The organism is Gordonia jacobaea, assembly GCF_965344965.1.
GTDB lineage: Bacteria > Actinomycetota > Actinomycetes > Mycobacteriales > Mycobacteriaceae > Gordonia > Gordonia jacobaea.
In genome coordinates this window covers 114,903-171,832 of the sequence record NZ_CBDRLS010000005.1, presented here as the reverse complement: position 1 = coordinate 171,832, position 56,930 = coordinate 114,903, and the positions used below count along the sequence as shown (strand labels likewise).

Below are 56,930 nucleotides of genomic sequence, written 5' to 3'. Positions count from 1 at the left end.
AGCGCTGCCAACACAGCACTGACCACATACCCGATGGGTCGGCGGCCACGTGTCTGGTGCGCTGCGGACAGAGAACTCACCGGGTCACCGTATCGGCAGAACCTGGGAGAAATCTGGGATGCGGGCATGGCGAGTCGCGGGTGTTGATCAATTCGTGCCTGTGAATGACAGAACGGTCGCGATCGACCGCAGTTTCATATCAGTAGACAAAGTGTCACACAAGTCAACGTCGCCGTCACTCGGCCGAAACACACGGGTTGTCTCATATAAGGGAACGAAGTCCACTCACATGAATCACTCCGAATAGTCGATTAAACCGGCAAAACGGAGTGAACCGATCTTTCCCACCAGGATAGGAGAAACAATGTCGATCGACAGCACGAGCGCACTCGAATTCCGCGTCACCCCGGGTGCCTGGGAGAACCTCCCCAAGATGCCCGACGCCGAGTACCCCGGCACCGAGGGCTTCATCGGCGATGTCTACGAAAACCCGGACGGTAGCGAGATGTGCAGCGGCTACTTCGAACTGCGCCACACCGACTCGCCTCTCTACTACGAGTACGAGTACGACGAGATGAAGGTCGTCCTCGAAGGCGAGTTTCTCCTCGAGAACAAAGAGACCGGACAGAAGACTGTTGCGAAGGCAAAGGACGCCATCTTCTTCCCCAAGGGCTCCAAGATCTACTTCAGCACTCCCGACTACGCGCTCGCGTTCTACGCGGGCCACCGCGATTCGACGCTCCTGTAGATCCGATGTCGCAGCTCGCATATTCGAGCGTTCCGGCCTGGGCGCGCACGCAGGATGAGGCCGCGCCGCCGAGCACCGACCTTCCCGACACCACCGGCCGGGAGTACGTGCTCATCGGTGTGGGCGATCCTGCTGCGCAGCCCATGGCCGGCGCGCCGTCGGCCATCGACCTGGTGCGCGCATGGGCACAGGTGCTGTCTCCTGAAATCCGACGTTCCGTGCTCCTCGGTGATCAAGCTGACACCCTCGCAGGCCAGCTCCGAGAAACACTGCGCGACAGCACTGTTGGTGTCCGCGTCGTGATAGCGGGACCCACAGGCACGTGCCTGCGGTTGCGCGCCACCGCGATCGACGCTGGACTCGAGGACGACGAGATCAGCGTTGTCCCCGTCGGTTCTGGCCCAGTCGACATCTTCTGCTCGCACTGTCGCACCACAACTCGCACCATCGCGGCCATCGACGACGTGATCTCGTGCGACGGCTGTGACCGCGACCTCCTCGTCTACTACCACGTTTCACGACGCACCGGCGCCTTCCTCGGCTTCATGGTCGACGCCGAGACCGCCGAATCCCCAGGAGTCCCGCGATGACAGCACTTGCGGATGCCGACGCCGCGCCCGCGACGCCACAGACAGTGACACGCCCGACCACGCTGATGTTGACGGTGACGTCGATCATCAACAGCGCCAACGGGATACGAACGATCACGCTGGCGCACCCGGACGGCTCAGCACTGCCCGGATTTGTTCCCGGGAGTCACCTCGTCGTCGCGGCGGGGACACATTCCAACGCCTACAGCCTCGTGTCCGACGGTGCGAATCCCACCGAGTACACAATCTCGGTGCTCCGCGTCGAAGAGGGCAACGGCGGTTCGCGGTGGCTGCACGACGAACTCGCCGAGGGTGATCAACTCGAAGTCAGGCCTCCCCGAAGCGCGTTCGCGCCCGCGGCCCGCGCCGCAAAGCACCTCCTCGTCGCAGGCGGTATCGGGGTGACACCTATCGTGTCGCACCTTCGCGCGGCAGCGAGGTGGCAGCGGAACGTGCAGGTACTCTACGCATTTCGCCCCGGCTATGCCGCCCATGTCGACGATGTTTCCCGTCTTGCCGGATCGGGAGCGGAACTCTTCACAACACGCGCCGAGTTCTCGACGAGGCTCGCAGCGACACTCGAAGAACAACCGGTTGGGACGCACCTGTACGTCTGCGGTCCCGCCGGTTTCATCGATCACGTCCTCGACTCCGCTACCGCGGCGGGGTGGCCGTCGTCGCGGCTGCATTCCGAGCGCTTCGGTATCGATGCGCTGGATGCGGGAGATCCCTTCCGGGTCAGGCTCACTCGCAGCGACCGAACTCTCGACGTTCCGTCGGGGACGAGCCTTCTCGAGGCCCTCGAGGCAAACGACATCGCCGTCCCGAACCTCTGCCGACAGGGCGTGTGCGGCGAATGCCGTATCGACCTGTGCGGCGGAGACGAACCCATCCATCGCGACCTGTTCCTCACCGACGACGAAAAGAAGTCGCGCACCGCGATCATGCCCTGCGTCTCGCGCGCAGGCGACGGATGCACCCTGGAGGTACCGCTGTGACAACGGCCCCGGTCCGACGACAGATGACGACCCCAGACCTGGTCTCGGCCTTCCCATTTCCCTTTGTCGACGACATTTATCGGTACAGCACGAATGTCGAACCCGCGAACCAACAGGTGATCACACCAGCCGGCCAGTGGGGAGATTCGGTAGCCGTGATCGACTCCGAGTACCGCAGCGAACTCGCCGAACGCGCTGCGGTCCTCGACGCCGACCCGACGCGACGAGCGGTCCTACCGCACATGCGACCTGCCGCCTGGGACGCGCTCATGACCATGCTGCGTGAACTCGCACACGCTTACCCCGGCACCATGCACCTGACCTCCCTCGGAGACGACCAATGGCGTTGGTGCAACGACCTTCTCGCCGACGAACGCACCTTCCGCTACGGCGACGAGGCAAGCCTCGGCGACGACCCGCTGCATTACCTCTCGACTCAGGTACAAGAAGACATCGCCCTTCTCGACCAGCGTGATGACCAGCTCTTCGTCGATGCGGGTGTCATCACCTTCGCCGCCGACTGGAGTTTCGGGTTCGACGTCGGGATGAGCTTCCTCGAGATTCATGGCCCGGTCCCGCGGGTTCGCAAGATGGGTGTCATCACGCGTGCACACGAGTTCCTCAAGCGCCTGCAACCGCACGAACCGTACCGCCGTACCAATTGGACGATGACCATCGGCCGTCGCCTCGACGTCTCCACGGAGCGCTACCCCGAGTGGGGCCCGGATCGGGAAATGATCCAACATGTCGACGACGCCGAGTTCGGACGTCTCGTGCACCTGCGCGTCGAGGTCCAACACCTCATTCGCCTTCCCGACTCCGGCGCGATCATGTTCGTGATCCGCACCTACCTGTTGCCGCTGGAGGCATTGGCAACCGTCGAACCGTGGCGGGCTCGCGCCGCGGAGGTCTTCGCGGAGCTTCCCGACGACATGGCCGACTACAAGGGCATCATCAAGTACCGCACACGAGCGTCGGAGTGGTTACGAGCGCACGCAGTACCGCAGGCCTCCGCCGACGACAACGTCGCTTCCACATCAGAACTCGGCAGCACACAGGGCACCGCGCCCGAACCCCCTCACGGACTACCCGACTGGCCGTCGCGACCGCCAGAGGTCGACGCCGACGGATCGGAATTTCTGATCGTCGCGGCGGGCGCGGGCGACGAGACCGCGCACACCGCACGCGCCTGGGTGCGCACCGCCGAGAGCATCGGCCCGACGCGCCTGCTCGTGCTCGATTCGCTGACACACGACGACGACCGAACCACATTGGTCGACGCCCTGGCCGCAACGCACACGGGCGCAAGGATTCTCGTGACCGGTGGCCAGTACGACGTTCTCACCGCGCTTGCACTCGCACGCGAGTCAGGTGCGATCGCCGACGAACTCTCGGCGTTCGTCACCGACACCACTGATCTTCCGGTGTACTGCGCGCATTGCCGGGACACATTCCGTGGGGTCGGAGCACCGGGCGGCGTCGTCGAATGTCCGGGTTGCGCACGACGTCTGGAGATCCATGAGCACCATTCGGCTTCTCGAGGCAGCTTCCTTGCCTCGGCCGTCGACGCCAGGGACCTGGAGGCATTGTCATGACGATCACCCCGGCACCCGCACACCTACACGACGGCTATCAGACCGGAACCCGCACGATGCGAGTGGTCGAGGTCCGACCTCTCACCGACGCCATCACGCACTTCCGGTTCGTGCCTATCGACGGCACACTGACCCCGTACCAACCCGGCAGCCACCTCATTGTGCAAGCGGGTGCGACACGTAACGCCTACTCGCTCGTCGACGACGGAATGTATCCCGACTCGTACGGGATCTCCGTGTTGCGCAAGGACACCGGGGGAGGATCGCAGTGGCTGCACACCAACCTCGTCGAGGGTGAACTGATCGAAATCGAAGGTCCGCGACCGATGTTCGCGCCCGTCCTCGACCAGCATCGTGCGCTGCTCGTCGCCGGTGGCATCGGCATCACGCCGATCCTCTCACACGCACGTGCTGCAGCACGAGAGGGTCTGCCTGTGGAGGTTGTGTACTCCTACCGGCCGGGGCAGGGCGCACATCTCGACGACCTGCGGGCGCTCGCCGACCACCCCGACGTCACCCTCTACGAGGCGACCAGTGTCGAAGAGACAGTCGCAGTCCTCGCCGAACGTCTTGCTGCCCAACCACTTGGCACTCACGCCTACGCTTGCGGACCCGCACCGTTGCTCGACACCTACACGCGGCTGGCTTCCTCGGCAGGCTGGCCGGCGGCACGAGTCCATCTCGAGAGATTCACCGCACCCGAGCAAGACCCCGGCGACCCCTTCTCGGTGAGCCTGGCCGACGGCACTGCGATCGACGTGCCGCCCGGCGTCTCCCTGCTCGAACGACTCCTCGACAACGGTGTCGACGTCAGCAACATGTGCCGACAGGGGGTCTGCGGCGAATGTCGAATCCCCGTGCGCGGCGGTCAGATAACGCACCGCGACTACGTACTCTCCGACGACGAGAAGGCAACCGGCGACGCAATGCTCTGCTGCGTCTCACGCGGCGCAGGCGACTTGGTCCTCGACGTCGCCCCCACATCGCCTGGCTGACCAAGCCCCACCGCTGATCGACCGCCCTACCGCTGATCGAGCCGACCACCGCTGATCGAGCTCGTCGAGATCACCCCACCCACCGACCGAGCCCCATCCCGCTGATCGAGCCGCCCACCGCTGATCGAGCTTGTCGAGATCACCACCCCACCGCTGATCGAGTCCCCCTACCGCTGATCGAGCTTGTCGAGATCACCAGCCCAACCCGCCCAACCGATTTCGAGGTGACCGCATGACACTCACCGCAGACCAGTCGCCAGCCCACGCGCCGACCGGCGCGGCGGCCGACTTTCTCGCGCAACCCGTCGACCACCTGTCGAACATCCCGTGGCCGTTCCCCGACGAACTCGAGGAGTTCAACTACTCCGTCAACGTCGAGCCGGCCCGTACCCCGCGTCGAACACGCGGAGGGGAGTGGGGCCGCAACCTCGTCGACCTGGGTGGAGCCGAGTACGCCTCGATCATGGCCGAGCGCCGGCGAATACTCGACGCTGATCCCTCCCGCGTGCGTATCCGACCCGGCATGGAGATCGCGTGCTGGGATCTGCTGCTGTACTACCTACGCGACCTCGCGCTCGCCTACCCGCAATTCATGCACCTCGATGAACTGGGCTCCGGCCGATTCCATTGGCGCAACGACCTTCTCGGCACCGACGCCGAGTTCACCCTGGGCGACCGCGAGACGCTGCCCAACGGACCGATGGACTTCCTAGCGCGTGAGGTCCCCGACGATCTTCTGCTCGTCGTCGAACGCGACGGCCGCCTGTACTTCGACGCCGGTGTGGTGACCTTCGCCGCAGCCTGGTCAGTGTCGTTCGACGTCGGCATGGATATGTACGAAATACATTCGCCTGTACCAGGTTTGATCCGCGATGGCATCGTCGCCCGAGCCGAGCAGTTCCTGCGGAGGCTGCCCGCCGATCAGGTCTACCGACGCGTGAATTGGACCCTCTCGGCGTCGGACTCGCACAAGCTCGACGTCAGCCTCGAAGAGCTTCCCGAGTGGGGGCGCGATATCCCGGCTATGGTACGGGACAAGAACTTCGGTTCGGCCCGCTTGCGCATCGAGCTCGAGCACTTCATTCGACTCCCGATGTCGGGAGCCGTCACGTTCAACATTCGTACGTTCATGGCGTCGCTCGACGAGGTGCGACGTATCCCCGAGTGGTCGGCCCAGCTGGCCACCGTCATCGAGACCCTCGATGAGCGCATCGCCGCGTACAAGGGCTTCCTCGACTACCGCGACGACGTCGTCGCATATCTCCGCCAACCCGCCTAACCCGCTGATCGACCCACCACCGCTGATCGACCCACCCACCGCTGTTCGACCCACCACCGCTCTTCGACCCAACCCTTCGCTGATCGAGCTTGTCGAGATCACCCAACCCGAGGACCTTCCATGGAACAACTTGCCGCCCACGCGGATCTGTCGTGGATGCTTGCCGCATTCGTGTTCGTTCTGCTCATGTTTCCCGGGCTCGCCTTCTATTACGGAGGCATGCTCGGGTCGCGCAATGTGCTCAACATGATGACGATGGTGCTGATCACCCTCGGCATCACCAGCGCGCTCTACGTCGTGTACGGGTATGGACTGGTTTCGGGCCCTTCGGTCAACGGATGGGGGCTGATCGGCAATCCAGCCGACTACATCGGGCTCCTGAAATTCCAGACCGATGACGGCTCCGGGGGAACCCAAGTCCTTTATTACGCAGCGTGGTTCATCCTGTTCGCGGCGATCACCGTGGCGATCGTGGCCAGTGGTGCGGCCGGTCGTATGAAGTTCTCGGCCTGGCTGGTCTTCGTGCCCATCTGGTTGACGCTCGTCTACTTCCCGGTCGCCCACTGGGTATTCAGCGCAGACACCGACGACGCCAAGGGCGGCTTCCTGCTGAACAAGATCGGCATCCACGATTTCGCGGGCGGCACCGCGGTGCACATGAATGCGGGTGTCGCAGCTCTTGCGCTGGCATTTGTGCTCGGTGCGCGCCGCAAGCGCATGGAGCGCCCGCACAACGTGCCGATGGTTCTCCTCGGTGGCGGCATCCTGTGGTTCGGCTGGTTCGGTTTCAACGGCAGCTGCGCCTTGGGCGCGACCTTCTTGACCCAGTTCGTCATCCTCAACACGCTGCTGGCCGGTAGCGCCGGCATGATCGGCTTCGCCATCATCGAGAAGATTCGTGAAGGCCACGTGACGTCGTTGGGTGTCATCACCGGCGCGATCGTCGGCCTCGTCGGCATCACTCCGTCGGCGAATGCGGTCAATTCGATTGGTGCACTCTGCGTGGGACTGCTCGCGGCCGGCGTCGTCGCATTCCTGATGAGCATCAAGTCGCGCTTCAAGGTCGACGACAGCCTCGACGCCTTCATCGTCCACGGCATCGGCGGCATTGTCGGAACGTTCTGCATCGTGCTCTTCGCGGCGTCCGCCGCACCCGCAGGTCTGACGGGCATCCTGTTCGGCGGCGACTTCGGTCTCCTCTGGCGCGAACTCGCGGGCATCGTGATCACCTGCACGTTCTCGTTCGTGATGACCTGGCTCATCGCGAAGGCCATCGACAAGACGATTGGCCTGCGCGTCGACGCCGAGACCGAGACCCTCGGCCTGGATTCCACCATCCACGCCGAGACCGCCTACGAGATCCCCGCGGCAGGCGTCGGACACGCGCCGGGTGGTTTCTCCGGTCTTCATCCCGAGCGGGCTGCCGAGAACCTCGAGCACGAACTACCCACTGCCACAACTACCCAACCGGCGGGAGCCACGACAGCAACGTCGTCCTGAGCAATCCTCGACCGTGAGAACGCCCGTGAGTGCGGAACGACCCGCCAACTCACGGGCGTTCCGCATCCAGACCGGCCCACGCCCGCCGACCGGGCGTCATTCTCAGCCGACTGGGCGCCTCATCCCGTCCACTGGGCGCCTCATCCTGCCGACTGGGCGCCTCCTCCCGTCCACTGGGCGCCTCATAGTGCCGACTGGGCGTTCCCTACCGCCGAGCGTGCACCGGCCATCCCGATACCACGACCTCACGCGGGCTTAACGTAACCGCAATACCTCGAGCGTCTACTAGGACTAGACAAAGGTTCATACGAGTAGACATACTGGATTCACTCCCACCCGAACTCCCGGAGCAACCATGACTGACACCCAGACCCTCGCCGAGCTGTGCGAGGCCAACAACACCAAGTTCATCCTCGCCATGTTCGTCGACCTGCGTGGCAAGCCATGCGCGAAGCTCGTCCCGGTCGAGGCCGTCGACGAATTGGCCACCGACGGAGTCGGTTTCGCCGGCTACGCCGTCGGCGCGATCGGACAGGAGCCCAAAGATCCTGACCTGATGGCCATCCCCGACGTCTCGTCGTTCCTCCCGGTCCCGTTCATCAAGGAGGGGCTGGCCATCGTCCACTGCGATCCCTACGTACTGGGCAAGCCGTGGCCGTTCGCTCCTCGCAACATCCTCAAGTCCCTGATCGCGCAGACCGCCGACGCCGGCTTCGAGCCGTGGGTTGGCGCGGAGGTCGAGTACTTCCTGCTCAAGCGCGACGCCAGCGGCTCGCTGATCACCGCAGACGCGGCCGACGACTCCGACCGACCCTGCTACGACGTCCGCGGCCTCACCCGCATGTACGACCACCTCACCACCGTCTCCACGGCGATGAACCAGCTCGGCTGGAGCAACTACGCCAACGACCACGAAGACGGCAACGGCCAGTTCGAGCAGAACTTCGCCTACTCCGATGCGCTGACCACCGCCGACCGTGTGATCACGCTGCGCTACCTGCTCTCCACGTTCGCGGCCGAGCGCGGCATGGTCGCCACCTTCATGCCCAAGCCCTTCGCCGAACGCACCGGTTCCGGTCTGCACCTTCACCTTTCACTCACCTCGGCAGGAAACCCGGTGTTCCCGAACGCAGCCGACGACGATGAGCGCGGCCTGGGCCTCTCACCGCAGGCATACGGATTCGTCGGTGGCATCCTCGAGCACGCCCCAGCCCTTCAGGCTGTGATGGCGCCAACGGTCAACTCCTACAAGAGGACTGGTGCCACCGCGACCCGATCGGGCGCGTCATGGGCACCGCGAGTTCCCACCTACGGCGGCAATGACCGAACCCACTACGTACGCATCCCCGACGAGCAGCGCGTCGAACTGCGTGGCGGCGACGGCTCGGCCAACCCGTACCTGGCCATCGCGGCCGCACTCGGCGCGGGACTCGACGGCATCAAGCGCAGCCTCGACCCCGGCGCGCTCGGCACCTGCCCCAAGCACATCTCCTCATTGCCGCTCACTCTGCTGCACGCCGTCGAAGCGCTCGAAGCCGACACGGTTGTCACAGCCACGCTCGACGCCGCCATCCCCGACGAGTGGCCGGCCGACTCACAGACCGTCTCGCAGTACTTCTCGCACCTCAAGCGCGAGGAGTTCTTCGCCTGGCACTCCGCCGTCTCGCCCTGGGAAGTCGACCAGTACCTGACGGCCTTCTAGACCACCTGCTGATCGAGCCGACCACCACTGATCGAGCCCCACCCCGCTGATCGAGCCGACCACCGCTGATCGAGCTTGTCGAGATCACCCCCCCAACCAACGAAAGGTTCATGTCATGTGCGGAATCGTCGGGTTGCACCTGCGCAACCCCGATCTCTACCCCCGCCTCGGGGAACTCCTCTCCGGGATGCTGGGCGAAATGCAAGACCGCGGAGCAGATTCCGCGGGTATCGCCGTCTACGGCAACCCGGACTGGGCGCCCGCCGGACACGGCTGCGTCTGCCTCCTCGACACCGACGTCGAACCTGCAGACGCCGCAGCCCTTCTCACTTCGACGCTCGGCACACCCGTCGCCGCGCAGAAGGTCGACGAGACGCTGGTCGTGTCGGCCGATCTCGACTCCGCAACCCTCCTCGACGCTGCCCGCTCGGCCTTTCCGACGGCGCTCGTCGCGGGATTCGGCTCCGACCTGACCGTGCTCAAAGGTGTTGGCGCGCCCCGCGATCTTGCACAGAAGTGGGACCTGGCGGCGGCGTCGGGCTGGCAGGGCGTCGGACACACTCGTATGGCGACGGAATCGGCTGTGACCCCGTCGGGTGCACATCCCTTCGCCGTCGGCCCCGAACAGTGCCTGGTGCACAACGGTTCGTTCTCCAACCACGCGACAATCCGCCGCGAATTGCGCTCTCAGGGCGTCGAATTCGATAGCGAGAACGACACCGAGGTCGGCGCACGCTTCGTCGCTCATCAGCTCGCGCAGGGCAAGGACGTCGAAACGGCGCTGAAGGAGGTGTGTGCAACCTTCGACGGCTTCTACACACTCCTCGTCTCCAACCGCGACTCCTTCGCGGTGGTCCGCGACGCGATCGCCTGCAAGCCCGCAGTCATCGCCGAGACACCCGACTGGGTCGCGATGGCAAGCGAATATCGCGCTCTCGCACACCTTCCCGGAGTCGACGAGGCTCGCATCTGGGAGCCCGAACCAGAGGTGGTCTACGCATGGACACGCTGACAGCAACCCCATCCACATCCCCGTCCACGGAGAATCCGATGACCGACCTGTACTTCGATCTCGACACCACACCTCTTCGCGAAGTCAATTCGACTCTGCACGGCGATATTTCGGGCGAGGTGACGATCGACAACCCGCACGGCGCCCACAGCGTTGCGGCAGGCGTGAACGCTCCGGTGAAGATCACGGTCAACGGGCACGTCGGCTACTACGCGGCGGGCATGAACCAGCAGGCCGAGATCATCATCAACGGCAACGCAGGAACCGGTGTCGCCGAGAACATGATGAGCGGAACCGTCGTCGTCAAGGGCAACGCGTCCCAGTCGGCCGGCGCGACAGCCCACGGCGGACTGCTCGTTGTCGAGGGCGACGCCGCAGCTCGCTGCGGTATCTCGATGAAGGGCGTCGACATCGTGGTCGGCGGCAACGTCGGCCACAGCAGCGCATTCATGGCGCAGGCCGGCCGCCTGGTCATCCGCGGCGACGCCGGACACGGACTCGGCGACTCGATCTACGAAACCCGCCTGTACGTGCGAGGTTCCGTCGCATCCCTGGGCGCCGACTGCGTGGCCAAGCCGATGCGCAGCGAGCATCTCGAAGAACTCGCCGGACTCCTCAAGGCCGCCGGCTTCAAGGACGACGACTTGTCCGCATACACCCGCTACGGCTCCGCCCGCGAGCTCTACCACTTCCACGCCGACAACTCGTCTTCCTACTGACGCCCGCTCACCCCGGCTGGTCGAGCTTGTCGAGACCACCGCCCAATGGCTGGTCGAGCCCGACTCTCGCTGGTCGAGCTTGTCGAGACCACCGCCCAACCGCCGGTCGAGCACCCGCCCCGCTGGTCGAGCCCCACTCTCGCTGGTCGAGCCCGTCGAGACCACTACCCACAACGGAGAATCCCATGTCCAACCTCAACAACGCGCAGCGCGGTCTGCGCGAGTCGGCGACCTTCGATCGCTCAACCATCGCCGAGATCCAACGCGCCGCGGAGACAGGCGTTTACGACATCCGCGGGTGGGGTGCCAAGCGCAAACTGCCGCACTTCGACGACCTCCTGTTCCTCGGCGCCTCCATGTCGCGCTACCCCCTGGAGGGCTATCGTGAACGCTGCGGCACCGACGTCACTCTCGGCACCCGCAACGCGAAGTACCCGCTGCACCTCGACACCCCGGTCACCATCGCGGGCATGAGCTTCGGCGCGTTGTCGGCGGGCGCCAAGGAGGCGCTCGGTCGTGGAGCGTCGGAGGTCGGGACGTCGACCACCACGGGCGACGGCGGCATGACCCCCGAAGAGCGCGGACAGTCCAAGAACCTTGTCTACCAGTACCTCCCGTCGCGCTACGGAATGAACCCCGACGACCTGCGCAAGGCCGACGCGATCGAGGTCGTCCTCGGACAGGGCGCCAAGCCGGGCGGCGGCGGAATGCTGTTGGGACAGAAGATCACCGAGCGAGTGGCCGGGATGCGCACCCTGCCTGTCGGTATCGACCAGCGAAGCGCGTCGCGTCACCCGGACTGGACCGGCCCCGACGACCTCGCGATCAAGATAAACGAACTGCGCGAGATCACCGACTGGGAGAAGCCGATCTACGTCAAGGTCGGCGCCACCCGCACCTACTACGACGTCAAGCTCGCGGTGCATTCCGGCGCCGACGTCGTGGTGGTCGACGGCATGCAGGGCGGCACTGCTGCTACCCAGGAAGTCTTCATCGAGCACGTCGGCATTCCGACACTCGCCGCGATTCCCCAAGCGGTGCAGGCACTTCAAGAGCTGGGCGTGCACCGAGAGGTTCAGCTCATCGTCTCCGGCGGCATCCGGAACGGAGCCGACGTCGCGAAGGCCATGGCTCTGGGGGCCGACGCCGTGGCAATCGGTACCGCAGCGCTCATCGCGTTGGGCGACAACGATCCTCGCTACCAGGACGAATACGCGGCACTGGGATCGGCCGCGGGCTTCTACGACGACTTCCAGGACGGCAGGGATCCGGCCGGAATCACCACCCAGGACCCGGAACTCTCCGCGCGCTTCGACCCGATCGCCGGTGGCCGACGACTCGCCAACTTCCTGCGCGTGACCACGATGGAGGCGCAGACCATCGCCCGCGCTTGCGGCAAGGCGCACCTGCATCACCTGGAACCCGAAGACCTGGTGGCGATCTCGATCGAGGCCGCAGCCATGGCGCGTGTTCCTCTCGCGGGCACCAACTGGATTCCCGGGACGGGAGCGGGTCTGTGAGTACCGAAACCGCATCCATCGTCATCATCGGCGGTGGCCTCGAGGGCGTCGCGACGGCATGGGCACTGGCGCAGCGCGGCATCACCGATGTTGTTGTGTGCGAGCGAGATACCGTCGGCGGTGGAATGACGGGCAAGTCGTCGGGCATCGTCCGCTGCCACTACGGTGTCAGTTCGCTCGCGGCCATGGCTGCCATCGGCCTCGAGGTGTTCGAAAAGGCCGAGGAGATCTTCGGCACCGACATCGGCTTCCGACAGACCGGCTACGTGGTCGGGGTCGGAGAGCCCAACGTCGAGAACCTACGGAAAAGCCTGGCAGCCCAGCGCGAGGTCGGAGTGCAGACCGAGGAGATGGATGTCTCCGAGGTGGCAAAGCTCTGGCCCGCAGCCGATCTCGAACCGTTCGCCGCGTTCGGCTGGGAAGAACGCGGTGGCTATGGCGACGCGTATCAGACTGCGCAGGCGTTTGCGGCGTCGGCGAGAGCTGCCGGTGTCCGAATCAAACAGGGCACCAGCGTTTCCGGTCTGCTGACCGACGGAGAGCGTGTCACCGGAGTCGAACTCGCCGACCACTCGACCATCTCCGCCGACACCGTCGTCGTCGCGACAGGCGTGTGGACCAAGCCCTTCCTCGACAAGTACGGCATCGATGTGCCGATCACGGTGCACCGCGAGCAGATCGTGATGATTCATCCGGGCATGGAACTCGGTGCGGTGCCGGTGTTCTCGGATCTGGTGTCGCTGCAGTACGTCCGACCCGACGTCCGCGGCGAGATCCTGTTCGGCAACTCAGATCTCGCCGAGCTCGAGGTCGCAAATCCTGACGGATACCTCAATCGCGCCGACGAGGCATTCCTCGACCTCACCGTCGACAAGGTCGGTACCCGATTCCCGGCGTTTACCGACGCGAGCATCACCAGCAGCTACGCGGGCTGCTACGACGTCACACCCGACTGGAACCCGGTGATCTCCACCGGTCCGCTCGACGGACTCGTCATCGCCGCGGGCTTCAGCGGACACGGCTTCAAGATCTCGCCTGCCGTCGGACGTCTCGTCGCCGACCTCGTCGTCGACGGTCGCAGCAACGATCCGCGCATCCCGGAGTCGGACTTCCGACTCTCCCGCTTCGACGACGGCGACCTGCTCAAGACCAAGTTCCCGTACGTCGGCGCGGGCGAGATGCGGTAGCGGATGTGTGCTCTCCACGGCGGAACACCGACGTCCGCCGGACCCCGGCGTCTACCCCGAGTGAAGTCCGTCTACCGATATGCTGGCGAGGTGACCGACGACGCTCTGATCCGTAACCAATCGGGGACCGCGCGCGAACGTCCGGTCGATCAACCGGTCGAAGAACTCGAACTCGAATCGGCGATAGCGCACAACGTCCGACGTCTCCGCAGGCAGGAAGGCCTCTCGGTCGGTGACATGGCTGCCAAGGTCGGCATCTCCAAGGCCATGCTCTCCAAGATCGAGAACGCGCAGACGTCCTGCAGCCTGAGCACCTTGGCCGCGCTGGCCACCGCGTTCGACGTCTCGGTGACCTCGCTCTTCCGTGGCGCCGACCTCGAACGGTCCGCGGTGTTCGTCAAGGCGGGGGAGGGCTCGCAGATCGTGCGCGAAGGCTCCCGCGAGGGCCACGAGTACGAGATGCTCGGCTCGCTCCGCGGCGAGCACAAGCGCCTCGAATGCCTGCTGGTGACGCTCACCGAGAAGTCGGTGACGCAGCCGCTCTTTCAACATCCGGGCACCGAGTTCATCTTCATGCTCGACGGAACGATGGACTACGCGCACTCGCGCTCGGTCTACCGGCTCAGCCCCGGCGATTCGCTGCAACTCGACGGCGAGGGCGCCCACGGGCCCGTCGAACTGGTCGAACTCCCGATCCGGTTCCTCTCGGTCATCGCGTTCCCCGACTCGGCCATCTGACCATCCGCCCGCCGGTCGAGCCACCCGCTGGTCGAGCGTCCCCCGTTGGTCGAGCTTGTCGAGACCACCCGCCCGCTGGTCGAGCTTGTCGAGACCACCCCGCCCGCTTGTCGAGACCACCGCAGGTGATTTCGACTCGGCAGCTCGCTCCGCTCGCGGCCGGCTCAATCAGCGGAAAGGCTCGCCCCACCCACCCGCCGGTCGAGCCCAACCCGCTGGTCGAGCTTGTCGAGACCACCTCAGCTCGAGTACACCCGGATCCAGTCGAGCGTCATGTACGACGGATTCGGCGTCGTGAGGTCGGGGTCGCCGGGCCAGTCCCCGCCGACCGCGAGCGTCAGCAGTAGGTACGTCGGCTTGTTGAACACCCACTTCTTGTCGGCGCTCAACTGCGACGCCCGGTAGCTGCCGACCGTCCGTCCGTCGAGCGCGACGGTGATCGCATCTCGCGACTTCGTGACCGAGTACGTGTGGAAGTCGGTCGACAGATCGGCGATCGCACCGGAGTTGCCGAGCTTCCACGTCCCGCCCGAGGTCGTCGGCCCGTGCACGTGGTTCGTGTATGACGTTGTCACCGAGGGAGTTTCGATCACGTCGATCTCGCCGCTCGCGGGCCACCCCACCGAGTAGATGTCGGTGCCCATCAGCCAGAACGCCGGCAGTAGACCCTTTCCCGCAGGCAGTTTGATCCTGGCCGACGCCGTCCCGTAGGTAAATGCGACCTTGCCGAGAGTGTTGAGGCGTGCCGACGTGATCGACGTGCCGTCGGAGCGGGCGGCGATCACCAGTCGGCCGTTGCCGTCGAGGTAGGAGTTCTGCCGCGAATTGGTGTAGGTCTGCCACTCGTTGTTACCCCAGCCGCCGCCACCGGTCTCGAAGTTCCAGTTCGACGTCGACGGCGAACTGCCGGCCGCGCCGTTGAACTCGTCAGACCACACCAACGTGGCCCCACGAGCAGGCGCGACATGCGAGAGTCCCAGGGCCGTCAACGAAGCGACAAGTGTGAGTGAAACCGGACCTGTCAGGCGGCGCAGCCGCGATGCGACGCGGCGTCGTAACGAGTGGGGGAGGGTCGGCCGGGGTGGGCGTCTGTGCATCGGGACGTTCTCCTCGTCGGTGCGATCCCCCGGTGATGACAATTCGGACACTATCGAATGATTGCCCCGTCTGCCAGCCGAACAGCCAACCTCGCAGCAATCTGTGATGCCGCGCCTATCAACGGCATTCAGCGTCCTTTCCCAGTCATCTCCCAGTCGACGTCGAGTGCCTCGCAAGTCTCGGTTGGCATTGTCGGTGATGTCAGAGAGAGCGCTCACCGACGAGCGGTCCGCCGAAGTGAAAGAGGTAGTCATGCCCATCCCGAACAACAACCAGCAGCAGCGCCAGACCCCCGCTCCGGCACAGCGTCGTCGCCGGGTGCGTCGCTTCGACTCGCGCACCCGTCGCTGGAACTGGGTGTGGGTCAACTGATCGGCACTGCCCCACCACTTTCGCGAGACCCCGCCAGGCCAGGCGGGGTCTCGCCGCGCGAAAACCTCTTGCATCGCGTCGTCGATCGGTGCCAAGCTGACACGCTTGCCCACAGAAGGAGGACACCACGCCCGCAACAACATCCACGCTCGACTCGCTCGCCACGGAGCACCCTCATGTCCGACGCGCCGTCACTGTGGTCGCACAGTTGCTCAACGATGCGCTCCCCGAAGCCCCCGCCTCCATCGACACATTCCTGAAGACACATCTGCGCGCTGACCGGAACGAACTCTTCGTCCAGGTCATGTCCATCAACCCGGCCAGTAGAATCGCAGCGGGCCTCGTCCTCGGTGACCTGATCGAAAATGATTCGCCCGCAATCGGTCCGGACGAAGACGACGCACCTCCGCGGTGGGCAGAGCGCAGTATCGGCGACGACGAGTTCTCAGTACCCGCCGACATCTCGCTGGCTTTCACCCCCGACAACCCCTTCGGCAGTGGACCGTTGGTCATTTCGTCGTTGCTCAGCGATAACAACTCGAGAGCCACCATCTCGCTGTATGCGCCGAATGAACTTCGTGACATGGTGTCTCGTGCCGTCGTCGAGCTGCGTCGTCGTATCGATGCGCGTAATCCGTTGCGCGGACGAGTGTTATCGGTATCAGTGGTCTACAACGAGATCTCGCTCGCGGCTGCTCCCGAGCCGTCGACAACCCGCGCCGACATCGCGATCCCTGACAGCGTCTGGCGCGAGGTGGATCTGAGTGTCTCCGCGGTCACTTCTCGTCACGAGATCCTCACCGCGGCAGGAATGTCGACGAGTCGCGGTGTGCTGCTCGCCGGGCGTCCCGGTGTCGGCAAGACGGCGATCGCTCGGACGATCGCCGGTGAACTGCTCGGTGACTTCACCGTCGTCATCGTCGAATCCGCCGCAGTCATGGCCAAGCTCGGGTCCGTCTACGCCATGGCCGATGTCCTCGGGCCGCTCGTCGTGATCCTCGACGACGTCGACCTCTACGTCCGACGACGCGGCGACGGCGACGACTCCGCACTCGGTGCGTTGTTGGCGGCGCTGGATGGAGCGACGGCCCATGACCGCGTTCTGACGATCGCGACGACGAACGATCCGCGCGCCCTCGACGGCGCCGCCACGCGCGCAGCCCGTTTCGACACGGTGATCGAGCTCGACCCTCCCGATGACGCTGCGGCAGCGGCGATTCTGGCGGGTGTCCTCGCGAGAATCGGTGCCCTCGACGTCGACGTCGCACGGGTCGTCGCAGCACTGCCTCGTGATCGCAGTGGTGCTGACGTGAGCGAGATCGTCCGTCGCGCAATCCTCGTCGACGGAGCCGAAATCACGACAGCGACGCTCCTGTCGGTGATCGGTTCGCGCGCGCACGAGGCCGCACTGCCGACGGGCACGTACCTGTAGCGAGCGCTACTCGGCTACCGCTAACCGTCGACCGTCAATTGGCTCTGGCGGGTCGAGTCCTCAACCGTCGGGAGGTGCGTCGACACGCATCGCAGCGCCAGCACGATCGTTCCCGTCACCGATACATGTGGGGGCAACTCGGCGTTGAGGGTGCGTCGATGCCCCGAAGCGTCGACCACCGTGATGTCGGCGAGGTGTGCGCCTGCGAGTTCGTTGCCGGGGAATGCGACGTCGACGATCGCGGTGGTGAGTGGGAGCGCGGCGTCGACGTGGAGGACGGCGCGCTGAGCGGTGAGTTGCGCACTGCTGATCCGAGTGACCAGCGCGGGAAACCACACCGCCTCGGGGCACAGCGCCTGACTGACCGGCTCTCCCGACTCGTCGAGGAAGAACGCGACCTTGCGCCGCAACGACTCCTCCCGCAGTGAGAGGTCATTCACGAGGAAGTCGCACCCCGCGCAGCGAATAGGCAAGCGCCACTTCGTCGAATCGAACGATCTGGCCACGGTGACCCCTTTCAGAGAGGGCAGTATGTCGAACAATGTCACCACTTCGGTCTACGCTCGACGCCTTCCCGACGACAGCATGCGAGGCGCTAAGACTTCAACAACAGCGCTAAGAGTTCGTCAATGAGCTTGGCTCCGATGCCGGACGACCGTCGGCACAGTCAGACAGGAGCGCTGCCATGAGAGCATCAGCGAGTACTCTGACCTGCATGTCACGTGCCCCGGTCAAGCGTCGGACGTCGTCACGGGCGCGGATCCTCGAGTCGGTGGCCACCATTCTCGAGTCCGGCGTGCGCTACGCGGACGTCCCGGTCGAGCGCATTCTGACAACCGCCAACGTGTCGCGGTCGACCTTCTACCAATGGTTCGACGACAAGGGCGATCTGATCGAGAACGCGGCCGAGCCCTTCTTCACCGCGTTTTGGGAGGTGTCGGACCAGTGGTGGATGCGCACCGAGCCGATGGGCCCTGACGACCTCGCCGACACCATCACCCGCATGTTCCAACTCGGGCGCGAGCACGGTCCCGTCTGGCGCGCCTTTCTCGAAACCGTCGACCTCGACGCCAGGCTGAGGACCGAGTTCGGCGGCTTCCTCGAGCTGTATACGGCGAAAATGGCCGAACGTCTGCGCCAGGATCAGGCGGACGGCCTGGCCCCTGCCGACCTCGACCCCGACCAGACCGCACGATTCATCACCGTCACCACGCGGGGCAGCCTCCTCGACCTCACGAACGCCCCGGAGAAGTGCGACGCCGAGTTCGCCGCATCCCTCGCCCGCGCGTACTGGTTGACGATGTACGGGCCGGACTCTCCGGCTGTTGGTGAGGCGCAGACTCAAGACAGTTCGAGCTAGCGCAGGTCTAGAAATAGCCGTTTGCCGGCAGCGCGGTGCCGTTGACTGCAAGATCGCCCAGGGCGATCGCCTTGTACGACGTCGGGTTGTGCAGTGTGATCGTCCTGATGTTGCGCCAGTGTCGGTCCAGATTTCGTGCGCGACTGGCCGACGACGCTCCGCCGACATCGAATAGCGCTGTGGCAGTTGGTAATGCGACGGAGTCGACGTGAACCTTCACGCGCGCGGCGGCGACGGATGCCCGCTCGAAGAGTGAGGCGTCGATCACGCCTTGCCGTGCGCATTCGAACGCCGACTCGACCTCGCGCGCCGCGGCGAGAACGGCAGCGCGTGCGACGTGTGCAGTGGCGTCGATCTCGCCGATTGTCTTGAGTAGCACGGGATCGTGACGTGGTTCATCGGCGGGTGCGTGGTCGAAGGTGCGTGTGCGACCACGGACAAGCTCGATCGCATCGTCGTTCACCGACAACAGGATTCCGGTGATGAGCGCCTGCAGGAAGAGCTGAAGCAGGGGAGCGTCATTGGCGATTCGCGACGCACCCGGTGCGCTGAGGTCGACGATCCCGAGGATGTCGTCGGCGGTGACCACCACATCGGTGAACTGCGTCGAACCGGTCCCGGTGCGGTGCTGGCCGATTCCGTCCCAGTCGTCGATGACCGATACACCTGCCCGGTCGACAGGGACGATGAGGCGTGCGAGTCGTTCTCCGCCCTGTGCGTCGTCGACCGTCGCCTGCACGGCGATGAAGTCGGCGAAAGCCGTTCCGGTGGAATAGAACTTCTCGCCGGAGAGAAGCCAGCCGGAGTCGGTGGGGCGAATGGTCGTGGCGAATCTGCGAGCGCCGGCCGTGCCGGCCCGTTCGCTTGTGGCGTTGCCGAAGATGGCACCGTCGGCGATCAGGGCACTCCATCGGTCACGGACCGGCCCGTCGGGAAGACGTTTCACCTGTTCGACAAACCAGTAGTGCGCGCGCAGGATGTGCGCAGCGATCGGGTCGGCCCGCGCGAGGTCGATAATGAACTCGACGAGTTCGACGACGTCGGCTCCGCCACCTCCGTGCTCGGAGTCGAGTGTGAGGGCGGTGAGTCCTGCATCGCGCAGTAGCTCGATCTGTGCACGCGGATCCTGGCCCGCCCGTTCACGTTCGGCCGACCCTGCTGCGATCTCGGCGAGCACCGCGGCGCGGTCGGCGACGACTCTCGTTGCTGCAGTCATGCCGACACCTCTTCGCGAGCAGTGGCGAAAGCACCGCGATAGCCCGCGGCTGGGTGCGAATCAGGTAGCCGGTCCCGACCGGTCAACTTCGCGCGCACGGTGCCCGGTGCGTAATCACGTTGTGCCAGGCCACGATCCCGCAGAACGGGCAGGACGTGCTCCGCGAACTCGACATAGCTCCCCGGGATGGTCGCGTTGATGACGTTCACGCCTCCGACGCCTGCGTCCCGCCACAACTCGAGACGATCGGCGATCCGTTCTGGCGTTCCCACGACTCTTCCCGAGCGGCTGCGCAATTCGGCGAGGTCGCGGACCGTCGGCTCCCGATCAGGTACCGCCTCGCGCAGCCACAGCAGCGTGCTCTGCGTGCCCTGGGTCTCGATGTCCCCGATAGGTGTATCCAGATCGTAGTGGCCGAGATCGATGCCGAGTCCGCCCGCGGAGTGCGCGATGATCGTGCTGGGGTCGATGAGGTCGTCGAGTTCGCGAGCCTTGCGCGCTGCCTCCTCCTCGGTGGAGCCGATGACAAACGACAGTCCCTGGAAGAACGTGAGATCCTGCGGATCACGTCCGGCTTCAGCGACCAGCCGTCGAGTGTCGTCGACAAGTCCCTTCGCCGCAGCGGGATTCGGCGAGACGATGAACTGCGCCTCCGCATTGCGGGCGGCGAAGCGTCGGCCCGCGGGCGACGAACCAGCTTGAAAGAGAACAGGTGTGCGCTGCGGAGACGGCGCGACGAGATGGGGTCCCTCGACTCGGTACCGCTCGCCGACGTGATGGATCTTGTGCACCTTGTCGAAGTCGGCATGCAGACCGGATTCCTTGTCCTGGACGAGCGCATCGTCGTCCCACGAGCCCTCCCACAGCTTGTAGACGACGTCGGCGTACTCCTGCGCCCAGGCGTAACGGTCGTCGTGGCGCGTGATGCCGTCGTAACCGAAGTTGCGCCACGCGTTGCTCGACAAGCTGGTGACGATGTTCCACGCGATCCGGCCGCGCGATGCGTGGTCGAGTGTCGAGATCTTGCGCGCGAAGTCGAACGGATGCTCCTGAAGGATCGAACTCGTCACGGCGATACCGAGATTCTCGGTGTGCGAGGCCAATGCCGATGCGAGCACCAGCGGATCGTTGCTCGGAATCTGCAGTCCCGAGTCGACGAACTTCTTCCAATCACCCTGGTAGTCGTCGTAGAGGCCGACGACATCGGCGAAGAAGATGAAGTCGAACTTGGCCTGCTCCAACGTCTTTGCGAGCGAAATCCAGTGATCGAGGTCGTTGAAGTTCGTCTGCTGTGCCTCCGGTGCGCGCCAGGCGCCGTGCAGGATGTGCGACGTCGTGTTCATCACGAACGCGGCGAATCTCAGTGGTTGGGGTTGGGCCATGCGCGTGACGTTACGACCGCGCCCGACGCGATGACTACTTGGAATCAGGGTGATGACAAGAAGTGACCGACCGTGTCGGATTTCCTACGGTTGGCCGGTCCCTGACTGAGGAGAGAATTCGTGCTGCATCCTTCCCGCCGATGGCGGACCCGCATCCTGCCGGCCATCGGGCTGGCCGCCTGTGTGATGCTTGCCGCCTGTGGTCGGCCGGAGACCGGCGACGGATCGTCGAAAGGTGTTGCCGCAGCGCCTGGTGAGCTGGTCTCGGGGGGAGTGATCGAATACGGTCACGAACAAGAGCCCCCGTGCGTCCACGGCGGCTGGGTTCAGAACGCGTACCTCGCACGGCAGTACCTCGACAACCTGGTCTCACTCGACGACAGCGGCAAGCCGGTCCCGTGGCTCGCAACCAGTTGGGATATCTCGCCCGACAGACGCAGCTATACGTTCCACCTCAAGCCCGATGTGAAGTTCACCGACGGAACAGAACTCGACGCGGCTGCCGTCAAGACCAACATCAACAACTATCTCGATCCCGACAGCCCAAATGGCACGGTCGTCTCGTATATCGGGCAGTATTTCGAGTCGGACGAAGTGGTCGACAAGTTGACCTACCGTCTCCATCTCAAAGCGCCGTACACGCCCCTGCTGACCGTTCTCTCGCAGGGCTACTTCGGAATTCAGTCGCCGACAGCCTTGGCGCGCGGGCCCAAGATGAACTGTGCGCAGCCGGTCGGCTCCGGTCCGTTCAAGATCGCGCAGTGGGATCGCAACCGCAGCATCACCTTCGTCCGCAACGATCAGTACAACTCAGCGCCCGCCAACGCGAAGCATCAGGGTCCCGCGTACGTCGACAAGCTGATCTGGAAGTTCCTGAAAGATCCTGTGCTGCGGTACGGCTCGCTCACCAGCGGGTCGTCGGACGTCATCTACAACGTTCCCGCGCTGAACTGGGCCGAGGCGACGCGCAAGTTCCAGACGGAGCAGTACATCACGCCCGGCAGGCCCAACGCGATCACACTCAACGTCGCACACGCGCCGTTCGACGATGTGCGTGTCCGCCAAGCGCTCGCGTACTCCGCTGATCGCGAGAAGTCGGTCGAGACCGCCTATCTCGGAGTGGTGCCCTACAACGCCAACGGGGCGTTGAGCCAGAGCACGCCCGACTACGATGCGAAAGCCGGAGACTTTCCGCATGATCCGGCGAAGGCGAACGAACTACTCGACTCGGCGGGCTGGACGCTGCGTGACGGAGATGGCATTCGCGAGAAGGACGGAAAGCGATTGACCGCACGGGTCGTCTACCCGGCTGACTCCATCATCGGGGCCGAAGGAGCAGGCATTCTGCAGGACGTCGCAGCACAGGCCCGCGAAGTCGGATTCGACCTCCAGCTCGTGCCTGCCACACAGAGCGCCTACTTCGGTGGCAACTACGCCAAGGCCGATACGTATGACGCATACGTTGGCTACTGGACCAGTCCGACGCCGGGACTGCTCTACATCAACTGGCGACAACGCCTGTCCGACAACCCGAATCCGTACAACACGGCGTTCTACAACGATCCGCATCTACAGGGACTCATCGAGCAGGCCAACTCGTCGGCCGATCCCGCGCAGGCGGCGTCGTTGTACTCCGACGCGCAGCGACTCATCGGCGACAACGCTCTGTCCATCGGGTTGTACACGCAGACAACGTCATTGGCGTCGAATCCCAAACTCCACGACGTGTGGATCGAGAAGTCCCAAGGCGAACCGGTGTTCGCGGATGCGAGGTTTGTCCGATGACCGTGCTCGACGACCGCGCATCCGCCGACGGTGCCTCGCCTACGGATAACACCCCGACCGTGTCGCGGCGCCGACCCCCACGTGCCGTGGTGCGCTGGGGAGCCAAACTGGGTTCCGCGGTGCTCGTTCTCTGGGCGGCCGCGTCAATCACGTTCCTACTGCAGGTGATCGCGCCTGGCGACCGTGCAACGCTGCTCCTGAATCTCTCGTCAGGTCTCAGTCGAGAGCGCACCCCCGACGAGACCGCGCCCGTGAACGCCCAGTACGGCTTCACCGATCCGGTGTGGCAGCAATACCTGCATTACCTCGGGGGACTGCTACGCGGCGATCTGGGCACGTCGTATCAGCTCGGACAGCCGGTCACCGAAATCATTGCCGCGCAAGTAGGTCCGACGCTCGTGTTGACCTTCAGCGCGTTGATCGTGGCCTGGATTCTGGTGCTCTTCCTGACCACGCTCACTGCCGGTCGTCGCGGCCCGTGGGGCGCGGTAGGTTCGTTCATCGAGACCGTGAGCGCCGGACTTCCGCAGTACTGGATCGGATCGATCCTGTTGGTGGTCTTCGCGATCAACCTCGGATGGTTCCCGGTCGAGAGCGGTACCGGGGTCCGTGGCCTCGTGCTCCCGGTCTTGACGCTGGCGATTCCGTTGGCCGGCTTCCTCGGACAGATCGCGCGTGACGAGTTCGCACGTGCGCTGGACCAGCCTTTCGTTCTGACCGCTCGAAGTCGCGGTCTCGGCGAGCTTTCCGTGCGGAGCAGACACGTGTTGCGCCATTCGGTACTGCCGGCCATCACCGTGTCGGGTTGGGCGATGGGCGCCCTCCTCTCGGGTGCGGTGATCGCCGAGACGGTGTTCGCACGCGCAGGCATCGGCCAGACCCTGGTGAGTGCCGCGACATCCCGTGATGTCCCTCTCGTGAGCGGCATCGTCATCTTCGTCGCACTGATCTACACCATCGCCAACCTGGCTGTGGATGCGCTCTACACCGTCATCGACCCCCGGATCGAGGTCCCGTGACCGTCATCGAGAATTCCACCGCTCCAGCAGAATCCGCTGGATCGTCGACGGGGTCCGCGTTCAGCGCGTTGCTGTCGACATTGAAGACGCGCAATCCCGTTCCCTCAGCGGAGAAGCGGCGTCGACCACCGTGGAGCGTTGTTGCAGCAGCCATCGTGGTCGTGCTGCTCGTGCTCGCGGCAGTGGTTCCGTCGCTCCTCGCGCCATACGATCCGTTCGCCATCAACCTCGACGCCACGCTGTCACCGCCGAGCTGGTCGCATCTGTTCGGCACCGATCTCAACGGCCGCGACCTGTTCAGCCGCGTCATCTACGGCACGCGCGAGTCGCTCGGTATAGGCCTTGGCGCGGTCGCCGTCGCAACGGTGCTCGCTGTGTTCCTGGGTATCGCGGCGGGCCTCTCGGGGCGTATCGCAGGAGCATTCGCGAACAGGTGGATCGAGATCATGTTCGCCTTTCCCACAGTGCTTCTCGGACTATTGCTGGTGTCGGTGTTCGGACCGGGAGCGTCGACTCTGATCTTTGCCATCGGGATCGGCATCGCGCCCGGGTACGCACGCATCGTGCGCGGTCAGGTACTCGCCGTCCGCAATGCGCCCTACATCGAGGCCGCGACCGCGATCGGTCACTCCCGTGGACGAATCCTGCTGCAGCACATCGCTCCCAACTCGCTGCGACCGATGATTGTCACGGCAACATTGGGTATCGGCCAGGCGATCATCTGGGCGTCGGGGTTGGCATACCTCGGCCTCGGCGTCGCACCACCGGCACCGGAATGGGGTGCGCTGCTCGACTCCGGTCGCACGTACATCACCGTCGCCTGGTGGCTGGAGATCTTCCCGGGCCTCGTGATCGTCGTTGCGGCGTTGGCATTTACGACGCTCGGCCGCTACCTCGGCCAGCGTCTGGAAGGAGACAGGCGATGAGCCTGGTGGACATCAAAGACCTGCACATCGCTTTCGGTGGTCGCGAGATCGTCAAAGGAGTCTCGCTGCAACTCGACGCTGGCGAATGTCTGGCGATCGTCGGGGAGTCGGGGTCCGGAAAGTCGGTGACGGCCCGCACGCTGATCGGACTGACCGGCGACGGCGCCGAGATCACCGCCGAACGCATCACGTTCGACGGCCGATCGCTCCGTGGATTGTCGGATCGACAGTGGCGCAATGTCCGTGGCCGCGAGATCGGCTTCGTGCTACAGGACGCGTTGGTGTCGCTCGACCAACTGCGCACCGTCGGCAGTGAGATAGGGGAGGCCATCTCAGTACATGACCGTGGCCGCGCGTTCGCCGCCGGACTCTCAAGGACGGCGAGGGCGCAGCGTGCCGAGCGAGTCGTCGAACTCCTCGATCTCGTCGGCGTGCCGGAGCCGAAGGTCCGTGCGGGACAACGTCCGCACGAGTTGTCCGGTGGACTGCGGCAACGTGCGCTGATCGCGTCGGCGCTTGCGCGGGACCCGAAGCTGGTGATCGCCGACGAGCCGACAACTGCTCTCGATGCAACGGTTCAGGCCCAGATCCTCGAGGTGTTGCGACAGGCAAAACAGCGCGGCAGCGGCATCATCTTGATCTCTCACGATCTGGCCGTCGTTGCGAGCCTGGCCGACCGGGTCGCCGTGATGCGTTCCGGCGAGCTCGTCGAATACGGCGATGCGCAGCAGATTCTGACCGACCCCCAGCACGAGTACACGCAGGGACTGCTGGCGGCGATTCCGTCGAGAGCGTCGAAGGGAACGCTCCTCACCAATGGCGCCACACTTCCGCCTGCGACGCCGATCGCCGACGATCAGCCGCCTGCTCTGCGCGTACGTGACCTCCGAAAGACGTTCGGCGGTAGAGACAATCATCGTCATGCCGCAGTGCAGGGAGTGAGCTTCGACCTGCGGCCAGGGCAGACGTTGGGAATCGTCGGTGAGTCCGGGTCGGGTAAGACGACGACGGCGCGCATCGTGCTGGGGCTGACCGAACCCGATTCGGGAACAGTCGAACTGAACGGCCGACCGTGGAGCGCGCTCTCGGATGCACAGCGACGCTCGACGCGCCAACAGATTTCGGTGATCTATCAGGATCCGTTGAGCTCATTCGATCCGCGGTGGACCGTCGAGCGGATCATCGCGGACGCGCTGCGTGTCACCGGTGTACGGGGTGAAGCACTCGACGCCAAGGTGTCGGAGCTGCTCGACCACGTCGGACTCTCGGATGACTTCCGAACTCGACATCCGTTGCGGCTCTCCGGGGGTCAACGACAGCGTGTGGCGATCGCACGCGCACTGGCCCCCGAGCCATCGGTGATCGTCTGCGACGAACCCGTGTCGGCACTCGACGTCTCGATCCAGGCGCGCATTCTCGATCTGCTCGCCACACTGCAGGCCGAGACGGGCGTTGCGCTGCTGTTCATCTCGCACGACCTCGGCGTGATCCACCACATCAGCGATGACATCATCGTGATGCGATCCGGCGAGGTCGTCGAATCTGGCGCAGCCGACGAGGTATTCGAGAACCCGCAGCATCCGTACACCAGGGAGTTGCTCGCCGCCGTGCCGACCATCGACGGGGAACGGGTCGCTTAGACCGGCCATCGCCCGCGGGCGAGATACGACAGTGCCCCGCAGGCGAGGGTGTGTTCACGCCTGCGAGGCACCGAGGATGTATCTGACCTCAGAGGAACGAGTCGTCCCCACTGAGTCCGTATCGCGGGTGGTCGCCGATCACGATGGTCTCGAAGATGCCGTATCCGACGGCGTCTCCCTCGTGAGCTCGCACCACGCAGTCGCGGAATTGGTGTGCGATCAATAGGGTTTCGCGGTCAGTCATGTCGGCGTACCGATCGCCGTCGACGTGATCGATACCGTGCCAACTGCCATGTCGGTCACCCTTGTACCCGAAGTAGTTGGCGGTACCGAGGTGAAATCCGGTGTCGGAGATCGGTTCGATCTCGATCACGCGTTGCTCGCCCCAGCCTGCGTCGAACGTGATGGTGCCTCCGAGAAGTCGACGTGTCGCCGGATCGAACTTCAGATCGTCCGACATTCCGTGCAGTGGCTGTTGGCGTCCATCGGCATGGTTGATGTACCCCGAGAAGTAGTGCACATCGCCGTCGACCCATTGCAGGTAGTGATGGATCTCGTAGGGATCACTTCCGTCGGTGGGCTCGAAGTAGAGCGGGCTCCACGTCAGCAGGAAGTTCTGATTCATGCGGTGTAGCGATTTCACGTCGGGTGCCGGCTCGCCGACATCCATGCGCACACCCCACGACCTGTCCCGATAGCCGAACCACGTGTCGTCGGTGATCTCGAGAGTCTCACCGTCGATCGTCAGCCAACCCGACACCGTGCACGCCTGATGGAAGCGACGCAGATCCGACGCCACGCGCAAACCGTCGACGCCGCGCTGCGCGTCCTTTCGTTCGAGGAATGGGCGCATGATCGGGGTCACGACCACGTCGAAGCTGATCGGCTGAATGTCGTTCTCGCGCAGTATGCAGCGGAGCTTTCCCATCGGCTCGATGATCTCGTAGTCGATCGGCCCGACGCCCATCCGTTCGAGGTCGTTGTCGAGTTCCGTGCTTGCTCGAACGGTGATCTGTTCGACGCCGCGCGAGACCCCCGCGAAGGCGTCGATCACGTTGCGGTTGATGTACTTACCGATCCCGAAGTCGATCTGAACGGAGCCGTCCTTGTTGAACAGCGAGAACCAGACCTTCTCGGTCCACGAGTAGTCGGCCTGCGACACCGTCGCGAACGTTTCGGGTGTCTGGTGGATGAGGTACTCGTCGGCGGGCACGAGTTCTTGCATTGTGTGACGCATGAAGACCTTTCCGGGCGGCTCGTCGTCGCCCTGGTGAGTGCCCGGCTACTGCCCGATGGGACGGAAGCAGCTGTCACGTTCGGCGGGAACGAAGATTCCGCCGATCAGCGCGAGGGCCGTGTCGGGATCACTGAACCGCTGGTACGACTCGACGATCGACGGACTGATCGACCAGTCGATGTCGTCGTAGCATCCCGCAATTCGCGCCCACGCCTTGAGTTTCCAGCTGTACATCTCGGTGGCGTACAGGTTGCGCTGCTCGGGTTCGGTCTCCGCAAGCCGTGCATATAGTGCGCGATGCGCCTTGCGGATATGTCCGGTCATCGCGACGACGTCGTCGAGCGTCAGCGCCTGAAGCTCGCCGTTCTCATCCGTGGTGAACACCCGCGCGCTGATCACCTCCGACAGGTAGTCGCTCGGTGTGAACCACGCTGTGCCCCAGACGTTGTTGTCCATCGTGATCGACGACGGCAGCCGGTAGGCGAGTACGAAGTTGTGGTGCGGCAACGTGTCCCGGATTCCGTCGAGCCACTCGAAGTCGCCGACGCCGTCGCAACACAGCTCGCGCAGCGCGAGGAAGGTGCCGTCGCCCAGATCGTAGGGGCCGGTGTCGCAGACGGCGGTGCGGGCATCGCAGTTCTCCAGGAATGCATATGCGGTGAGCCGCGCAGCGAACTTGCGGAGTGTGGCCGACGTTTCGGCATTGTTCGGTTCGAGTTGGGAGACAATCGAATCCAACAGATCCTGGTCGATGACATGCGAGCTGTTGGGCGGCGTCGCATCCATGTTGTAGAGCGCGCCGTCCGTTCGTGTCGCGATGGTCGCCCTGCGCCAGAAGCGCAACACCTCGAGTTGATCCTCGAGGCCATCCGCCAGGCTGTTGTCGCCGAGATCGACGTAGAGCTCTCGACCGGTCAGGTAGTGCAGCGGCATGGCCGCGAGGTTGATGAAGCTGCGCTTCGTTCCGATCGGAGCGCTGTTGTGTACCAACTCTTCTGGTGTCATCTTCGCGGTGATGGTCCGGATGCGTTCCGGTACCCGCAGGTAGTCCTCCATCATCGACATGATGATGTAGGTGTTCATTCCGAACAGCTCCGATTCGAACACCGTGCGACGGGAGAGTTCGGACTTGTACGCCCGTCCACCTTCGAGGATGAGCTCGTTCCACTCGTCGAGTGTCGGTTCGTAGTCGGGATCGGTCAGCAGGCGAGAGCTGTGCGCGACGGTCGTCGATGTCATGCCGTCACCACCGGCGCGTCGACGATGTCGATGGTTGCGGTCTCCGCGTCGGTCAGATTGAGCCTGACCTGCGCGCCGGAGGGAACCTCGGTCGCCAGTTCTGCGGCGAGCACACAGGGTACGGCGGACTCGCGCGAGAGGATGGCGAGATGCGACTCCCGACTACCGGCTGTGCAGACGATGCCCTTGAGGTCGGGGAGGATGGGGGACAGAAAAGTCATGCCACCCTTGTGGACAAAGGCGATCGTGTCCTCGAGATCGTCGTCGTCGATGTCGAGGACATCGGAGGTTTCCTCGAACCATCGGGCTGTTCCCGAAAGATCCTTGGTGGCAAAGAGATTGACGCCTGTGCCGGCGTGGTCGAGCGGTTGCGACATGATGTGTCGGGTCCTTTCTGCGAACCATCAGGTCTACGCAGAATATGAACCAGGTCACACAAATGGGCAGTCCACTTTGGGGGACAGAATCATGCGGGTCGCATCGATTGATCGGCTATCACAGCGTCGCGTCACGTGCGATCAGCGCCAACTCCAGCCGTGATTGACAGCCGGTCTGATGGAGGATGCGGGTGATGTACTTCTTCACCGAATCCTCTGCGATGCAGAGAATGTCGGCGATCTGTGCGTTGCTCTGGCCGTCGGCGACCAACTTGACGACTTCGCGTTGTCGGCCGGTCAGACTCCGAATGGCTTGCAGCGCGGGCTCGATCGGAAGCCGCTTGGTGACGGGTGCGAGTTGCTGACCGACGAGACGGAGAACGCCGATCTCGTGCGGCCCGAGGTCGGCCGCGGTCTTGCCGAAGAGACCGACCAATGCGATACGCCCGCCGGCAAGCGGCAGTCGCATGCCCGCCGCCGAACCGACATGCCACCGCTCGTGCAGAAAGTGTCGGACATACGCCTCCGAGGAGGGCGGCAATTTGTGCTGCTGTTCGAGCTCGTCGAGTGAGGCCACCGACGAGGTCAGTAGTTGTCGGACCGCGACGGGCGAACCGAACACGTCGTGTGATGCCCAACGCTCCTGGTACTCGGGCAGCATCTTCGCGGTCATGCCCGATGTCAGCGGTTCGGTGTCCTCGAAGACGAGATGGAACGTCGATCCAGAAAAGAAGGAGACGTTGGCGACGTCGAGGTGTCGGCAGAGCGACTCGACGAGGCCTTCGCGGAACTGCGTGAGCGTCGACGCGTCGTGGCATCCCGAGATGATCTCGAACGCTTTTCGATAGTCCTCGACGTCCAGGATTGCTGGCGGTGTCCAGGTGGGGGTGGTGGTTGCCATGGGGTAACTCCTCGTGCCGGGTCACTTCGAGAAGTTGTCCCCCAATGTGGACTACATCACACGAAGCGACGCCCATAGGTTTACATCACACCCGACAGGTGCACCAGCCACATCCCGCTGACCAGGGCAGATGGAAGTGCAACCGCCGGGTTCGACGCAGATGAGACCAAGGAGTTCACCCATGCCCGACTCTCGAACGATAACCCCCAAGTGGGGGACGTCGGAAACCCTCCCGCTGCCCAAGCAGTACAACACCTCGATTCGCGAGCTCACCGCGTCCCGCACGTCCGTCGAGGGATTCGACTGGAAGCGCGACGTCTTCACTGCGGATCTCTTCAGCGCCGACGATGCGAAAGCGATCGAGCGAGAGGTGCTCGACACCGGCTACCGATTCGAGTTCTCCGCGACGGCGTCGCTCGACTCCGAACCGGAGAAGTATCGACGGCCCGACGCCGGCGACAAGAACTTCGTCGCCGACGAGGGCGGCGACCAGTCGCTGTCCGGTCGTGGTGACAACGTGCAGACCACGGCGAGCAACACCGTGGGAAGCGTCCTGCGAATCTCACGCATCGAGCAGGTCATGGAACTCCTCGGCGACGGCGTTCCGGAGAACACCATCGCTGTCATCGACGACTCGGGCGGCACGCTGACCGCCCCCATCCTCGAAGGCTTTCACGGGGTCATCTGCCTCGGCGGGACCGTGCGCTCGCACCTCGGCATCCTCGCCCGCGAATACGGCGTCCCCACCCTCATGAACTGCCGGATCGACGGTCTCGAAGACGGAGATCGAGTCGAGATCGAAACGTCCGTCGCGCCTCCGGCAGCCGACGCCTACGAGTCCGGCGACACCGGACACGCCCGCATCTGGAAACTCGACAAGTAAGAGGACCCGACACCATGTCACGAGAGCTGCGCTACACCGACCTTCTCGAATCCAACAGCTTCCTCCGCAACCTGAGCGACACGACCTACTGGCTGTGCATCACTCGGACGGTGCAGGAATCCAAGCTGTTCCCGATGAACCCGTACATGCTGCTGAGCTACCTCAATAGCTTCTACCGCCTCCCGACTCAGCTTCGCGAGATCGAATCAGTAACTCCGGCAGAAGAACTCGGCGACCGAGTCCGCGAAGCAAGCTTCAAGGTCAACACCGTCAACGCCGCCTGGGGAATGCCGGCGTTCTACCTGCTCGGTCGCGAGATGTTGATGTCGTGGGGTCTCATCCGACCCCAGGACGCTGTCGAGGACGTGCTCGACGTCGTCGACTTCAGCCGGCGATTCAATCTCGCCTATCACCGCAACGACGGGCATATCAGTAACAAGGAGTTCGGCGATCGCTCGCAGTTCCTTCCAGAGCGGACCCTCGACGGCTTCTCCGAGCAGCTCCACGGTGTCAAGGACGGCGACCGCCTGCACAGTGCGACCGTGAAACTTCTTGCCACACTGTCGCAGTACGCATTTCTTGCTCACTGCGAGTGCCGCATCGGAATTCACAACAGCGGTCCCTACAACTTCGGGGACAACAGGCAGCTTCTCGTACGCGACTTCTTCGACCTCACCGAGGGCGACTACCCCTGGCTCGACGGAATCGCGGTCACTCTGCCGCACAACAACCTGACCATCCCGATCGTCTTCTCCGACACGAACTTCCGACTGGTCGACGATTGGGCGTCGTTCGAGGCCGAACCGAACTACGACGCGGCGAACATCGCAGCGGTGGGAATGTACACCGCCGACCCGCTGACCGACGGTTATGCGCCGGTGGGTATGGAGAACGCCGACGTGCTCGCCGAGACGATGGAGCACTACCGCGACATCCTCACCGAGGCGACCGCGGACCTGTGGAAGCGGATGGCCACCTGGACCCGCGAGCAGATGATTGATGCGGGTGCACTCGTCTACTCGTCCGTCGGTAAGGACTTCGCCCATCTGGCGGGAACCTACCGGCAGAGCGATTGGTTCGAACTCGACGAGCGCGTGCAGCGCTTCAAGCCGCTGATGAACGACGAGTACGCGCGTGACTATCTGGCAGAGATGGTGGGCCTCATCGGCTTCCCGCAGCAGAAGACCAACCCGTACTCGATGGCACGCTACTCGAATCTGAACCAGAACATGATGAGCGGCATCCCGTTCTCGGTGCTCGTCGACGACGACTACGCCCCGACCGTCGGAGATCAGTTGCGCGGATGGTCGACGCTCGACGCGAAGAGTTCGCTGTGGACCACCAGCGCGGGACGCATCGACATCGACGAATACAACCGGCGCGCTCAGGGATTCACCCCGACGGTGCATGATCCGAAGTACCGCTACCTCGACGAGGAGTGGGTCAAGTGGAACCACGGCACCCCGCTCGCCGACGAGTTGTACCGGATCGGTCGCCCGCAGAACTCCGCGGAGGCACCGCGGTGATCGGACAGCACCTGCAGATCGGTGATCTCATCAGCCGAGCGGCCAAGGCATTCGGCGACTCGCCTGCCCTGATTCACGGCGAGCGCGTCGTGAGTTTCGCCGAATTCGACTCGCTCACCGATCGTCTCGGTAATGCGTTGCTCGACCGAGGACTCGAACCCGGTGATCATGTCGCGGTCCTGGTGCCCAACGGTATCGACGGAGTCGTCGTCTACTACGCGCTCGCGAAGGCAGGTCTTGTCCGGGTTCCGCTGAATGCGCGGGAGACCGATGTCGAACTCGATTACAAGATCGAGGACTCGCGTGCCCGAGCACTGATCACCGACGGTCGTACCCCACGCGAGACCGAGATCGTCATTCCGACAACCGAACTGGCCGGCATGATCGAACGCGGTTCGTCGCAGCCGTGTCGAGTGGTGCGGGATCAGGAGGCGCCGCTGCGCCTGGCCTACACCGGTGGTACGACGGGTAAGCCGAAGGCCGTCATCCTCACGACGCGTAGCGAACTCGCCGAGGTCGCGAACTTCCTCGTCGATCTACTTCCCGATCTGGGCCCGGAGTCGGTGATGCTGCATGCAGCCCCGATCACACATGGGAGCGGCGCGTTCTTCCTGCCGCATCTCGTCAAGGGCGGGCGAAGTGTCATCCTCGAGAAGTTCACTCCGCAGGGATTCGTCGACGCCGCAATCGAATACGGCGCGTCGTCGACCTTCATGGTGCCGACGATGATCGCGATGCTCGTCGAGGATGCGGTGATCGATCGGGACCGGCTGCGGCTGAGTCGTCTGTGCTACGGCGGTGCGCCCATCGCGCCGACGCTCTTGCAGCGCGGCATCGATGCGCTGGGTCCGGTCTTCGCACAGCTCTACGGGCAGGCCGAGGCGCCGCTGGCCATCACGTGCCTGCAGCCGCACGAGCACACACCGGAACGTCTCGCGTCCGCGGGCAAGCCGTACACCTTCGTCGAGGTGGACATCCGAGATGCCGAGGGCAATTCGCTCCCCGCGGGAACCGCGGGCGAGGTGGTGACCCGTGGGCCGCACACGATGAACGGCTACTGGCACCGTCCCGACGCGACCGCCGAAACACTCGGCAGCGACGGCTGGCTACGTACAGGCGATATCGGTCAGCGCGACGAGTCCGGCTATCTGTACCTGCTCGATCGACGACACGACGTGATCATCAGCGGAGGGTTCAACGTGTATCCGCGCGAGGTCGAGGACGTCCTGCTCACCCATCCCGCCGTACGCGAGGCAGCCGTGGTGGGTGTCGACGACGAGCGGTGGGGACAGCGCGTCTGCGCCGCGGTGGTGGTGCGGGAGCAGATCTCTGCCGACGATCTCGTCGAGTTTTGCAGTAACCGCCTGGCGGGATTCAAGCGACCACGCCACATCGAGTTCTGGGACGAGCTGCCCAAGAGCTCGGTCGGAAAGTCATTGCGTCGCACCGTCAGAGACACGATGGGACAAACCAGGGAGGTTGAAAATGCTTGATAGCAACGATTTGTCACTGCACGGACTGACGCTCAAACAGTTGGCGAACGCCGAACAACTCGAGACGATCCTCGAGCAGGACACGGCGACCGTCAGTGCGCATCTGGAGGCAGCCGTCGGAGCAGGCTATGCCATGGCCGCACGCGGTGCATACATGATCACGCCTGCGGGACGTGAGCACCTCGACGCGACCTACCCGATAGCGTTCGCCGACCAGCGCACCAACCCGGAACTGGTTGCGACGCTTGCAGATTTCGAGCAGGGCATCAACAAGCAGATGCTCGCGCTGATGACGTCGTGGCAGACGGTCACGGTCGACGGGACACAACAGCCCAACGACCACTCCGACGCCGACTACGACGCGAAGGTCGTCGACAAACTCGCGCGGCTTCACGAGCGCGCCGAGTCGGTTCTCGCGCCGTTCGTCGGCGCCGACCCCCTCACCAAGCGGTTCGTCTCCAGACTCGACGGCGCGCTCCAGCAGGTCGATCGAGGCGATCACGATTACGTCAGCAATGTGAGGCTCGATTCCTATCACACGGTCTGGTATCAGATGCACGAACATCTGCTGCGCATGATGGGCGAGGAGCGCGACGAATGACTGCGCAACTGGTCAATCCATCGGTGTTGCGTATCACCGAGCTCGACAGGGAGCCCGAACGCGACCAGGTCGGCGGAAAGGCGTGGAGCCTCTGGCGGATGAGCGACCTCGGGTTGCGGGTACCGCCCGCGTTCGTCGTCACGACCGCCTCCTGTGCCGAGTACTTCGCCAACGGTCGCACCCTCTCGGACGAACTGTTCACCGAGATCGTCGATGGTATCGCCTATCTGGAGGAGCGGACCGGACGAACCTTCGGTCGGGGCGATCACCCGCTACTGGTATCGGTCAGATCCGGTGCGGCAGTGTCGATGCCGGGCATGATGGACACGATCCTCAACCTCGGCGTCAACGCCGAGACAGAGCGCGCGCTCGCCGAGGAGACCTCGCATCCCGACTTCGCGGCCGACGTCCACCGCCGGTTCGCCGCGCTCTACGGCAAGCTCGTCGCCGGCTGCGTGGAGGATCTCGAAGAGCTTCCCGACACCGAATCGGTGGTCACGGCGATCGCCGACGAGACGGGCGAAGTCATTCCGGTCGATTCGATCACGGCGCTACGCAAAGCTGTTGCAGCAGTGTTCGATTCGAGCCAGTCGCGTCGCGCAAAGGCGTACCGGGCGCACTACGGTATCCCAGACGACATCGGGACAGCTGTCACCATCCAGGCGATGGTCTTCGGCAACCTCGACGACAACTCCGGGACCGGAGTGCTCTTCACACGTAATCCGTTGACCGGAGAACGGGATCCGTACGGCGAGTATCTGCCGCGGGGGCAGGGCGAAGACGTCGTATCCGGCCGGGTCACTCCGCGTCCGCTGGCGTGGCTCGCCGAGAACGGGCCAGAACTGCACGCGGAGTTGATCTCTGCGTCCGAACTCCTGGACCGCGAAGGCAAGGACGCGCAAGACATCGAGTTCACGGTGCAGCACGGAGTGCTCTACCTGCTGCAATCACGACCAGCGAAGCGGACTGCGCAGGCAGCTGTGCGTGTGGCCGCGACTCTGGTCAACGAGAACGTGATCGACGAGGCCACCGCATGCGCACGCGTGACGGCAGAACAGGTGCGACACCTCCTTCGCCCGACCATCGACACCGAGGCAGTCGACGGGCAGCAACCCCTGGCGACCGGGGTCTCTGCGAGCCCGGGCTATGCGGTGGGGTTGGCGGTACTGACCGCCGAAGAGGCACAGGAGCATCCGGGGTCGATTCTGGTCCGTGAGTCGACCAGCCCCGAAGATGTGCACGGCATGATCGCAGCCTCCGCGGTCGTCACCGAGAACGGCGGAGCGACGTCGCATGCGGCTGTCGTCAGCCGTGCATTGGACACTCCGTGCGTCGTCGGATGCGGTGCAGGCACAGTGGCTGCTCTCGCGGGTCGCAAAATCACCGTCGACGCCACGGGAGCTCGCATCTTCGACGGTGAGATCGGTAGTCGGGCAGTGAGTGTCGACGACGACGAAGACCTCGCAGCGCTCGCCGAATGGGCCGCACGCCTCGCACCGGTACGTACCGCCGCACCCGGAGAGCTGGACGGCGACATCTTCGACGCCGACGCGGCGATGGCTCGGTCGGGTGCCGAAACCGTTCAGATTCGGGAGGGCACCAAGACGGTCTCCGGCGCCTACTTCGACACCGACGCAGGAGTCGCTGCTGCGCTCGATGCGGGCGTCGAGACGATCGTGACATCCAACCCGCTGCCGGTGCTGCTGGCTGCAGTGGCCCATCGGAAGGCTGACAAATGAGTGAGCAGACTACCGCTGCAGCGCACGTCCCGCGGCTCGGACCGGACGACATCGGTGAGATCCTGCGGACCTTCGCGGAATCAGGTTGGGCGGGAATGCGACTCGACATCGGGGACGTGTCGATCGCGGTGGGCAAGGACGCACCACCGCCCGATCTGGTCGGCTCAGCCCGCGCTGCCGGCCCCGTCGCCGCCACAGCCCCGGTGCCGCCGCTGGAAACGTCGGCGGCGGCACCGGCTACCACTGCCGCGGTGGCGAGTTCGCCGAAACGCACGGCGAGGTCAGTTGCAACGACCACCGCGCCTGCCACAGACGACATCGACGAGACGGGACTGACGAGCATCACGTCACCTACCGTCGGTGCGTTCTGGGTGGCGCCCGACCCCGGTTCACCACCGTTCGTCGCGGTCGGCGACAAGGTCTCCGCGGGTGACCAACTGGGCATCGTCGAGGTGATGAAGCTGATGAACCCGATCATCTCCGACGTCGCCGGTGAGGTCGTCGCGATTCGCGCGTCGAATGCAGATCTGGTCGATTTCGGGCAGACCCTCTTCCTGATCCGGCCCGATGAGTAGCGCGCAAACTCTCGACGGGCGACCGGCGGTCACGGATGCACGAACACCGGTCAGCGCGCTCATCCGTCGTGTGCTCATCGCGAACCGGGGAGAGATCGCGGTGCGTGTTGTGCGCGCGTGTCGGGCCCTCGGAATCGAGAGCGTTGTCGTAACATCCGACGTCGACCGAGCTGGGATGGCGGCCGAATTGGCCGACCGTGCAGTCTGTATCGGCCCTGCCGCGGCCGGCCTGAGTTATCTGAACGTCGACGCTGTGCTTGCCGCGGCACTGGGTTCCGGGTGCGACGCGGTCCATCCGGGCTACGGCTTCCTCTCCGAGAACCCGGACTTCGCTCAGCGATGCGTCGACGAGGGCTTGACCTTCATCGGACCCAATCCCCAGATCGTCGCGGGAACCGGGGACAAGGCGGCCGCCAGGGAGATCGCACGCGCAGCAGGCGTCCCCGTACTGTCCGGGTCGGACATCACCACGAGCGCAGACGATGCGGTGGCCGCCGCACGAGACATCGGCTATCCAGTGCTGATCAAAGCAGTGGCAGGCGGTGGCGGGCGCGGAATGTCTGTGGTCTCCGACGAGGATGATCTCCGACGACGTATTCCCACCGCAATCGCTGAAGCCACAGCGGCATTCGGCGACGGACGGATTTACGTCGAACGCTTCATCGGTCGGGCACGGCACATCGAAGTCCAGGTCATCGGCGACAAACACGGCGCCGTCGTGCATGTCGGGGAGCGCGACTGCAGTGCTCAGCGTCGGCATCAGAAGGTCATCGAGGAGTCACCTGCTCCAGACCTGTCCGCTCGGGCACGCGACGAGATACACACCGCTGCAGTCCGTTTCGCGCGGGCAATCGAACTCGACAGCGCAGGCACCGTCGAGTTCGTCTACGACGCAGACACCGAGCAGTTCGCGTTCTTGGAGTTCAACGCCCGCATTCAGGTGGAACACCCGGTCAGCGAACTGGTGTCCGGTACCGACCTCGTCGCCGAGCAGATCAGGGTCGCCGCGGGCCTGCCGCTCTCGTTCGCGCAGGACGACATCGCGATCACCGGGCACGCAGTCGAGGCGAGAGTGATGGCCGAATCCCCCGAACGGGGCTTCATCCCGACGCCGGGCACAGTGACGACATGGCAACCTCCGTCGGGTTTCGGGATTCGAGTCGATTCACACTGCCGGGCAGGAACAGTCATCAGCCCCTACTACGACTCGATGATCGCCAAGGTGATCGCCTACGCCCCGACGCGCGAGAGCGCGATAGACAAACTCAACGCGGCATTGGCAGAACTCACCGTCGAGGGAGTGACGACGACCGTCGAGTTCAGCCGATACCTATTGAATAGCAGCATCTTCCGAGACGGAAAGGTGACCACCCGGTGGATCGACCAGGTGGGCGCCGACGCGTTCGGAAACACTCGTGAGGAGACGAGATGAACAGCTACCTCGATTGCGCCGACCGATCAGTTGGGGGTCGGCGCACGATCGACGTGATCGACCAGACACTGCGCGACGGCCCGCAGAGCTGGTGGGGGATGCGGATGACGAAGTCGATCGGACTGCCGATCGCCGCGGAACTCGACCGCACCGGATTCCACACCATCGACCTAGTGGGCAGCTCGATCTTCGAAGTGCTTGTCCGACACTGCAAGGAAGATCCCTGGGACCAGTTGGTGTCGCTGTCTAAGGCGATGCCACACACCACGGTGCGCGCAGGGACGCGGAGCAACGGGATCGTCACCTTCGGTCTGACCGCGGACAGCGTGATGGACCTGTGGGTCGAGCGGCTCTGTGCGCACGGGATCGGTAGTTTCTGGATCTACGACGGCCTCTTCAACACCGACAAGATCGGACGACTGGTCAAAGTCGCCCAATCCAATGGGGCACAGGCACTTCCGTGCATTCTGTATGCCGACAGCCCATACCACACCGATGAGTACTACGCGGCACGCACACGTGAGCTCGTCGCGCTCGGAGCCGACGGAATCGAACTCGAGGATGCCGCCGGACTGCTGACGCCCGAGCGCACTCGCACACTCATCCGTGCCATCAAGACGGAGGCGGGCGACCTCCCGGTGGAGGCCCACTTCCACTCGAACAACGCGCTGTCTCCGATGAATTACCTCGAAGCGGTACTCGCAGGAGCCGATCGCGTGCACAGCGCGAGCAGACCTCTTGCCGCGGGTGTATCACTGCCGTCCACCGAGAACACCGTCGCGAATCTTCGCTATGCGGGCTTCGACGTCGAGATCGACGACAGTCGCCTCGAGCCGGTGGAGAAGCACCTCATCAATGTTGCGGGCATCGACGAACTGCCTGTTGGCAAACCGGCCGAGTTCTCGCTCTACCAGTACCGGCACCAGCTACCGGGAGGCATGGCGGGCACCTTCAAAGCACAACTGAAGGATCGAGGAATGGAGGATCGGTTCGAGGAAGTGCTCGACGAGATGTCGACGATCCGGAAAGAACTGGGCTATCCGGTGATGGCGACTCCCTTCTCACAACTCGTGGGCACCCAGGCCGTGCTGAATGTGGTTACCGGGGATCGCTATTCGGTGGTTCCGGATGAAGTTCTGTTGTACGCCAACGGCTTCTACGGCGACTCTGTTGCACCCATCGACCAGAACGTCCTCGACAAGATCATGGACACGCCGAAAGCCAAGACCTACAGCGACTGGGAGCCCCCGCAGCCGGAACTGTCGGAGCTTCGCAAGAAGTTCGGCAAGGACATCTCCGACGACGAGCTCATTCTGCGCCTGCTCGTCCCCGAACATGACATCGACGTGATGCGTTCGACACCGCCCCGGACGGTTGACTACGGGCTGAGTAGCCGTGAGGTGGCCAACATCAAGAAGTTGATCTCGACATCGGTCGGCGCGTACCTCCACGTCGAGTCGGGCGGATTCGAACTGACACTGCACGGAGACCACTGATATGGCGACGACGACATCACGCGACGGAGAGAAGAAGTCGGAGCTCACCGATCGTCCGAACAAGCGGCGGCCGGGTGCCGGAGCGGGCGGGTTGTCGGTCGCCGATTCGCGACCCCGCGTCATCGACGGCCAGCTGCGCGGCGCCAGGTGCACCAGTTGTCGGCACGCGCTGATCCAGGCCGATACGCCCTGGTGTCCAGTGTGTTTCGGCGAGATCGAGCCCGCAGGATTTGCGCCCATCGGCACGGTGTGGGCGTCGACAACCGTGCGAATGCCGGTAGGTAGATGGCGCCCACCGTTCGCGCTCGCGTACGTCGACGTCGACGACGGCCCGAGGACGCTTGTGCACGTGCGGGCCGAGCCCGGCAGGCATGCCGGCGATCGCGTCGAGTTCGGCACCGATTCCGGAGGAGATCTGGTGGAGGTCGGGATCGTTCCCGCTAGCGCGGATGCTGCAGCACGAGAGGGAGATTCGTGATGGTAGAGGCGGCCGTCTGGGGCGTCGGGACGTCGGACTTCGGTGTCTTCTCCGACCAGCGAGTGGAAACCCTCGGCTGGCAGGCGGTGAGCGAGGCGATCCGCGACGCAGGTATCACCCCGGACGAGATCGACGCGATCGTGGTCGGCTCCGTGTTCGGCCCACCCGGTGTGGCAACGCGCATCCAGCGCGGTCTCGGGATCGGTGGCGTTCCGATGTGGACCATCGAGAACGCCTGTGCCAGTGGCACGAGTGCCTTCCACGAGGCGGTCAACGCGGTGGTGCAGGAGCGGTATCGGTGTGTGCTGGTCATCGGTGTCGACCAGATGTCAACGTTGTTCACCGGCGCCATCGTGCCCGAGGCCACGGATCCCGAAGGAGCAGCAGGCCTTCCGCTTCCCGGGCTGTATGCGCTGACCGCGGCACGGTACATGGACGTGCACGGGCTGACGCTTGAGCAGTTGGCTGCCGTCGCGGTGAAGAACAAGACGAACGGCGTCGACAACCCGCGCGCGCATCTGCGTCGCGAGCCGCCGACCATCGAGCAGGTGCTGCGGTCGCGTCCCATCGCCGATCCGCTCACCATGCTCCAATGCTGTCCGACCACCGACGGCGCAGGTGCAATGGTGATCGGCACCGGTCGTCGTACTGCTCGCGATGTGCTCGTCGAGTCGTCGGCGATGGTGTCGGGGAAGCCGTGGGATCAGCGCAACGACGACGTATGGGGCTTTAGGTGTGTGCAACGCGCCGGACAGCAGGCGCTGGCTGATGCGGGACGGTTGATCGGAGAGATCGACCTCTTCGAGGTGCACGACGCGTTCACGATCGGTGAGATCACCACACTCGAAGCTCTCGGAGTGGCGGACGAGGGCAAGGGCGGCGACCTCGCTGTGTCCGGCCACACGGCCAGAAGTGGTGCGCAGCCGGTGAATCCGAGTGGTGGTCTGCTCTCTCGCGGACACCCGCTGGGTGCGACGGGCACCGCCCAGCTGGCCGAGGTGGTGTGGCAGTTGCGCGGTGAGGCTGGTCCACGTCAGGTGGCACGACACAACGTCGGAATGGTCGAGACGATGGGTGGAGGCGCGGCCGGGATGGATGGCAACGCGTGCGTCGTGACCGTGCTGTCGGCGGATGCGGAGCGATGACCGTGAGCAACAGCGATATCTCAACGCGACGTGACGTTGCAGGGCTGGCAGGTCTGCTCGGCTTTCGCAGCGTCTCGGGGTTGCGCACGGCTGACGGACGCCGAGTTGCCGACCTGACGCTGTTCCGCAGTGCCACTCCGCAATTCGTCGACGGTGCTGAAGCGCGCCGGTTCGTCGACCAGACCGGCTTGCGACAGATCGTCGACCTACGCCTCGACTATGAGGCGGCGACCGAGGGCAGCGGCGGTTTCGATCGAACCGACGTGGTCATTCGCAACATCCCGTTCGCAATCCGGACACCCGTCGCCGAGGGGTCGGCAGTGGCGCCGATGCCTGGTGCCGATCCGCTCGTGGCAACCTACCTGGGCTATCTCAATGCGCGACAAGCGTTTCCAGAGCTGGTTGCCGCTATTCTTGCCGACGATGGGCTCCCGACGTTGGTGCACTGCACGATGGGCAAGGACCGCACCGGAGTCGCGATCGCAGTGCTCCTCGACGCCATCGGGGTCCTTCGACACGACATCTGCTTCAACTATGCACAGCGAGCCGAAGACATCGAGATCATGATGCATCGGCTTCGCGAGATGGCCAGCTACGGCGACGCCGTCGATGTATATCCACCCGAGGCATTGCAGGTCGACCCGGCGACCATACTGCGATTCCTTGCCTGGATAGATGTGCGCCACAGCGGATCTCGAGAATGGCTGGCGTCAGTGGGAGTAACTCCCGAGCAACTCGTCGAACTCGAACAACGACTATTGGAGGATGACATGACAGCAACATCGACCCAGGTACTCCGCTCAGTGGTACTGCCCGCAGCACCCGACGAGGTGTGGAAGCTCGTCGGCGACACTGGGGGCGTTCACCGGTGGATTCCCGGAATCGCTTCCTCGTCGGTGGACGGGGACATTCGGACCGCGATCTTCGACGACGGTTCGCCCGCGCACGAGCGGATCGTCGAGCACGACGACAAGCGACGTACGTACACCTACACCTACCTGGACGGCCCGATCCCGCTCGACGCCTACGAATCGACGATCACGGTCGGGCCGGAGCTCGACGGCGACGGCGCACTGCTGGTGTGGAACGCAACGCTCTCCGCCACGCCGGAGGTAGTCGAAGCGGTGGGGGGTCTGTACGACGGAGGTATCGCGCGGCTGCAGGAGATCTTCGCGTCTCAGGGTCACCTCAGCAAGTAGCCAGCAGTCTCCTAGGTAGTGCTGCGCTGACAACTCGCGTATCGGACTGCGGATTCGACTCGGCGGCCCACCCGCGAAGGTTGATGTCGGCAGGTCCCACACCAGTCGGTCAAATCAGCACTATCTAGGAGGACTCATGTCCGAGAACACAATTCGACAGCAACGAACAGGTCGGCGCACCCGTCGTGCCACGGTGACGGCAGCTCTCGCCGCAGGCGCGGGCGCCGTGACCATCGCGCTCGCCGCCCCGGCGTCGGCAACCGTCGACGTACCGCAGGTGAGCCCGGGCCTCGGCGGCAAGTTCGCCACCACCTGCACCTACGACGTCACTGTGCCCGTCTCCGGGTCGAGTAGACCCGTCACGTTGCGTGATGGGTCCATCATCGTCGGCACGATCGTGCCGACTGCGGGCAAGGCACCCTTCAAGTGGACTCCGTCGACGGCGGGAAGCCACAATCTGACGGCCGTCCAGCTCCAGCCCAATAACACGCTGTCCATCAAGACGCTGAACAACATCCCGGTCTCGCAGGGCCTCAACCTCGGCAGTCTCTGCCTCGCACTGTGACTCTGGGGCTTGCACCGTGACTCCAAGTCCTGCAGCGTGATCCAGCGTGGCTACGGCTGTCTGCGATCGGGCGGGGTCGACGTTCGTCGTCGGCCCCGCCCGAGCCGCGTGTTCTCACGAATGCGCCTGCTACGCATCGCCTTCTAGGGCGCCGTGAACGACGCGTCGTACGAGAACTGAGCGATGGCGCGAAGTTGTTCTTCGCTCAGGTCGAGCTCGCGCCGCGCCTCGACGAACGCGTCTCCGACGTACCCACCGAAGTAGGCCGGATCGTCGGAGTTGATGGTGACGACCAGCCCGGCGTCGAGTAGGTCGAGCAAGGGATGGTCGGAAAGCTTTTCGACGCCGCGCAACCGCACATTCGACAGTGGGCACGTGGTGAGCGGGATGCGGTCAGTGGCCAGGCGCCTCAGCAGCGCAGGGTCTTCGAGGGCCCGGACCCCGTGATCGACACGTTCGACGCCCAACACGTCGAGGGCCTCCCAGATGTACTGGGCCGGACCCTCTTCGCCTGCGTGCGCCACGACGTGCAGGCCGGCGTCGCGCGCACGGTCGAAGACAGGCGCGAATTGCCCTGGCGGAAAACCGACCTCGGCCGAATCGAGCCCGATCCCGATGAGGGTGTCGAAGAACGGCTCCAACGCGTCGAGGGTGGCCAGAGCTTCCGACACCGGTCGGTCGCGCAGAAAGCACGCGATGAGATCGGCATGCACGCCTGTCTCCGCCGATGCCGTATCCAGGCCATGCCGTAGCCCGCGTACGACGATCCCGAGGTCGACGCCGCGCGACGTGTGCGCCTGCGGGTCGAAGAAGATCTCCGCGTGCGTCACGCCCTGCGCCGCCGCCTTGCGCAGGTATGCGGCAGCGAGATCGGCGAAGTCGTTCTCGGTGCGCAGCACGGCCATGCACGCGTAGTAGAGGTCGAGAAAGTGTGGAAGGTCGGCGAAGGCGTGTGCCGCGCGTAGTTGATCGACGGACGCGTAGGGGAGTGCGACGTTGTTGCGGACTGCCAGCTCGAACACCATCTCCGGTTCGAGGGTGCCCTCGATGTGGATGTGTAGCTCGGCTTTGGGCAGTGTCAGCAGCTCGGCGTCGTCCATGACGTCCATCCTGCCGGGCGGGTCACCCTGGGGCGCGCACTGCCTGGAAGATCGCCTTCCTGCGGAGTCTGAAACCGACATTCTCGTAGAGCCGGATTGCCGAGACGTTGTCGGCGGAGGCGTGAAGGAACGGCAGGTCACCTCGGGCACGGATCACGTCGGCGACTGCGAGGACCACCGCCCTGGCCAAACCTTCACCGCGAAACTCCGGGTCGGTGCAGACCGCGCTGACCTCGCTCCACCCAGGCGGATGCATGCGTTCGCCGGCCATCGCGATCAGCTTGCCGTCGCGTCGGATGCCCAGGTAGGTGCCAAGGTCGATGGTGTGGCGCCGAAAAGGTCCCGGCTGTGTCCTTTCCACGAGATCGAGCATGTCGTCGACGTCGGAGTCGTCGAGTTCGACCACCCGCGGATCGGTATGCCCCTCGACGGCGTCGCCGATCATCTGGACGCCCGTGATCCGCATCGGGCTCGTCCAGCCCTCCGGTGGCTCGACTGTCACGGTGGCGAGCGTGATGGCGCCGTCAGGGCCGACAAGCTCTGCAGCGTCCTCCCAATCGGAGATCGTCGGCTCATCCGGCAGTGCACACCAGGGTGCGACGTCGGCGGGATAGCGCAGTGCGTTGCCGCGTGTCTGCGCGAATCCCGCATGCGGCCCGAGAAGAGCGGAACGGGCGGGGTTGTCGAGGACCGTCTCGTCGCGAACGGGGCCGTCGGAGGGAGGAACACGCACCATTCACTCGACGATATGCGCCCACGGCGTCACGCACCTTTCCGGGTTGCGCGACTGATCGCCTGCTCGAGCAACAGACAGAACTTGCGGTAGAAATCCGATGTGTCCGTGTGCAATTCGATCTCCTCCGGCGAGGCGCCGCGTATGCGCGATTCCGCGGCCAACACCTTCGCGTTGGCGAGGAGCTCTCGACACACACGGAGATAGTCGGTGAGCCGCGCGACCTTCCCGTTCGTCAGATGCAGAACGCGTTCGGGTGTGAGTGCTTCGGAGAAGCCCAACTCGAACAACGTCTGGAGCCCGACGGGTACGGAGCTCTGTGTGCAGGTGTGAGCACCGGGACCGCCGGAGTTGAGTGCGTCGATCAACTCACCTGCCTCGTTGTTCAAGAAGCGACGCCAGGTGCGCAGCGCCGCGTCGAGGTTGTGCGGATGGAACACCGCGACGTCGACGACCCGCTGTGCATAGACGTGCTGGTCGTGGACCACGAAGGTGATGCCCGACCACCGCGACGAGTACTCGGCGATCAGTGCGCCGAGAAGTGCGGGATCGAGGAGTCGGTGTGTGAGCGTCGTCGTGAGCACGAGGCTCGGACCGACGTCAGAGCCGATAATCGTGCACGGCACGGCGTCGAGTGCGGGCAACTCGATACGACCGTCGACGACCGACACCTGCCAGCCGAAATGCCTCGCGAGCACGTTCTGGGTGATCTCGAGTAGTTCGGCGACACCCGAGATGACGAATCCGGGAGCGATGCAGTCAGGAAGGGCGTCCATGGCTGCTGCCAGCTCTCGCATGTCGGCGGTGTAGTGCTCGTCCGCAGGTCGCTCGACGTCTCGTTCGGGCTCACGGGGAACGGCGGTCAGGTGACGTTCGGCGGCTCCGGTCTTGTCGACGGAGTGTTGGCTGAAGGGATCGTTCACCGTGATGAAGACGGGGTGAGCGACGTCGAAGATCTCACGCAGCGTCGATACGGCGATGTCGGCGACAGCGTTCGAGTCACGCGGGCTGGATTCGGCGATGTGCTGGCCCTTTCTGGGAAGAAACCGCCACCCGAGCTGTGCCAGGCGACCACGAATGCGCATCCACTCCGCCCGCCCGCCCGCCCCACGGCAGCCCAGTGCCGTCGAGCGTGCACCGCACCTTGCCGGGGCCTGTCCGCGTGAAGACGAGCAGCACGCGGTATCGCTCGCCGTCTTGGCGGGCAATCTCGAGGAACTCCTTGCGCCCGAGGTCGGGTACTCGTGAGGCCACGTTGGCGGCGAACTCGCGCCATGCGTTCTCGATGAGATCGTCGAAGCCGTGGGTGGACATGCGGTTCCCCATCCTGTCGTGCACCCGGGACCACTCGCCGAGGTGCGAATGTGTGTTCGAGATGCAAGGTAGCCGCAGGGTCTGACACGTCGTGTTTGTCCAGTTCAGGGCTGTTGCTTCGTCTCTTTCCCTCGAAGATGAGACGAGCGACTCGGAATTCTCCACCGGCGATCAATGTTGGTAAATACAAGTACGAACGAGGGGAGTGACATGACAGCGCAAACGCTGACAACGACGTCGGCAGGTGCATCGACCGCAGCACGCGGCAACGACGCATCCGCGGGTCCACTGCTGCCCGTCGACGACCGCTTTTACGACGCCCCGGCTGACCTGGGCGGTTACCGGCCCGGTGAGGTGATCCGGTCGCGGCAGGTCGAGCTCAAGAACTTCTGGGCATCGAATCATCAGGCGTGGCAGCTGCTCTATCGATCGACCGACCTCGACGGCAATCCTGATGCGACTGTCACGACGGTGGTCGTGCCCGATCGCACCAAGCATCCGAATCCTGCGCTGCTGTCGTTCCAATGCGCGATCGACGCGGTGACGTCGCAGTGTTTCCCTTCGTATGCCTTGCAGAAGGGTGCCGACGCGTCGCGTGCCGTCGCGCCTTTCGAATTCATGGTGGTGCGTCGTGCGCTCTCGAAGGGATGGGCGGTCTCGATCCCCGACCATGAGGGCTCCAAGGGTGCGTGGGGTGCGCCCCGCGAGCCGGGTTACCGTGCGCTGGACGGTATTCGGGCCGCGCTGGCCTTCGAGCCACTCGGCCTCGACTCGACGGCGTCGATCGGGATGTGGGGATACTCGGGCGGCGGCCTCGCCACATCGTGGGCCGCCGAGGTGGCCCCGGACTATGCGCCCGAGCTGAATATCGTTGGTGCCGTTCTCGGTTCGCCTGTCGGCGACATGGCGTCGACGCTGCTGCGTCTTAACGGTGGCCTGCACGCAGGGCTTCCGATCCTCGTGGTGGCCGGGCTGCGTCGGGTCTATCCCGCTCTTGAGCGCATGATCACCGAGCACGCAACCGCATTCGGGCGACATAACCTCGACGAAGCGGCCCATCTACCGACGCTCGCGGCGATCCGACGTTTCCGCAACCACGATCTCGACGACTACTTCGATATCCCGCTCGCCGACCTACTCGCTGATCCGGGCGTCGTGAGGATGATGGACGACCTGCAACTCGGTACGCACGCCCCTGCCGTGCCACTGCTCGTAATGCAGGCGGTGCACGACGAGGTGATCGATGCGGCTGACGTCGATGCACAGGCTCAGCGATACCGCGATCTCGGTGTGCCCGTCACCTACGTGCGCGACCTTGTCACGGAACACTATTCGCTGTTGCCGCTCTCCGGACCGCTCGCGGTCAGTTGGCTGACCCATCGACTCAACGGCCGGCCCGGCGAGGACAAGACGATCACCGCGATTGCCGGTCAGCGGGTGACGCTGTCCAGGTCACGGTGACCGGGACCTCGTCGTCCCACGGCTGACGGGTCACCAGGTCCGCGACACGGACATAGCCTCGCTCGAATTCTCCTGTGGCAGCGTCGATCAGGCGATACTGCTGGGTCTGCGTGTGAATGGGCTGGGCGTCGACTAGCACGATACGGACCTCGCCCGGCTCGAACCCGCAGCGCTTCTGTAGCGACCCGATGAGTTGCTCGTTGGAGAGGTGGCCGTCGCCGAAGTTCCAGCCCATGGCCGTCGAGCAGATGCGTTCGCCGTCGGTGAGCATGTAGTTCGATTCGTCGTGCCCGGCCATCGCGCGGTGTGCGAGCGTGAACAACGCACGCCCGTGACTGTTGAAGGCGCGAAACGCATATCCCATGTACAACGCCACCTGCGCTGCCTCCGGGCTACCGTAGATCCGCTGTAGCTGCGACGCCGGCAGAGCCGCGATCGCGACCACGTTCTTCTCCAACTTCTCCGACGCCGACGGCGTCATGCACCAGATCCCGGTGTCCCAATTGCCCGCGTAGTAGCGCATTCCCGGTAGGAATGACACCTTGCGCGGGAAGAGGTTTCCGATCACCACGGTGCCCGCCACCACGACGAACAGCAGGGCAACCCACCACGGCTGCTCGAGGTCGGCGAGGCCGAGATCGGCGTGGCCGACGAAGAGTGCGAGAACTCCGAACATCATGAAGACGTTCCACTCCAACGGAACTCCCATCGGAATGGAACTGAGAATGCCGAAGTGGAAGATCAGCATGATCGCCGCGGCAACCCAGGTGAGCCATCCGCCATGGGAGAAGAACAGCACGATCGGCACGAGACCCTCGACCGCAGTGGAGAAGTGAGCGATCCACCGCGACGGCCTACCCGGCCGCAGGTCGTCCGGAAAGTCTTCGAAGAACAGTCGTTTCATCTTCGGAGACCGGATGACCGCGTTGTTCGACATCATGGTCGCGATCACAAACGGGAAGTGCTTGTTCAACTTCGACGTTGCAGCGCCGAGCCAGATCACCAGAAAGATCACCTTGGCCGCGACGATCATGTCGACACCGGTGAGCAGGAATGTCACACACAGCGCGCCGTACACCTCACCGCGCGCGGCGAGGAAGATTGTCTTGTCGCGCAACCCGATCAGCGCGAGAAGTGCGAGAATCGTCCAGATCTCCCATAGCGGCAACGCGCCGGTTGCCGTGTCCAGATCGTTGAGTGGCCTACTACCCGGGCTGACGAGTGCGACGACCAGCATTACGAGAAGTGCTGCGTAGAGCGCGATGTCGACCGGCCCGCGCACATCGCCGCGCGTCAGTGGCACACGTGAAGGCCACGGTGGCTGGCGAATTGTCCTGGGGCGCAACCAGTACAGAATGGAACCCATCGGCGGGAAGAAGCGATTGTTGAGCGGACCGAACCCGCAGCCGAGGCCGATGACCTCGAACAGCATCGTGTAGAGCACGACTTTCTGAAAGACGACCGGCTCGTTGTACCACGACGCGACGTCGAAGAACCCGCCGATGCCCGGCGTCGCCGCGACGATCGCCCAGCCGACGAATACGTAAGCCAGGATCTTGCCGACGTAGAACAGGTGCAAGACCACTGGCGTGCCGAACCCGACCTCTGCCCACTGGCGTGCCATCGGCCGGATCTTCTCGGCTCGTGAACCCTGACTCCATGTCGGGAAGTCGACGTCGGGTCTGGTCTGTGTGATGAACCCCAATGTTCCGCCCTCACTGCCGATGGGTGCCGCAGCCTGGACGGTAACAAACCAAGCGAATGCTTGGTTGGGGTTCAGTGGTTTCCAGCGGACCCTTGGCAGGGCGGACACTGTAATAGGGCGGACATTCCTGACAATGGGCGATTCACCGGGCTTGATTGTCTTCACGCGCGTACCGTGTCGCCTGTACCAGCGACAACCCAACGGAGTGTCCCAATGTCTGATGCCCTTGAAACCGTCAAGAAGTACGTCCCCGACGCCGACCCTGCCGTGGTCGAGAAAATGGCGTCGACCTATCGCCTCGCCCTGCAGAACGCCGACGCCGCTCTGGTGTCGGCGAGCGATCCCGCGGAGCTGAAGACCGTCCGCGAGAATTTTCTGAAGAAGAAGCTCGGTCTGACGGAAAGCGACGCGTACCTCGACAATGCGATCAAGGACGTGCTCGCGGAGATGAAGGACGGCAAGTCCAATCCGCGGCTCGCGGTGTACTACAAGCTCGCCGACAAGTTCGGCAAGCTCGGCGTGTTCAAGTAGAGCTGTTCACGTAGTTTCCGCCTTCGGCGTCGACGTCTTCGTAGGGAAGTCGTCGACGCCGAACGCGTGCAGGCGCCCGTCCGGTTAGCGTGCCGTGAGTCACCCCGGCACGTCGGAGGGCGTTGAGATGCAACAGCATCCGAAGGCTGCTCTCAGGTCGCGTTGAGAGCGTGGCAAGGGTCGACGGGCAGAGTCGAAGACATGCACGAGACATCCACAGACCCCAACTCGCCGACCGAGATGTTCGCGGTTCCGACGTCGCATCGTGGCATCGGTCCGAGTACGCGCACCGAGCGGTTCCCGAGTTTGCGCGAGAACAGGGATCTTCCGACGCCCCTGCGCGACGAACTGGTCTCGCTACTCGGTTCGCACGGCTCCGACCCCGCTCGACGTCTCGGGCTCTCGCCCGACAGCGACCCGCGTGAGATCGCCGCAACGGCGCGCAGGATGTCGCATGTGTGGCGCGAACGCTCGACCGATCCGCAGATGACATCCCGCGCGAAGAAGTTGTGCGGCATTGCGGCAGAGACCTGTGACGAGATCGTGCACGATATCGAGAGCGCGCTTACTGATGGCCGAGACTCTCCAGCGCGACGCTCGCATCCGAACTCGCTGCCGACAGTCCTTCGCGCGCAAGCCGATTGGTCTCGTTCTGGACGAGCTCGTTGACCGGCGTCGCAATGCCATGGAGTCGACCGAGCAGCACGATCTCGCCTGACAGATAGTCGGTTTCGACGCTGCCCGACCCACGCGCGACGCTCTGCCAGGTCGAACTGCCGAATGAAGCCTCTCCGGTGTCACGGCGGACGATGGCGTCGCCGCGCCGCTGCTTGTCGGTGGCCACGGAGACGACATCGATGCCCGCCGCCGCGATGACCTCCTCACCTTCGGCTCGCGCGCGTCGAACAAGTTCAGCGAAGGCGTCGCCGTCGTTGCGGTAGCTGGCGTCGATTCCATTGACCAGGTTCATGATCAGTTTTCGATACTTCCACGCCATTATGTCGGGGCGTGGCTCGGAGAGGAACGTCGCGGCACGCAATGCAGACGAAATAGATTGTGCCGCTTCGTCGATACCCGACGGATAGTGCCCGATGTCGAGGATTCCGGGCTTGTTCGACGACGCCTGAACCACGACGCCGGGCTCGAGATGCAGGGCGGGCAGCATGACGCACAGCGAGTAGACACGTGGAAAGACGCGAAGCAACTCGCGTTCATTGGCGACGCCGTTCTGCGCCGACACGACCGGAGTGTCGAGAGGCATGTGCGCTCGAAGGTCGGCGATCGCCGCGGCGGTCTGTTGCGACTTGACGGCGAGGAGCGTGACGGAGTCGTCGCTCCAGTCCACTTCTGAGGCGTTTGACGCAAGCGTGGCCGAAACGGATTGGCGCCCCTCGGCGGTGTCGAGGACGAGTCCGTTCTCTCGCATCGCGCGCAGGTGATCGCCGCGCGCGACCAGGGTCGCGTCTGCCCCGGAAAGTGCCAGGTGAGCACCGATGACGCCGCCGATGGCCCCTGCACCGTAGATGACGAATCGCATGGTTCTCAGCGTAGGTGCGAGGCAGCGAGGTCGGCGACTGTGTGTTTCCGGCGCCGTCAAGTCAGCACGCGTCTGCCGCCGCTACGACGGTGGGCGCGGACAGCACTTGCGCGTAGCGTGAAAACCATGACTAATGACAACACCGAATTCGAGCACATTGGCGAGCTGATCTCCAAGGGTCGCGTCGCATTCGTCACCACCAGCGAGTCCGACGGTCGATTGCTGAGCAGACCACTCGCTGTGCTAGACCGGAAGTTCGACGGCGATCTGTACTTCTTCACCGTCGACCCGTCGCCCAAGACCGGCCAGATTGCCGAGGATTCACACGTCAACGTGAGCCTGCAGGCCGACGACAACTATCTTTCGATCGCAGGCACAGCGTCGGTGACCCACGATCAGAAGCTGATCGACGAGCTCTGGAACTCTCACGCAGAGGCCTGGTTTGAGAAGGGCCGCGAAGACCCGGGCGTCGCACTGTTGAAGGTGCACGCCGACTCCGCCGAGTACTGGACCCTGGACAGCCCCAAACCCGTTGCGCTGCTGAAGTATGCGAAAGCGATCGTGTCGGGCGAGCAGCCAGACGTCGCCACCAACGCGTCGGTTGATCTGTGAGTCGCTGATCGTCGTGCCAAAGATAGTGGCCTAGAACAGAACTCGGGCTAGCTGCATTCGCTGTCAGAAGATGACGGTGTAAATGTAGTTCATGAGGTCGGTGTAGAAGTTCCACAACACTGTGAACATGACTGCTCCTTTCTTCGACGGCCCGCTATCCGCGTGACCAGATGGGACTCGTGTTCTCAGAGTGCGCGTGGTACTAGCACGAAACAAGGGGCTACGGCGAGGCGGGCGGCCTGACCTGCGGGAATACGGACTCAACTTCATTTGAAGGCAGTACGACCGCTGATCTTTGGGGCGTGCGAATAACTAGCTGGAGCAAGGTGGGGCGAGTCAGTCGATTCCCAGCCGTCGCGCGACGTCGGGTCCGCCGACTGCCCGCACGAACTCGGGATCGCCGCACACCACGAGTTGCTCGCGCGCGCGTGACAGCCCGACATACAACCTTTTTGTCGACCGGCTTCTCGCCGGGGACTCGTTGAGCGCCAACACAATTACCCGACGCTCCAGTCCCTTGAATCCGAGTACGTGTCCGTAGAAGACCTGCTCGTCGTCCTAGAACGTCGCCCAGTACGACGCGTTACCCTACGTCGGGCGCACGGCCGCTCGGCGGCGCCGGTCGCGGCGCAGAAACTCGGGGAAAGGATTCTTCCTCGGGTTGTTGACGTTTCCTCGAGAAGTTGCGCGGGGAAAGCGACGAGACCCACGGAGAGATTCTTTCCCCTACTTTCCGCGCCGCCGGCGAGGCTGCTCGACGACGCTCGGCTAGCGAGGACGATCCTCAGAGTTCGACGTCCCACCGCCCGAAGTCGACGCGCTTGAGTGGCTGGATGTGCCTGGCGCCCAACCAAATCGGCGTCGTGTCGGGTTGTGTGGAGTACAGGCCGTGCGACGCCGCCTTGACTCTGCCGTACTGACTCGGCCAGCGAATCTCGCCGGCGAGAGCGTCGATGACGTCTTGCCCCCGGTCGAGCGCGCGGACGACATACGCGGGCGCGGGCAGGACGTCGGACTTGCTTGTGTTGCAACGCGGGCACGCCAGGACGAGGTTGGCGAGGCCGTCGATTCCGACGCGCGACCACGGGAGGACATGGTCGACGTGGCGGCTCGCGCGCAGGTGGGAATTGCAGTAGAAGCAATCGTTGCCGAAGTGTTCGGCGAGGATGCCTGCGGGGCGGGTGAGCGAGACGCGTTCGGTGCCGAAGAGGTGGTCGGCGATGTCGGGGCCGTCGTCGAGGATGTCGCGGTTCATGTGCCTGACGTCGTCGACCCAGGCGAGTTGGAACGCGGGTTTCACGAGTGGTGCCAATCGCGCGAGGGTGTGGCAGACGCCCGCGAACAGCACGAGGCGGTTGCCGTGATCGGCGATGGCGCGAGTCGAGGCTTTGCCCATCCACGCGTCGTCGTAGAGGAAACACTCGTGCGAGCCCGTGCCGACCTGCTGCAGTAGATGCAGCGGATAGCGCACGAGCTTCTTCTTGACCGTCGTGTGGGCTACTGAATATGCCTCGGGTGCAGCCAGTTTGGCGCTCTCGATCGGCATCTCGCGCAAGCTCGGAGTGCTGCATTGTTCGCGCAGAGCGACCAGCGCGTCGAACACCACACCGCGCCCGTCGCGCGACTGCCGGAGAGTGACGTGGTCCTTCTCGCTGAGCGGGCGTAGCTGGGTCCAGTACTGGGCCATGACGCGGTCGGTCAGGTCGTCGAGGTCGATCGGGACTTCCGCGGCGGGATCGTCGGGGACGGATTCGACGGCGAGGTCGAGGAGCGCGACCATCACGGCGAGCTTGTACGTGGACGTCCGCCGACCGCCCTCGAGCACAGCGACGAGCTGCTGGCCGAGCGTCAGCGGGTCGGTGGGCACGGGGTTGAGTGTAGTGAGGCGCGGTCTACTCAGCGATCAGTCTGCGATCATCGCATGGTGCGCGTACAAGCGAGGTGGGCTCTCCCGCAGATGGGGGCGGTGGTTCTTGCGTGCTGCCTCAGTGGTGGCTGCGCGACGCAGAGTACGGACGCGGGTTATTCCTCCGCGGTGTCGGCGGCGCCCGGCGCATCGTCGACGGCGTCCTGTTCTGCTGTTGTGGTGGCGCTCGACCCTGGCCACAACCCCGTGCGTGTCGACGGATTCGATCCCGTGACCGGAGCGTCGCAGATCGACTACCCCAACGGTGCCGAGGACGCGAATGTGTTCGAGGTGGCCACCGAAGTGCGAGAGCTTCTGCAACACAACGGATATGACGTGGTGATGCTGAAACATGCTGTCACAGAGAACGTTACGTATCGGCAGCGGGTCGACCGTGCGGTCGCGGCGCACGCACGTGTCGCGATCAGTATTCACACGAGTCCAGGCGCAAACGAAGTGTTTGTACAGCGCGTGGGGCTGTATCGCGAGGGAGTAGGAGCCGACGGCGCGACGCTGCGCATCACCTACCGCAACGAGGCAACAGCTGCCGCCAGTCAGCGCTATGGCCAGGCGATAGCAAACGCTCGAACCCGGACCGAAGGCATGCCGGTCATGTTGACCGACAACGACTTTGGGGGTCGCGCGCCGCTATGGACCGGCAACATTCCGATGATCGCGCTGATGTCCGACCGTGTGCCATGGGTCTACAACGAGTTCGGACTTGACGACGCAGGTGGGTCGACGCCCCTGCCGTCGACGTGGCTCGCGAGGTACGCACGGGGTATCGCCGACGGGGTGCGCACATCGCTTCCCGTGGACGGGCACGGGTGCGCGATGTGAGTCGGTGCGTGGTCAGCAGGGGCTGGGTTCACCGATCTTGACCGCGGACAACACGGCCTCACCCTCTGTGACAGGCGCGCCCGCGGATGGAGTCTGTGCGACGACGATCCAATTGCTGTCGACCACCTGCCTGCGTCCCTGACCCGTCGCGTCCTTGCTGCGTGAGTAGAAGACGCCGGCTTCCTGGATGGTGTTCTGTGCTTCCTGGAGGTTCATGCAGACGACGTTCGGCATGGCAGCTGCCTTGGGCTCGGTGGTCGCCGGTGCCGCGGCCGGAGCCTTCGGAGTTGTTGTTGCCGTTGTTGTTTCAGTGACTTCAGCGGATTGCGAGGTGGTCGCCTCTGCCGTCGTGGTGGCAGTGGTCGTCGTTGTTGGTTCCGAGCTCGAACCACTGCATGCGGTAAGGCCGAGTACTCCAGCGGCCACAAGTGCGCAGAGCGCGAGATGACCCTGTGTGCGAACGTGCTTCATCAGTCCTCCGACGGATAGTGTGTGACGACCCCCGACGTCAGATGCTGGTAAAGGTACGCATGCCTACCGACGCTTATGTCCGATTCCGTATCGATTGATCCGATCGGGGGACACAGCGTCACTCCTCTGCGCCAGCGCCCTTCTTTCGACGCCGCGGCGCGGCCGAGCGAGGCGGGACCTGCCGCATGTGGTCGCGTGTGCGGGTGAGGATGTCGGCCAGCGACTCGATGTCGGCGCGCGAGAGTGGTGCGAGCAGCATGTCATTGAGGATCGCGATGTGGCCGGGAAAGACCTTCGCGAGAACGGCGCGGCCTTCGTCGGTGAGCGACACGTCGATGCTGCGCTCGTCGTCGGTCGACGGTGTGCGGGTCACGAGGCCGCGCTTCTCCAAGACCTGCGCCTGGTAGGTCATGCCGCTGCGGCTGTAGACGACGCCGTCGGCGAGATCGGTCATTCGTCGGCTGCCGGTCGGTGAATCTCCCAGCGTCGCGAGCAACTGGAACTGGATGTAGCTGAGGTTTCCGACGTCTCGAAGCTGTTGTTCCACAGCGTGTTTCAACAGGCTCGTGCTTTCGATGAGCCCGAAGTAAGCGGCGAGTTCGGTCGGGTCGATCCCGGGCTGCGGTGGCACCTCTCGAATCTATCATCTTGCTTCTAACTCGAAGCACTTGCTTTGAATTCGAAGTAGGTCTACCGTCGTCGTTAGATGCTTCAAATTCGAAGCACTACCGACGAGGAGGACATCATGAAGGCTGTACGGTTTCACGAAACGGGTGGTCCCGAGGTTCTGCGCTACGAAGACGTCGAGACTCCGACGGCAGGTCCTGCTGCAGTGCGAATCCGGGTGGCGGGCTCGGCGTTCAACCCTGCGGATGGCGGTCTGCGCGGCGGGTTCCTGCCGATCCCGATCACGCTCCCGCACACCCCGGGCTACGACGTCTCGGGCACGGTCGACGAGGTGGGCGAGGGTGTTACCAGCCTGAGCGTCGGCGACAGCGTCGTCGGATTCATTCCAATGGAC

General features: G+C 64.2%; 54 protein-coding genes and 1 pseudogene (2 of these 55 cut by a window edge). 36 read left to right on the top strand and 19 right to left on the bottom strand.

Annotated elements, in window-relative coordinates:
- Positions 1-80, bottom strand: the beginning of a protein-coding gene (locus tag ACRVY7_RS17670; protein ID WP_431818014.1) for a phosphatase PAP2 family protein. Its footprint begins 844 nt before the window's first position; 80 of the gene's 924 nt are visible here — the first part of the coding sequence; it begins with the start codon at positions 78-80; its stop codon lies beyond the left edge, outside the window.
- Positions 81-364: 284 nt separating this feature from the next.
- On the opposite strand from ACRVY7_RS17670, the gene ACRVY7_RS17665 reads away from it, so the two are divergent.
- The 13 genes from ACRVY7_RS17665 to ACRVY7_RS17605 all read left to right on the top strand — a co-directional run bounded on the left by ACRVY7_RS17665 (position 365) and on the right by ACRVY7_RS17605 (position 14,583).
- Positions 365-748 (top strand): cupin domain-containing protein, encoded by a 384-nt coding sequence (locus tag ACRVY7_RS17665; RefSeq protein ID WP_049699153.1) that lies wholly within the window; start codon positions 365-367, stop codon positions 746-748.
- A gap of 5 nt (positions 749-753) precedes the next feature.
- Positions 754-1,338 carry a dimethylamine monooxygenase subunit DmmA family protein gene (locus ACRVY7_RS17660; RefSeq protein ID WP_431818013.1) on the top strand — a complete coding sequence of 195 codons (585 nt, stop codon included), beginning with the start codon at positions 754-756 and terminating at the stop codon, positions 1,336-1,338.
- Positions 1,335-2,336 (top strand): PDR/VanB family oxidoreductase, encoded by a 1,002-nt coding sequence (locus ACRVY7_RS17655; protein ID WP_431818012.1) that lies wholly within the window; start codon positions 1,335-1,337, stop codon positions 2,334-2,336. The genes ACRVY7_RS17660 and ACRVY7_RS17655 overlap by 4 nt, the downstream gene beginning before the upstream one ends.
- 23 nt (positions 2,337-2,359) lie before the next feature.
- The gene (locus ACRVY7_RS17650; protein ID WP_431818011.1) at positions 2,360-3,931 is read left to right on the top strand and encodes a heme-dependent oxidative N-demethylase subunit alpha family protein; all 1,572 of its coding nucleotides are present in this window, start codon (positions 2,360-2,362) and stop codon (positions 3,929-3,931) included.
- Positions 3,928-4,926 carry a PDR/VanB family oxidoreductase gene (locus tag ACRVY7_RS17645; RefSeq protein ID WP_431818010.1) on the top strand — a complete coding sequence of 333 codons (999 nt, stop codon included), beginning with the start codon at positions 3,928-3,930 and terminating at the stop codon, positions 4,924-4,926. Before ACRVY7_RS17650 ends, ACRVY7_RS17645 begins: the two co-directional genes overlap by 4 nt.
- Before the next feature lie 232 nt (positions 4,927-5,158).
- Complete coding sequence (locus ACRVY7_RS17640) at positions 5,159-6,205, top strand: heme-dependent oxidative N-demethylase family protein (RefSeq protein ID WP_431818009.1); 1,047 nt, start codon at positions 5,159-5,161, stop codon at positions 6,203-6,205.
- A 120-nt stretch (positions 6,206-6,325) separates the two neighbouring features.
- Positions 6,326-7,705, top strand: a complete 1,380-nt coding sequence (locus ACRVY7_RS17635) for an ammonium transporter (protein WP_431818008.1) — start codon at positions 6,326-6,328, stop codon at positions 7,703-7,705.
- Positions 7,706-8,060: 355 nt separating this feature from the next.
- Positions 8,061-9,407: a type III glutamate--ammonia ligase gene (glnT, locus tag ACRVY7_RS17630; RefSeq protein ID WP_431818007.1), complete on the top strand. Its 1,347-nt coding sequence runs from the start codon at positions 8,061-8,063 to the stop codon at positions 9,405-9,407.
- A gap of 115 nt (positions 9,408-9,522) precedes the next feature.
- Entirely contained in the window at positions 9,523-10,419 is an 897-nt protein-coding gene (locus tag ACRVY7_RS17625) for a class II glutamine amidotransferase domain-containing protein (RefSeq protein WP_431818006.1), read from the top strand.
- Entirely contained in the window at positions 10,407-11,138 is a 732-nt protein-coding gene (locus tag ACRVY7_RS17620; RefSeq protein WP_431818005.1) for a GltB/FmdC/FwdC-like GXGXG domain-containing protein, read from the top strand. Before ACRVY7_RS17625 ends, ACRVY7_RS17620 begins: the two co-directional genes overlap by 13 nt.
- 185 nt (positions 11,139-11,323) lie before the next feature.
- Positions 11,324-12,658 (top strand): FMN-binding glutamate synthase family protein, encoded by a 1,335-nt coding sequence (locus ACRVY7_RS17615; protein ID WP_049699143.1) that lies wholly within the window; start codon positions 11,324-11,326, stop codon positions 12,656-12,658.
- Positions 12,655-13,845, top strand: a complete 1,191-nt coding sequence (locus tag ACRVY7_RS17610; RefSeq protein ID WP_431818004.1) for an NAD(P)/FAD-dependent oxidoreductase — start codon at positions 12,655-12,657, stop codon at positions 13,843-13,845. The genes ACRVY7_RS17615 and ACRVY7_RS17610 overlap by 4 nt, the downstream gene beginning before the upstream one ends.
- Positions 13,846-13,848: 3 nt before the next feature.
- Positions 13,849-14,583: a helix-turn-helix domain-containing protein gene (locus ACRVY7_RS17605; RefSeq protein WP_416259128.1), complete on the top strand. Its 735-nt coding sequence runs from the start codon at positions 13,849-13,851 to the stop codon at positions 14,581-14,583.
- A gap of 239 nt (positions 14,584-14,822) precedes the next feature.
- Here ACRVY7_RS17605 and ACRVY7_RS17600 read toward each other — a convergent pair whose 3' ends face one another.
- Positions 14,823-15,680 carry a glycoside hydrolase family 16 protein gene (locus tag ACRVY7_RS17600; protein ID WP_431818245.1) on the bottom strand — a complete coding sequence of 286 codons (858 nt, stop codon included), beginning with the start codon at positions 15,678-15,680 and terminating at the stop codon, positions 14,823-14,825.
- Positions 15,681-16,249: 569 nt separating this feature from the next.
- Between ACRVY7_RS17600 and ACRVY7_RS17595 the strand changes: the two genes are divergently transcribed.
- The gene (locus ACRVY7_RS17595) at positions 16,250-17,485 is read left to right on the top strand and encodes an AAA family ATPase (RefSeq protein WP_431818003.1); all 1,236 of its coding nucleotides are present in this window, start codon (positions 16,250-16,252) and stop codon (positions 17,483-17,485) included.
- A 20-nt stretch (positions 17,486-17,505) separates the two neighbouring features.
- On the opposite strand, the gene ACRVY7_RS17590 is transcribed toward ACRVY7_RS17595, so the two are convergent.
- On the bottom strand, positions 17,506-18,036 hold the full coding sequence (locus ACRVY7_RS17590) for a hypothetical protein (RefSeq protein ID WP_431818002.1): 531 nt from the start codon (positions 18,034-18,036) through the stop codon (positions 17,506-17,508).
- Between the two features lie 164 nt (positions 18,037-18,200).
- On the opposite strand from ACRVY7_RS17590, the gene ACRVY7_RS17585 reads away from it, so the two are divergent.
- Positions 18,201-18,845, top strand: coding sequence for a TetR/AcrR family transcriptional regulator (locus ACRVY7_RS17585; protein WP_431818001.1), 645 nt, complete (start codon positions 18,201-18,203; stop codon positions 18,843-18,845).
- 7 nt (positions 18,846-18,852) lie between these two features.
- Here the strand turns inward: ACRVY7_RS17585 and ACRVY7_RS17580 are convergent, their stop codons facing one another.
- Entirely contained in the window at positions 18,853-20,061 is a 1,209-nt protein-coding gene (locus ACRVY7_RS17580; RefSeq protein WP_431818000.1) for an acyl-CoA dehydrogenase family protein, read from the bottom strand.
- Positions 20,058-21,443, bottom strand: a complete 1,386-nt coding sequence (locus ACRVY7_RS17575) for an LLM class flavin-dependent oxidoreductase (protein ID WP_431817999.1) — start codon at positions 21,441-21,443, stop codon at positions 20,058-20,060. Before ACRVY7_RS17575 ends, ACRVY7_RS17580 begins: the two co-directional genes overlap by 4 nt.
- Before the next feature lie 186 nt (positions 21,444-21,629).
- Between ACRVY7_RS17575 and ACRVY7_RS17570 the strand changes: the two genes are divergently transcribed.
- Genes ACRVY7_RS17570 through ACRVY7_RS17555 form a run of 4 tightly spaced genes read left to right on the top strand, consistent with a single transcriptional unit; the run spans position 21,630 to position 26,813 of the window.
- Positions 21,630-23,228 carry an ABC transporter substrate-binding protein gene (locus tag ACRVY7_RS17570; protein ID WP_431818244.1) on the top strand — a complete coding sequence of 533 codons (1,599 nt, stop codon included), beginning with the start codon at positions 21,630-21,632 and terminating at the stop codon, positions 23,226-23,228.
- Positions 23,225-24,247, top strand: coding sequence for an ABC transporter permease (locus ACRVY7_RS17565; protein WP_431817998.1), 1,023 nt, complete (start codon positions 23,225-23,227; stop codon positions 24,245-24,247). Before ACRVY7_RS17570 ends, ACRVY7_RS17565 begins: the two co-directional genes overlap by 4 nt.
- On the top strand, positions 24,244-25,173 hold the full coding sequence (locus tag ACRVY7_RS17560) for an ABC transporter permease (RefSeq protein WP_431817997.1): 930 nt from the start codon (positions 24,244-24,246) through the stop codon (positions 25,171-25,173). Before ACRVY7_RS17565 ends, ACRVY7_RS17560 begins: the two co-directional genes overlap by 4 nt.
- Entirely contained in the window at positions 25,170-26,813 is a 1,644-nt protein-coding gene (locus ACRVY7_RS17555; RefSeq protein ID WP_431817996.1) for a dipeptide ABC transporter ATP-binding protein, read from the top strand. The genes ACRVY7_RS17560 and ACRVY7_RS17555 overlap by 4 nt, the downstream gene beginning before the upstream one ends.
- Before the next feature lie 88 nt (positions 26,814-26,901).
- On the opposite strand, the gene ACRVY7_RS17550 is transcribed toward ACRVY7_RS17555, so the two are convergent.
- The 4 genes from ACRVY7_RS17550 to ACRVY7_RS17535 form a co-directional block, all read right to left on the bottom strand.
- Entirely contained in the window at positions 26,902-28,050 is a 1,149-nt protein-coding gene (locus tag ACRVY7_RS17550; RefSeq protein ID WP_431817995.1) for an Rv3169 family protein, read from the bottom strand.
- A 45-nt stretch (positions 28,051-28,095) separates the two neighbouring features.
- The gene (locus tag ACRVY7_RS17545) at positions 28,096-29,289 is read right to left on the bottom strand and encodes a hypothetical protein (RefSeq protein ID WP_431817994.1); all 1,194 of its coding nucleotides are present in this window, start codon (positions 29,287-29,289) and stop codon (positions 28,096-28,098) included.
- Positions 29,286-29,666, bottom strand: a complete 381-nt coding sequence (locus ACRVY7_RS17540; RefSeq protein WP_431817993.1) for a PEP-utilizing enzyme — start codon at positions 29,664-29,666, stop codon at positions 29,286-29,288. The genes ACRVY7_RS17545 and ACRVY7_RS17540 overlap by 4 nt, the downstream gene beginning before the upstream one ends.
- Before the next feature lie 118 nt (positions 29,667-29,784).
- Positions 29,785-30,567, bottom strand: a complete 783-nt coding sequence (locus tag ACRVY7_RS17535; protein WP_431817992.1) for a helix-turn-helix transcriptional regulator — start codon at positions 30,565-30,567, stop codon at positions 29,785-29,787.
- Positions 30,568-30,748: 181 nt separating this feature from the next.
- Here ACRVY7_RS17535 and ACRVY7_RS17530 point away from each other — a divergent pair, with 181 nt between their 5' ends.
- From ACRVY7_RS17530 to ACRVY7_RS17475, 12 genes are all read left to right on the top strand, one after another.
- On the top strand, positions 30,749-31,450 hold the full coding sequence (locus ACRVY7_RS17530) for a PEP-utilizing enzyme (protein ID WP_431817991.1): 702 nt from the start codon (positions 30,749-30,751) through the stop codon (positions 31,448-31,450).
- A 14-nt stretch (positions 31,451-31,464) separates the two neighbouring features.
- Positions 31,465-32,976: a hypothetical protein gene (locus ACRVY7_RS17525; RefSeq protein WP_431817990.1), complete on the top strand. Its 1,512-nt coding sequence runs from the start codon at positions 31,465-31,467 to the stop codon at positions 32,974-32,976.
- Positions 32,973-34,469 carry a class I adenylate-forming enzyme family protein gene (locus ACRVY7_RS17520; protein ID WP_431817989.1) on the top strand — a complete coding sequence of 499 codons (1,497 nt, stop codon included), beginning with the start codon at positions 32,973-32,975 and terminating at the stop codon, positions 34,467-34,469. The genes ACRVY7_RS17525 and ACRVY7_RS17520 overlap by 4 nt, the downstream gene beginning before the upstream one ends.
- Entirely contained in the window at positions 34,462-35,070 is a 609-nt protein-coding gene (locus tag ACRVY7_RS17515; protein WP_431817988.1) for a hypothetical protein, read from the top strand. Before ACRVY7_RS17520 ends, ACRVY7_RS17515 begins: the two co-directional genes overlap by 8 nt.
- Positions 35,067-36,809 (top strand): pyruvate, phosphate dikinase, encoded by a 1,743-nt coding sequence (locus ACRVY7_RS17510; RefSeq protein WP_431817987.1) that lies wholly within the window; start codon positions 35,067-35,069, stop codon positions 36,807-36,809. The genes ACRVY7_RS17515 and ACRVY7_RS17510 overlap by 4 nt, the downstream gene beginning before the upstream one ends.
- On the top strand, positions 36,806-37,384 hold the full coding sequence (locus ACRVY7_RS17505) for an acetyl-CoA carboxylase biotin carboxyl carrier protein (protein ID WP_431817986.1): 579 nt from the start codon (positions 36,806-36,808) through the stop codon (positions 37,382-37,384). The genes ACRVY7_RS17510 and ACRVY7_RS17505 overlap by 4 nt, the downstream gene beginning before the upstream one ends.
- Positions 37,377-38,816: an acetyl-CoA carboxylase biotin carboxylase subunit gene (locus ACRVY7_RS17500; protein WP_431817985.1), complete on the top strand. Its 1,440-nt coding sequence runs from the start codon at positions 37,377-37,379 to the stop codon at positions 38,814-38,816. The genes ACRVY7_RS17505 and ACRVY7_RS17500 overlap by 8 nt, the downstream gene beginning before the upstream one ends.
- Complete coding sequence (locus tag ACRVY7_RS17495) at positions 38,813-40,312, top strand: carboxyltransferase (RefSeq protein WP_431817984.1); 1,500 nt, start codon at positions 38,813-38,815, stop codon at positions 40,310-40,312. Before ACRVY7_RS17500 ends, ACRVY7_RS17495 begins: the two co-directional genes overlap by 4 nt.
- Position 40,313: 1 nt before the next feature.
- On the top strand, positions 40,314-40,790 hold the full coding sequence (locus ACRVY7_RS17490; protein WP_431817983.1) for a Zn-ribbon domain-containing OB-fold protein: 477 nt from the start codon (positions 40,314-40,316) through the stop codon (positions 40,788-40,790).
- Entirely contained in the window at positions 40,790-41,935 is a 1,146-nt protein-coding gene (locus ACRVY7_RS17485; RefSeq protein ID WP_431818243.1) for a thiolase family protein, read from the top strand. The genes ACRVY7_RS17490 and ACRVY7_RS17485 overlap by 1 nt, the downstream gene beginning before the upstream one ends.
- Positions 41,932-43,134: a tyrosine-protein phosphatase gene (locus ACRVY7_RS17480; protein WP_431817982.1), complete on the top strand. Its 1,203-nt coding sequence runs from the start codon at positions 41,932-41,934 to the stop codon at positions 43,132-43,134. Before ACRVY7_RS17485 ends, ACRVY7_RS17480 begins: the two co-directional genes overlap by 4 nt.
- Positions 43,135-43,270: 136 nt before the next feature.
- Positions 43,271-43,699, top strand: coding sequence for a hypothetical protein (locus ACRVY7_RS17475; RefSeq protein WP_431817981.1), 429 nt, complete (start codon positions 43,271-43,273; stop codon positions 43,697-43,699).
- Between the two features lie 143 nt (positions 43,700-43,842).
- On the opposite strand, the gene ACRVY7_RS17470 is transcribed toward ACRVY7_RS17475, so the two are convergent.
- Genes ACRVY7_RS17470 through ACRVY7_RS17455 form a run of 4 tightly spaced genes read right to left on the bottom strand, consistent with a single transcriptional unit; the run spans position 43,843 to position 46,846 of the window.
- Positions 43,843-44,799: an adenosine deaminase gene (locus ACRVY7_RS17470; RefSeq protein ID WP_431817980.1), complete on the bottom strand. Its 957-nt coding sequence runs from the start codon at positions 44,797-44,799 to the stop codon at positions 43,843-43,845.
- A gap of 22 nt (positions 44,800-44,821) precedes the next feature.
- Positions 44,822-45,535 (bottom strand): GNAT family N-acetyltransferase, encoded by a 714-nt coding sequence (locus ACRVY7_RS17465; RefSeq protein ID WP_431817979.1) that lies wholly within the window; start codon positions 45,533-45,535, stop codon positions 44,822-44,824.
- Positions 45,536-45,561: 26 nt separating this feature from the next.
- On the bottom strand, positions 45,562-46,617 hold the full coding sequence (locus tag ACRVY7_RS17460) for a TY-Chap domain-containing protein (protein WP_431817978.1): 1,056 nt from the start codon (positions 46,615-46,617) through the stop codon (positions 45,562-45,564).
- On the bottom strand, positions 46,532-46,846 hold the full coding sequence (locus tag ACRVY7_RS17455) for a TY-Chap domain-containing protein (protein WP_431817977.1): 315 nt from the start codon (positions 46,844-46,846) through the stop codon (positions 46,532-46,534). Before ACRVY7_RS17455 ends, ACRVY7_RS17460 begins: the two co-directional genes overlap by 86 nt.
- Before the next feature lie 210 nt (positions 46,847-47,056).
- Here ACRVY7_RS17455 and ACRVY7_RS17450 point away from each other — a divergent pair, with 210 nt between their 5' ends.
- Positions 47,057-48,307: a lipase family protein gene (locus tag ACRVY7_RS17450; RefSeq protein ID WP_431817976.1), complete on the top strand. Its 1,251-nt coding sequence runs from the start codon at positions 47,057-47,059 to the stop codon at positions 48,305-48,307.
- Here ACRVY7_RS17450 and ACRVY7_RS17445 read toward each other — a convergent pair.
- Positions 48,261-50,012 (bottom strand): DUF3556 domain-containing protein, encoded by a 1,752-nt coding sequence (locus ACRVY7_RS17445; protein WP_431818242.1) that lies wholly within the window; start codon positions 50,010-50,012, stop codon positions 48,261-48,263. The genes ACRVY7_RS17450 and ACRVY7_RS17445 overlap by 47 nt on opposite strands.
- Before the next feature lie 213 nt (positions 50,013-50,225).
- Here ACRVY7_RS17445 and ACRVY7_RS17440 point away from each other — a divergent pair, with 213 nt between their 5' ends.
- Complete coding sequence (locus tag ACRVY7_RS17440) at positions 50,226-50,543, top strand: DUF2853 family protein (protein WP_064861812.1); 318 nt, start codon at positions 50,226-50,228, stop codon at positions 50,541-50,543.
- Positions 50,544-51,108: 565 nt separating this feature from the next.
- Here ACRVY7_RS17440 and ACRVY7_RS17435 read toward each other — a convergent pair.
- Complete coding sequence (locus tag ACRVY7_RS17435; protein WP_431817975.1) at positions 51,109-52,080, bottom strand: ketopantoate reductase family protein; 972 nt, start codon at positions 52,078-52,080, stop codon at positions 51,109-51,111.
- Between the two features lie 126 nt (positions 52,081-52,206).
- On the opposite strand from ACRVY7_RS17435, the gene ACRVY7_RS17430 reads away from it, so the two are divergent.
- Entirely contained in the window at positions 52,207-52,692 is a 486-nt protein-coding gene (locus ACRVY7_RS17430) for a pyridoxamine 5'-phosphate oxidase family protein (protein ID WP_049699432.1), read from the top strand.
- A gap of 336 nt (positions 52,693-53,028) precedes the next feature.
- On the opposite strand, the pseudogene ACRVY7_RS17425 reads toward ACRVY7_RS17430, so the two are convergent.
- Both ACRVY7_RS17425 and ACRVY7_RS17420 read right to left on the bottom strand, forming a co-directional pair.
- Positions 53,029-53,280, bottom strand: a pseudogene (locus ACRVY7_RS17425) (nuclease); the annotation flags it as partial.
- A 196-nt stretch (positions 53,281-53,476) separates the two neighbouring features.
- Positions 53,477-54,559 carry an HNH endonuclease gene (locus ACRVY7_RS17420; RefSeq protein WP_431817974.1) on the bottom strand — a complete coding sequence of 361 codons (1,083 nt, stop codon included), beginning with the start codon at positions 54,557-54,559 and terminating at the stop codon, positions 53,477-53,479.
- Positions 54,560-54,727: 168 nt separating this feature from the next.
- On the opposite strand from ACRVY7_RS17420, the gene ACRVY7_RS17415 reads away from it, so the two are divergent.
- Positions 54,728-55,438, top strand: a complete 711-nt coding sequence (locus ACRVY7_RS17415; protein WP_431817973.1) for an N-acetylmuramoyl-L-alanine amidase — start codon at positions 54,728-54,730, stop codon at positions 55,436-55,438.
- Between the two features lie 12 nt (positions 55,439-55,450).
- On the opposite strand, the gene ACRVY7_RS17410 is transcribed toward ACRVY7_RS17415, so the two are convergent.
- The gene (locus tag ACRVY7_RS17410) at positions 55,451-55,672 is read right to left on the bottom strand and encodes a PASTA domain-containing protein (RefSeq protein WP_269449453.1); all 222 of its coding nucleotides are present in this window, start codon (positions 55,670-55,672) and stop codon (positions 55,451-55,453) included.
- Positions 55,673-56,027: 355 nt separating this feature from the next.
- Entirely contained in the window at positions 56,028-56,540 is a 513-nt protein-coding gene (locus tag ACRVY7_RS17405) for a MarR family winged helix-turn-helix transcriptional regulator (protein ID WP_431817972.1), read from the bottom strand.
- Between the two features lie 114 nt (positions 56,541-56,654).
- On the opposite strand from ACRVY7_RS17405, the gene ACRVY7_RS17400 reads away from it, so the two are divergent.
- On the top strand, positions 56,655-56,930 hold the 5' portion of the coding sequence (locus tag ACRVY7_RS17400; protein WP_431817971.1) for an NADP-dependent oxidoreductase. The gene runs 666 nt beyond the window's last position; only the first 276 of its 942 coding nucleotides appear in the window; the start codon lies at positions 56,655-56,657; the stop codon falls past the right edge of the window.

Coding starts and splice junctions, on each gene's coding strand:
- ACRVY7_RS17650 (WP_431818011.1), top strand. CDS start 2,360: ATGACGACCCCAGACCTGGTCTCGGCCTTCCCATTTCCCTTTGTCGAC.
- ACRVY7_RS17435 (WP_431817975.1), bottom strand. CDS start 52,080: ATGCGATTCGTCATCTACGGTGCAGGGGCCATCGGCGGCGTCATCGGT.
- ACRVY7_RS17565 (WP_431817998.1), top strand. CDS start 23,225: ATGACCGTGCTCGACGACCGCGCATCCGCCGACGGTGCCTCGCCTACG.
- ACRVY7_RS17600 (WP_431818245.1), bottom strand. CDS start 15,680: ATGCACAGACGCCCACCCCGGCCGACCCTCCCCCACTCGTTACGACGC.
- ACRVY7_RS17470 (WP_431817980.1), bottom strand. CDS start 44,799: ATGGACGACGCCGAGCTGCTGACACTGCCCAAAGCCGAGCTACACATC.
- ACRVY7_RS17545 (WP_431817994.1), bottom strand. CDS start 29,289: ATGACATCGACGACCGTCGCGCACAGCTCTCGCCTGCTGACCGATCCC.
- ACRVY7_RS17615 (WP_049699143.1), top strand. CDS start 11,324: ATGTCCAACCTCAACAACGCGCAGCGCGGTCTGCGCGAGTCGGCGACC.
- ACRVY7_RS17475 (WP_431817981.1), top strand. CDS start 43,271: ATGTCCGAGAACACAATTCGACAGCAACGAACAGGTCGGCGCACCCGT.
- ACRVY7_RS17510 (WP_431817987.1), top strand. CDS start 35,067: ATGACTGCGCAACTGGTCAATCCATCGGTGTTGCGTATCACCGAGCTC.
- ACRVY7_RS17455 (WP_431817977.1), bottom strand. CDS start 46,846: ATGTCCACCCACGGCTTCGACGATCTCATCGAGAACGCATGGCGCGAG.
- ACRVY7_RS17410 (WP_269449453.1), bottom strand. CDS start 55,672: ATGCCGAACGTCGTCTGCATGAACCTCCAGGAAGCACAGAACACCATC.
- ACRVY7_RS17635 (WP_431818008.1), top strand. CDS start 6,326: ATGGAACAACTTGCCGCCCACGCGGATCTGTCGTGGATGCTTGCCGCA.
- ACRVY7_RS17515 (WP_431817988.1), top strand. CDS start 34,462: ATGCTTGATAGCAACGATTTGTCACTGCACGGACTGACGCTCAAACAG.
- ACRVY7_RS17490 (WP_431817983.1), top strand. CDS start 40,314: ATGGCGACGACGACATCACGCGACGGAGAGAAGAAGTCGGAGCTCACC.
- ACRVY7_RS17450 (WP_431817976.1), top strand. CDS start 47,057: ATGACAGCGCAAACGCTGACAACGACGTCGGCAGGTGCATCGACCGCA.
- ACRVY7_RS17480 (WP_431817982.1), top strand. CDS start 41,932: ATGACCGTGAGCAACAGCGATATCTCAACGCGACGTGACGTTGCAGGG.
- ACRVY7_RS17525 (WP_431817990.1), top strand. CDS start 31,465: ATGTCACGAGAGCTGCGCTACACCGACCTTCTCGAATCCAACAGCTTC.
- ACRVY7_RS17570 (WP_431818244.1), top strand. CDS start 21,630: ATGCTTGCCGCCTGTGGTCGGCCGGAGACCGGCGACGGATCGTCGAAA.
- ACRVY7_RS17555 (WP_431817996.1), top strand. CDS start 25,170: ATGAGCCTGGTGGACATCAAAGACCTGCACATCGCTTTCGGTGGTCGC.
- ACRVY7_RS17620 (WP_431818005.1), top strand. CDS start 10,407: ATGGACACGCTGACAGCAACCCCATCCACATCCCCGTCCACGGAGAAT.
- ACRVY7_RS17645 (WP_431818010.1), top strand. CDS start 3,928: ATGACGATCACCCCGGCACCCGCACACCTACACGACGGCTATCAGACC.
- ACRVY7_RS17585 (WP_431818001.1), top strand. CDS start 18,201: ATGTCACGTGCCCCGGTCAAGCGTCGGACGTCGTCACGGGCGCGGATC.
- ACRVY7_RS17655 (WP_431818012.1), top strand. CDS start 1,335: ATGACAGCACTTGCGGATGCCGACGCCGCGCCCGCGACGCCACAGACA.
- ACRVY7_RS17550 (WP_431817995.1), bottom strand. CDS start 28,050: ATGCGTCACACAATGCAAGAACTCGTGCCCGCCGACGAGTACCTCATC.
- ACRVY7_RS17430 (WP_049699432.1), top strand. CDS start 52,207: ATGACTAATGACAACACCGAATTCGAGCACATTGGCGAGCTGATCTCC.
- ACRVY7_RS17505 (WP_431817986.1), top strand. CDS start 36,806: ATGAGTGAGCAGACTACCGCTGCAGCGCACGTCCCGCGGCTCGGACCG.
- ACRVY7_RS17530 (WP_431817991.1), top strand. CDS start 30,749: ATGCCCGACTCTCGAACGATAACCCCCAAGTGGGGGACGTCGGAAACC.
- ACRVY7_RS17660 (WP_431818013.1), top strand. CDS start 754: ATGTCGCAGCTCGCATATTCGAGCGTTCCGGCCTGGGCGCGCACGCAG.
- ACRVY7_RS17540 (WP_431817993.1), bottom strand. CDS start 29,666: ATGTCGCAACCGCTCGACCACGCCGGCACAGGCGTCAATCTCTTTGCC.
- ACRVY7_RS17465 (WP_431817979.1), bottom strand. CDS start 45,535: ATGGTGCGTGTTCCTCCCTCCGACGGCCCCGTTCGCGACGAGACGGTC.
- ACRVY7_RS17535 (WP_431817992.1), bottom strand. CDS start 30,567: ATGGCAACCACCACCCCCACCTGGACACCGCCAGCAATCCTGGACGTC.
- ACRVY7_RS17580 (WP_431818000.1), bottom strand. CDS start 20,061: ATGACTGCAGCAACGAGAGTCGTCGCCGACCGCGCCGCGGTGCTCGCC.
- ACRVY7_RS17460 (WP_431817978.1), bottom strand. CDS start 46,617: ATGCGCATTCGTGGTCGCCTGGCACAGCTCGGGTGGCGGTTTCTTCCC.
- ACRVY7_RS17485 (WP_431818243.1), top strand. CDS start 40,790: ATGGTAGAGGCGGCCGTCTGGGGCGTCGGGACGTCGGACTTCGGTGTC.
- ACRVY7_RS17665 (WP_049699153.1), top strand. CDS start 365: ATGTCGATCGACAGCACGAGCGCACTCGAATTCCGCGTCACCCCGGGT.
- glnT (WP_431818007.1), top strand. CDS start 8,061: ATGACTGACACCCAGACCCTCGCCGAGCTGTGCGAGGCCAACAACACC.
- ACRVY7_RS17640 (WP_431818009.1), top strand. CDS start 5,159: ATGACACTCACCGCAGACCAGTCGCCAGCCCACGCGCCGACCGGCGCG.
- ACRVY7_RS17625 (WP_431818006.1), top strand. CDS start 9,523: ATGTGCGGAATCGTCGGGTTGCACCTGCGCAACCCCGATCTCTACCCC.
- ACRVY7_RS17575 (WP_431817999.1), bottom strand. CDS start 21,443: ATGGCCCAACCCCAACCACTGAGATTCGCCGCGTTCGTGATGAACACG.
- ACRVY7_RS17500 (WP_431817985.1), top strand. CDS start 37,377: ATGAGTAGCGCGCAAACTCTCGACGGGCGACCGGCGGTCACGGATGCA.
- ACRVY7_RS17605 (WP_416259128.1), top strand. CDS start 13,849: ATGTGTGCTCTCCACGGCGGAACACCGACGTCCGCCGGACCCCGGCGT.
- ACRVY7_RS17440 (WP_064861812.1), top strand. CDS start 50,226: ATGTCTGATGCCCTTGAAACCGTCAAGAAGTACGTCCCCGACGCCGAC.
- ACRVY7_RS17495 (WP_431817984.1), top strand. CDS start 38,813: ATGAACAGCTACCTCGATTGCGCCGACCGATCAGTTGGGGGTCGGCGC.